This is a genomic window from Peribacillus sp. NPDC097198 (assembly GCF_044762055.1).
Classification (GTDB): Bacteria; Bacillota; Bacilli; order Bacillales; family DSM-1321; genus Peribacillus.
In genome coordinates this window covers 1-57671 of sequence record NZ_JBIWDO010000011.1, presented here as the reverse complement: position 1 = coordinate 57671, position 57671 = coordinate 1, and the positions used below count along the sequence as shown (strand labels likewise).

The window sequence follows — 57671 nt, the reverse complement described above, 5'->3', positions numbered from 1 at the left end:
GAAATGAAAACTAGGTTATTATCAGCTTTTGAAAACGGTGAAGTCCTAGGGGCAACAGGTTTATCCAATCCAATGAAGTATTACGCGGGGCTAGAAAAACTGAATTTGAGCGCGAAACCGACTGAAGGTGGCTATATTGTTAATGGTGTATTGGCGTCCGTTTCCAATCTTGGAGAGAACCATTGGTTTGGATTAATCGCAGGTGTTAGCGAAAATGAACGAATGATGGCCGTGGTTCCTTGTAAATTAGACGGCCTAAAGCTAAAAGAAAAGGTAGATTACCTGGGGATTAATGGGAGTTCTACATATGCATGTTCCTTTAATGATGTATTTATACCTAAAGAATGGGTATTGTCTGAAAATGCCGATTTGTTCGTGGAAAAAATTCGTCCGGCATTTATTGCCTATCAAATTCCTCTCGGCCTGGGCGTCACCCAATCATCTATCATGGCGATTGAAAAGGTATGTCAAAAGCAGAATGGCTGTAATCAATTCTTGAGAACCCAATCAAATGAACTGCAAGAAGAAGAGCGACACATACAGGAAAAGATTTTAACCTTATTCAATAATGATTCACTTGACTGGAAAGAGGTTGCAGATATTCGTCTTAAAACCGCTTACCTAACCCTTAAGGCTGTTCAAACAAATATGCTTCATAATGGGAGTGCCGGTTATCTGAAAGACAGCGCACCATCGAGGAAACTTAGGGAAGCATATTTCTTTGCAAACTTGACACCGACAGTTAAACATTTGGAAAAAGTCCTTACTGTATAACCTAACCCTCATGAGATTTTCTACTCATGGGGGTTTTTAGTGAAGAAAACAACTCTATTACATCTTAAATGGGTATAAAGGCCCGGTATTTTTTAAAAAGATAAAGGATCAGAACTAAAATAGTACAAGAAGATTAGTGTGGTAAATGGGAAAATGGGTTATTTTAATTTTGGGAATATTATCTAATTTATTCCAGAAAAGGGGGAGGTTTCATTGAAAAAGTATTGGAAAAGTATATTTTGTGCGTTAGCCGTCCTTGTGCTATCGCTAACGAGTTTGCAACCTGCTTTAGCAGCGACGGATTTGAAAAAAGCGAAGACGATAAGCCTTGACAAAAACTATACGGGACAGCTATCTGTTACTAATTATGAACAGGTTTTCAAAGTCAAACTCAAGAAAAATGGAAATTTGAAAGTTTTTGTTAAAACGTATAAAAGTAGAAGTTGGTATGTTGAAGTCTTGGACAGCGAGGGCAGCCGACTTGATGACTATTACACAAAAACAACCAATGGTACCGAAACCAACGAAATCGGATTAAAGAAGGGTACATACTATATTGTCATCTCCGGAAATAAAGATAAGCCTTACAAGGTGCAAGCTAAGTTCAAAGCAAGCGAGTATTATGAAAGGGAAAGTAACAATACAGTAAAAACAGCAAACACGATAAAAACAGGTAAAAACTATTATGGTGCCCTACAAGAATTTACGGATAAAGATTATTTGAAGTTCACCGTGAAGAATAAAAGGAAAGTGTCAATCACTTATAACAATACACCCAAAGAACAAAGAGATATCTTGATAGTGAATGCGAAGGGGAAGGTCTATAAAACGGTACACACCGACTATCATGTTAGAAAACCTAGTACTAGTTCATTCAGCTTGTCTTTACCAAAGGGGAGTTATCATGTTCTGATTCAATATGGGAGCGGAGCATATAAAATAAAGGTGAAGTAAACAAACAAAAAAACGGTGCAGTCCAGCTAGTGGCTGCACCGTTTTTTCTTAAAACGGGTGTTTACATATCGTGACTACTGTTATGTTTTTGTCGAGAGTGCTGTCTGTTTTTCACTTTGTGAGAACCACTTAGAGGTTCAGGCTGACCTGATTTTTTTCCTTGATTCTTTTGCATGCCTTTTCCATCATTTTTACTCATATGATATCCCCTCCTACTTATTAAGATAATCAGTTCGTTGAAAGTTATTCACAAGCATATTTATAAAAGCATCGTACATCCTAAAGATGAAAACTTATTGAGGAGCTGAATTTGATGCAGGACAAACAAGATAAGCGGAGATCTTTTCAAGAAGCCCAGCAAAGCTACAAACAAGTAAATGATGCCTATTCTTCGATTGAAAAGACGGCACCGAATTATGGAACGGAACTGAAACATGTGAAACAGGAAGTGAATGAAGCTTATCAGCAAATTCAATCTGCTTTAGTCAACGCATCTGAACACCAGCGTGAACAATTGAAGCAGTATGAACAGGATATCCAGGAAATCGTGAACGAAGTCAATTCAGATGACTATTGAAAAAGGAATCCTATAGGCCCAGATTTAGATGTGCGTTTACCTAATAAAATGGGCTTTTTGAAGATTAGCACCTTCAAAAAGCCTCTTTTATGGATTCCTTCTTATTTATTGATTCTTCTTGCGCTTTTTATTGTTTTGCCTTTGTACCTCGGTTAAGGGTGGTTCATTACCTAATTCATCATTGTAGCCCACGCCATTGCCTTGTGCTTTTGCTGCGTTCATTCCCGGTATTACATGATTTGCTTTTTGCTTTGCCATTAGATCACCTCCATTTCATAGAGTGTCATAAGGAACGATGATTATGTATTAACTTCAAATATGTTTTGTTGGAATAATTTATCAGCTTGTTTTTGCGAAAAGCTAATTATAATGAAGCCTTTAATGGGCGTGCTATGGGCATCTTAATAAGAAGTAAGGGATTTCACATAAGCTAAACTTATCAAAAACAATAACTTTCTTGTTATTTACTTATGCTGAATTCTATATTACTATTAGGTAGAAGGAAGAGTTAGGGTGGGAGAAGAGAGATAAATTTCATCAAACTAACTTTTTTACTTATATCCATTGTAAACATGGTTTTAATGACCAGGTTTTACTTTTATGTGCAGAATTGTTCTGACAGTTTAATAGGGGGTAATATTCATGACAAAGAATGACGTATATCAAGCGCGTAAGTCTTTTGAAGTTGAAGGACAACGCTACAACTACTACAGCTTAGATGCTATTGAAAAAGCAGGGGACGGCAAAGTATCACGCCTACCATATTCCATTAAAGTCCTACTTGAAGCGGTACTTCGCCAAGTAGACGGAAGAGTTATTACAAAAGAACATGTTGCAAACCTTGCTAAATGGGGAACAAGCGAGCAACAAGATATAGATGTTCCATTCAAGCCTTCACGCGTTATCCTACAAGATTTCACTGGTGTACCAGTAGTCGTAGATCTAGCTTCTCTACGTAATGCATTCGCTGCACTTGGTGGAGATCCTGATAAAATTAACCCGGAAATTCCGGTTGACCTTGTAATTGACCACTCAGTACAAGTTGATAAAGCAGGAACTTCTGATTCTCTTGATGCCAATATGGATCTTGAATTTGAACGTAATGCAGAGCGTTACCAGTTCCTAAGCTGGGCTCAAAAATCATTCAACAACTACCGTGCTGTTCCACCAGCAACTGGTATCGTTCACCAAGTAAACCTTGAGTTCCTTGCGAACGTAGTCCATGCTGTTGAAACACCAAACGGAGACTTTGAAGTATTCCCTGACTCTGTATTCGGTACAGATTCACATACTACAATGATTAACGGTATCGGTGTTCTTGGATGGGGTGTCGGTGGTATTGAAGCTGAAGCAGGTATGCTTGGACAACCTTCATACTTCCCAGTTCCAAAAGTAGTTGGAGTAAAACTTACTGGTCAACTTCCTAACGGAACAACTGCTACTGACCTTGCATTGAAAGTTACTCAAGTTCTTCGTGCACACGGCGTAGTTGGTAAATTCGTTGAGTTCTACGGCCCAGGAGTTGGATACCTTCCACTTGCTGACCGTGCAACAATCGCTAACATGGCACCAGAATACGGTGCTACAGTTGGGTTCTTCCCGGTTGATGCTGAAGCAATCGATTACATGCGCTTAACTGGCCGTGATGAAAAACAAATTAAAGTGGTTGAAACATACTGCAAAGAAAATGGATTGTTCTATACTCCTGAAAACGAAGACCCAGCATACAATGATGTTGTGGAAATCGACCTTTCAGCTATTGAGCCAAACCTTGCAGGACCTAAACGTCCACAAGATTTAATTCCACTTTCTCAAATGAAAAAATCTTTCCTTGAAGCAATCAATGCACCTATGGGTAACCAAGGTTTTGGCATGACTGATGCTGAATTGGATAAAGAAGTAACAGTTAAATTTGCTGATGGCAAAGAAACTACTATGAAAACAGGTGCGATCGCTATTGCTGCAATCACAAGCTGTACAAATACTTCTAACCCATACGTAATGCTTGGAGCAGGTCTTATTGCTAAAAAAGCGGTTGAAAAAGGCTTGACTGTTCCTGATTATGTTAAAACATCATTAGCACCAGGTTCTAAAGTTGTTACTGGTTACCTTCGTGATGCAGGTCTTCAACCATACTTGGATCAATTAGGATTCAACATCGTTGGTTACGGATGTACAACATGTATCGGTAACTCAGGTCCATTAGCAGACGAAATCGAAGCAGCAGTTGCTGAAGCAGATCTTCTTGTAACATCTGTACTTTCTGGTAACCGTAACTTCGAAGGTCGTATTCACCCATTAGTGAAAGCAAACTACCTTGCTTCTCCAACATTGGTTGTTGCCTATGCACTTGCTGGTACTGTGGACTTCGATCTTAACAATGATTCTCTTGGTAAAGACAAAGACGGTAACGATGTTTACCTTGCTGATATCTGGCCATCACAAGAAGAAGTTAATGCAGCTGTTAAATCAACAGTTACACCGGAATTATTCCGTAAAGAATACGAAACTGTATTCAACGATAACAAACGTTGGAATGATATCGAAACAAGCAATGAAGCTATCTATGCTTTCGATTCTAAATCAACATATATTCAAAATCCTCCATTCTTTGAAGGATTATCACCTGAACCAGGTTCAGTTAACCCACTTACTGGATTGCGCGTAGTTGGTAAATTCGGTGATTCAGTTACAACTGACCATATCTCTCCTGCAGGTGCAATCGGTAAAGATACTCCAGCTGGTATCTACTTACGTGAAAACGGAGTGAAACCACGTGACTTTAACTCTTATGGTTCTCGTCGTGGTAACCACGAAGCGATGATGCGTGGAACATTCGCCAACATCCGTATCCGTAACCAAGTTGCTCCAGGTACAGAAGGTGGTTACACTACTTACTGGCCTACAGGCGATGTAATGGCTATCTATGATGCATGTATGAAATACAAAGCTGATGGAACAGGTCTTGCTGTCATTGCTGGTAAAGATTACGGTATGGGAAGTTCTCGTGACTGGGCTGCAAAAGGTACGAACCTTCTAGGCATTAAAACAGTTATCGCTGAAAGCTTCGAGCGTATTCACCGTTCTAACCTTGCATTGATGGGTGTTCTTCCTCTTCAATTCAAAGAAGGAGAAAACGCTGAGACTCTTGGCTTAACTGGTAAAGAAGCGATTGCTGTTAAGATCGACGAAACAGTTAAACCTCGCGATATGGTAACTGTTACAGCTACTGATGAAGCTGGCAACGTAAAAGAATTTGATGTATTGGTTCGTTTCGATTCTGAAATCGAAATCGACTACTACCGTCACGGTGGTATCCTTCAAATGGTATTACGTAACAAACTTAAAGGTTAATTAACTTTTAGAAGACGACAAACCTGCCTGTCAGGTTTGTCGTTTTTTTTGTGTCAAAGTTATGAAATATAACAAGGGACTTCGATTTTACCTTTTCTGAGCATGATTTTATTGGTAAGATGATGTAAGAGGCTGACAGATATGGAATATGTACTATTTCTTTTGGCGAATGAATATTTTTATTGTAACGGAATTAGGGGGACGGGGTCATGTTAAAGAAAATTATTGCCTCGGTTGTCTTACTATCGCTGATAGCGGTGGCAATCGTTCAAGCAATGGATGATAAACCTGATAAAAATGAAGAAGGAAATTCGATGGGGGGGCTGAAAATTGGTGCCAAAGCACCTGATTTCACCTTAGAAACTTTGAATGGGAAACAGGTGAATTTATCTGACTATAAAGGAAAAAAAGTGATGTTGAATTTCTGGGCAACTTGGTGTCCTCCTTGTAAAAAAGAAATGCCAGATATGGAGAAATACTCAAAGCAGGCTGGGGAAGATGTCGTTATATTGGCTGTTAACATTGATCCAGAAAATGATGTGCAGGCATTTATTGATGATAATGGGATAACATTTACCATTCCATTGGACAGTCAAAGCGCTAAACAACCGGTAAACGATCAATATAAGGTTATGGCCATACCTACAACATACTTTATTGACAGTGAGGGCATTATTCGAAATAAAATGGTTAAAGCGATGCAATTTAATGAAATGGAACAAAACATCAATAGTATGAAATGACGGAATCAATAAGATTCCGTTTATTTAGTAGGATTTAAAAAATGTGTCTAATTTGTCACAAGTTTTTAGAAAAATCAAAAAACATTGCAAAAAATAGATTACACTCCGCCAATTTGGGTTAAAGTATAGAAGACGCGTGAAATGAGTTTGGTACGAACTAAAATGACTGATTATTCAGACTTTATATCAGACTGTCTGTATAGTCATAATTTTACGTTAATTTGGAAAAGATGGAATATACACTATATAGTAAGAAGGTGAAAATATGAAGAAAAGAAAACGATCTTTTGAAGAACTGATTAATGAAAATAAAAAGGAATTGTTAATGGATACAAAGCTGATGGAGAGACTTGAAGAACGACTTGAACAAAAACATATGCAAAAGGCTGAATAATAGCATAAGGGTATGAAAAAGAAGGGCTAGCGATGAATATTTCATTGTTGGCTCTTTTTTACATGCAGTGGTAAAAACATTTGAATTCTCGGAAAACCACTCAAAAACTGGAACTCATGAATTTCATTTTTAAAACCATCCTAAAAATAGGAGGCGATTTATAATGAGTAACCCAAAAAAAGATTCACAACACTTTAGACCGAGCCATCTGGGTACACAACCGAGAACAGGTGGAGGAAATAAAGGAAAGCAAATGCAAGATACTTCAGGAAAGCATGCCCAAGTCATTCAAACTAAAGGTGAGTAAGTAAGAATTCATGTCTTTAAAGGCTAGGTGGAGAAGGGAGTTATTCTTTCTCTACCTTTTCTATTTCAATAACATAACCGAATAAGAACGGAGACGCTATTCTTTAAAGGTATTCTGCAATTATGATAAGATGATGACAGTACGATTGAAAAGGAAGTGGGGAAACAAAATGTGGATAGCAGAAAATGAAATAGAGGTTCGGTATGCTGAAACGGACCAAATGGGAGTCGTGTATCATGCTAATTACTTTGTATGGATGGAACTTGGCAGGACGAAATTAATTAATGATTTAGGTTTCCGTTATGCAGATATGGAAGCGGAGAACATCCTTTCCCCCGTGATGGATATACAGGCTACTTACAAAATACCTGTACGTTACGGTGAAAAAGTGCTGATCAAGACATGGATTGAAGAATATGATGGGCTCCGTGTCGTTTATGGATATGAAATCATGAACCAGGATAATAAAGTGGCGGCAACCGGCCAATCTGTGCATGTTTGCGTAAAAAAGGAAAACTTTAAACCTGTGTCCATCAGAAGGCTATTTCCAGCGTGGCATGAAGCCTATGAAAAAAATAAAAAGTGATATTTACATAACCGAGGTGAACAGTATGGCGTTCGGGATTAAGCGGGTCGACGTTATTAACTGGAAACGTCAAATCGACCAAGGAAAAATTGCGTTTTTAACTCACTATTGGCTTGATGATCGTTTTCCTGGTTGCAAGACAGTGACCAAAGTCGGATGTAAGGACATGGATCGTTTAGCGGAGTGGGGAGAGAAATATGGTTTGAGAAAAGAATGGATTCATCACAGGAAGGATGGTTATTCCCATTTTGACCTGTTGGGGGATCGGCAAAGAGACATTCTTAAAGCTGAGGATATCAAAGAAAGATTAGTCAAGTAAAAGGCGAAACAAGGGAAACTGACAGCAGCAGGGTTCCCTGCTGCATGGTCAAGCTCCTTTTTTGTATACGAATTCAGGTTCAGCAGATTTCTCATTGAAAGTGATTAATAAATCATGTCCATCGAAAAACCATGTATCTTTTTCTTCTACATAAAAGGTGATTGATCTCATTGTATCTGAAGCTGCTATGGCTTCAGGTTCTTCCTGAATGATGCCCAATGAAAATCCGCTTTGGACAGTACTTACCCCTCCGTATCGTGCATGAAAGCGCAGATAAGCCCCTTCAGGCAATTCTAACTCATCGATATACCATTTGGCAGCCCGGTCGGAAATTTGTAGTTTCAAAAAGTGAACCTCCTCCCTTTAATTGAACATGTTCATTATAAGATAAATGCAGTAAAGATGCGAATAAAGTATGTTGTGGAGGAAAATCAAGAATGAATATACCCTATACGATTTGTTTTATTACCCGAGTAAGATCAGGCAGGGTCGAAATTCTTATGCTTTTGCGTAATAATGAACCTAATAAACATAAATGGAATGGCGTTGGTGGAAAAATCGAGGAAGGAGAGACCGTCAATGACTCGATGGCTCGAGAAATAATCGAAGAAACAGGGCTGAAAGTGAACAATCTGTGTTTCCGTGGTATCGTAACATGGAACGAGACGAGTGGAATGTACGTTTATCGGGCCGAAGACACAGGTGGAGAACTCATTGCTTGTGATGAAGGTGAACTTGCCTGGAAGCCCTACGAGTGGGTCATGGAGACTGATGAAGCTGTGTCGAATATTAAACATTATTTAAATGAAACTTTATTTGAGCAGTCTTTATACGAATTTGCTTTGACATATGAAAATGAACGACTACTTTCCTTTGAAAAAAAATCCTTACCTGATAATTATCCGCTACTACTTACTAAATAAAAGAGCATTTTTTATTTATGAATCATGCACTAAAATGAATTTTCCTGTACATATGTAGATGAATATAAAAGTAGGGGTAATGAAGAATTCCTAACATCACACATGGGAGTTAAGGGTACGGAGAAGTGAGAGATGAAAAAACGGTGTTTTTATAGGGATGTATTTTTCGGAATCGAATTATGTAATGGATATTGAGAAAGATGGCATGCTTTCCATGCAAAAAGAAAGCATGCCTAAATCGTAACTGCGGATCATGCTATTTTTTGTTTTCTTTTTCTTCGGCCTCGGCTAGTTTCTTTAACAAGATGGGTGTAGGCATATGCATAATTTGCTCTAAAGGTAGGTTAAGTGTCTCAGATAGCTTTATTGCGGTATCTGATGAGATTTGTAAAGGTTTCACGGTTTCTCTCCTAATCTTCTATTCAATATTTAATGGTGAAAAAGTGATGAAAAGCCCATCTAATGGGCTTTTTCTCTTGCTGAATTATAGCCATTTCACTTTCGGTTCCGTCTTATCGATAATTCGTTTAATATTGGCACGATGACGGTAAAAAATGAAAACGGTCAGTATACCGATCACGATGATAAGAGCCCAGTCGCCGAAATGGAATACTAGGCTGTATATGAGGGCCACTAGGCAAGCAATCATTGATGATAGTGATACATATTTGGTTATGTATAAGGATATAAAAAATATGAGAACGGCAAAAAGGAAAAATAAAGGTTCATAAGCCAGTATGACACCAGCTGATGTTGCAACTGCTTTTCCACCCCGGAAATTCGCAAAGATGGGGAACATATGACCGATTACTGCACAAATTCCAGCTAGTAATTCAGGCATATCCGCACCTAGGAAGAATGGGAGGAGCGTGGCTAATGTACCTTTAAGTATGTCCATGATCGTTACGGTCAGCCCAGCCTTGACACCAAGCGTTCTGAAGGTGTTCGTGCCACCTAAGTTTTTACTGCCATGCTCCCGAATATCAATGTTGTAAAAGGTTTTTCCGATTATCAAACCTGATGGAATCGATCCGATTAAGTAGGCAGCCAGAATAATGATGATTGTAAGCATTCGATAACCCTTTCTTAAAGAAGAATATTCATATTTTATCGTGCATGAACAGGCTGAAAGTGATAGAAGGACCAAATCAGCCTCAAATACCTGATAAGTTTATCTTATTGTAACATTTTCATGATAAAATGGCATGGCTGTCTGGAAAAATCCTTATGAATTTTTTTGATATATCTTCGAATTCTATGATTTGAATGGTTTATAAGAAGGGTTTATCGTTAATATAAGAAATGTAACATGTACTTCCATCCAAGTATCGGGATAACCATTCCTTTATGTCTGAAATGAAATTAATCGACGAAATATCTGTTCGGTAAGAATGAATTTTTGTATAATGGTTTTCTTAATAATGGTATTAAACTGCTTTTCTTTGTAAAATATTCTTAATGAGGCAAAACTATTCGTTAGTATTGTATTTTATATTAAAGGGGACTGATAAAAGTGATTGAAAATCCTAGTAGGGAAGAAATGGGCAAGATGTTAAAAAAATCGAAACGGATTGCTGTGGTAGGACTATCGAATAATCCTGATCGAACTTCATATATGGTTTCAAAAGCTATGCAGGATAATGGATATGAAATCATTCCGGTCAATCCTGCCGTATCCGAAGTGATGGGGGTTAAGGCGGTTGCATCACTAAAAGATATTGTTGGACATGTCGATATCGTCAATGTTTTTCGCCGCTCTGAATACCTACCGGAGATTGCAAAAGAATTCGCAGAAATTGATGCGGATATCTTTTGGGCACAACTAGGGGTTGAAAACGAAGAGGCATATAATTTTCTAAAAGAAAAAGGCTATACTGTTATTATGAATCGATGTATAAAAGTTGAACACGCTCTTACAAAATAAAGTAAAGAGCGGATTTTTCCGCTCTTTTTTTTATAAGTGGGGAATTAAATTTTTTGAAAAACATAGCTTGAATTGAAAACGAAACATAGTTATCGCAATTAAACTACATATAAAATTTAAGAGAAATAGTAAAACGCTATTTGCCAAATGAAAATTTACGGCTACAATTAGAACGGTGGATCAGATAGATTTTACAATAAAACGAACATGATAAATTCCGATCAAGAATATTAACGTTTAATAAAGGGACGAAAAAAATAGAACACTTGTTCTTTTTGTTCGAAACCATTATACTTTATGTAAAGATAACGAACATATAAATTATTTGGTTTAAGGTTAAGAGTCATTTCATTGCAGTATGATTTGGCCCGGAAATTGTGTTTAGTAAGGAAAGGGGAATTTCTGTGGCAAAGAAAGTAAAGACAATCGAGTACAATGATGATGCAATTCAGGTACTGGAAGGACTCGAAGCGGTCAGAAAACGTCCCGGTATGTATATCGGCAGTACGGATGCACGTGGACTTCATCATTTAGTGTATGAGATTGTGGATAACTCCGTAGATGAGGTTTTGGCCGGTTATGGAGACCACATTAGTGTGAAAATACATAAAGATAATAGTGTAAGTGTAACGGATAAGGGTCGGGGGATGCCTACAGGTATGCATAAAACGGGGAAACCTACACCTGAAGTCATTTTGACGATTCTTCATGCCGGAGGTAAGTTCGGACAAGGTGGATATAAAACAAGTGGCGGTCTGCACGGGGTTGGTGCATCAGTTGTGAATGCATTGTCTGAATGGCTTGTCGTCACGATTAAAAGAGACGGGTTCATTTATGAACAACGTTTCTTCAACGGGGGTAAACCGGAAACCACCTTGGAGAAAATCGGCAAAACCAATCAATCCGGGACAAGAATTCATTTTAAGCCGGATCCTAAAATATTTTCGGTTACCACATTTAATTATGATACGCTCTCTGAAAGACTTCGTGAGTCTGCTTTTCTTTTAAAGGGCATGAAAATAGAGTTGATAGATGAACGGAAAAATGAGCATGAAATATTCCATTATGAAACTGGGATAGAAGCTTTTGTAGAATATTTAAATGAGGAAAAAGAGACGCTCCATAATGTTGTCAGTTTAGAAGGGGAACAGAATGGAATTGAGGTCGACCTGGCTTTTCAATTTAATGATGGATATTCAGAAAACATCCTAAGCTTTGTCAATAATGTCCGCACGAAAGATGGCGGGACCCATGAAATTGGGGCTAAGACAGCGATGACACGTTCATTTAATGATTACGCCAGAAAGATGGGGTTATTAAAGGAAAAAGATAAAAATCTTGAAGGATCGGATATACGAGAAGGATTATCTTCAATTATTTCTGTCCGCATTCCGGAAGAGCTCCTGCAATTTGAAGGTCAGACTAAAAGCAAGCTGGGTACCAGTGAAGCGCGGTCTGCTGTCGATTCAATCGTTTCAGAGCATTTAGCATACTTTTTTGAAGAAGATCCGACGACTACCACACTATTAGTGAAAAAGTCCATCAAAGCTTTCCAAGCTCGTGAAGCGGCCCGAAAAGCTCGGGAAGATGCTAGAAGCGGAAAGAAACGGAAAAAATCTGATGGTAATCTTTCGGGGAAATTGACGCCAGCCCAATCGAAAAATCCCGAGCGAAATGAATTATATCTTGTTGAAGGGGACTCTGCAGGAGGATCTGCCAAGCAAGGTCGGGATCGACGTTTTCAAGCGGTGCTACCGCTAAGGGGTAAAGTCATCAATACCGAAAAGGCTAAGCTTGCCGATATTTTCAAAAATGAAGAAATAAACACGATTATTCATGCCATAGGTGCAGGAGTGGGGGCGGAATTCAATACCCCTGATACCAATTATGATAAAGTCATCATCATGACTGATGCCGATACGGATGGAGCACATATTCAAGTATTACTGCTTACATTCTTTTATCGTTATATGAAGCCATTAATAGAGGCAGGAAAGGTATTTATCGCCTTGCCGCCATTATATAAAGTGAGTAAAGGCACGGGAAAGAAAGAGATTATAGAATATGCCTGGAGCGATGATGAACTTCAGGGTGCAATTGATAAAATAGGCAGAGGCTATATGATCCAGCGCTATAAGGGTCTTGGTGAGATGAATGCCGATCAGCTATGGGATACGACCATGAATCCGGAAACAAGAACATTGATTCGCGTCAAAATCGATGACGGGGCACGTGCTGAAAGACGTGTAACAACGTTAATGGGTGACAAAGTAGAGCCGCGCCGTAAATGGATTGAAGCCAATGTTGCTTTTGGTCTCGAAGAGGAATCGAATATTTTAGATAATGAAAATATGTCGATTGAAGAGGAGGTCAATAACGATGGTATTTGAAGAGTCATTTCGTGATTTACCGCTAGAAGAGGTTATTGGAGATCGCTTCGGGCGTTATAGTAAATATATTATTCAGGATCGTGCATTACCAGATGCAAGAGATGGATTAAAACCGGTTCAGCGCCGGATTTTATATGCCATGTTTGTAGAAGGGAATACCCAGGAAAAAGGGTTTAGAAAATCTGCCAAAACGGTCGGTAATGTTATTGGTAACTATCACCCACACGGTGATTCCTCAGTTTATGAGGCCATGGTACGGATGAGTCAGGATTGGAAGTTGCGGAAGGTCATGGTTCAGATGCATGGAAACAACGGTAGTATCGATGGTGACCCACCAGCTGCAATGCGTTATACGGAAGCAAGGCTTTCAGCCATTGCCTCCGAGATGTTACGTGATATAGACAAGCGGACTGTTGATTTTGTCTCCAATTTTGACGATACATCCGAAGAACCTATCGTATTACCGGCAATGTTCCCGAACCTGCTCGTAAACGGTTCGACAGGTATATCTGCTGGTTATGCAACGGAGATTCCTCCACATCAATTAGGCGAAGTCATTGATGCAGCCATTATGAGGATCGATAACCCGAAAGCGACAGTCGCGGATTTGATGACAGTTATCAAAGGTCCCGATTTCCCAACAGGCGGTATCATTCAGGGAATCGAAGGCATTCGTAAAGCCTATGAAACCGGCAAAGGTAAAATCATCGTCCGTGGCTTGGCTGATGTGGAAACGATACGTGGAGGAAAGCAACAAATTGTCGTTACGGAAATCCCTTATGAAGTCAATAAAGCGAATCTTGTAAAGAAAATAGATGAGTTCCGGCTTGATCGTAAAGTTGAAGGAATTGCGGAGGTTCGTGATGAAACCGACCGTACGGGACTTCGAATCGTAATTGAATTGAGAAAAGAAGCAGATGCAAATGGTGTCTTGCATTATTTATATAAAAATTCCGATCTCCAGGTTTCTTATAATTTTAATATGGTGGCGATTTATAAAAAACGGCCGACATTGATGAGCCTGCCTAAAATGCTTGATGCATATATTGACCATCGTAAAGAGGTTATAATTAACCGATCTCGTTTTGAACTTCAAAAAGCACACGATAGGGCACATATTGTAGACGGCTTAATAAAGGCTCTATCCATTTTAGATGAAGTCATCGCTGTCATCCGAGGTTCTAAGGATAAAAGAGATGCTAAAGATAACCTGATTGCCAAGTTTACCTTTACCGAAGCTCAGTCCGAAGCCATTGTATCTTTACAGCTCTACCGTTTGACCAACACGGACATTACAGCTCTAAAAGCTGAAGCAGCAGAGTTAAACAGTAAGATTGAGGAATTGACTAAAATACTTGGTAGTGAGAAGGTTCTACTTCAAGTCATTAAAAAAGAATTACGATTTATTAAAAAAGGGTTTGATGACGGCCGACGTTCGAAAATCGAGAATGAGATTGAAGAAATCAAGATCAATCTTGAAGTCTTGATAGCAAGTGAGGACGTTATGGTCACTGTAACGAAAGAGGGCTATGTCAAGCGTACATCGCTACGATCTTATTCGGCATCCGGTGGGCTTGATTTTGGCATGAAGGATTCAGACCGCATGCTTCAGAAACTGGAAATGAATACGACAGACGTACTGCTGTTGTTCACTTCCAAAGGTAATTTCCTATATTGTCCAGTCCATCAGCTTCCAGATATTCGTTGGAAAGAAACGGGCCAACATATCGCGAATATCATCCCAATAGATCGGGATGAGCAAATCATTAAGGCCATTCCAATAAAAGATTTCAATCAACCAGAGTTTTTAGTGTTCATAACGAAAAATGGCATGGTCAAAAAGACCGAACTAGCTTCCTATAAAGCACAGCGTCATTCCAAAACCCTAGTAGGCATCAATTTAAAGGGTGATGATGAATTGATTGATGTTCACCACACCGATGGCAAGGCTGATCTATTCATAGTCACCCACAATGGTTATGGCTTATGGTTTGATGAAGAAGAAGTGAGTGTTGTAGGCATCCGTGCTGCTGGTGTGAAGGGAATCAATTTAAAAGAAGATGATTATGTCATTGGCGGTAAGATATTAGCCAAGGATAGTAAGGAATCCATTTTGATCGTCACACAACGCGGGGCCATCAAGAAAATGAAATTGACGGAGTTCGAAAAAACAAGCCGTGCTAAACGTGGGGTTGTCGTATTAAGGGAACTTAAATCAAATCCTCATCGTGTCATTGGATTTGATACAGTCAATAAAACCGATAGTTTGTTCATTCTTTCTGAAAAAGGCAAAATTGAAACCGTTCATGCATCATCATTGAAAAATCATGATCGCTACACAAATGGTTCCTTTATTTTTGACGAAACGGAAAGCGGAAAAGCAAAAGAATTATGGAAAATTTCATTAGAAGATGAATCTGTAAAAGATTCGTAACATCCATTCATTTTATAGTAGGGATGCTGACTTGGTCAGCATCCCTTTTCTGTATTTCTATGGTTGATCTGTGTTCAAATCTAGGCTCATTCGTCCCTTACTGTCCGTGTAGTCAAATAACACCATTTACATTTACCCCGATGCCTTCTTTACTCACTAACTACTTAATATGTTCTTAATTCAAAAGTGAATGATTAAGTCAAAATTAAATCGTTGTAGTGTCCATGAGAAAATCTCAATAATTGGATGATTAATTCAAATTTGAATTTTAATGAAACCAGATTGCTAGCCTGGTAGCGTTTTTAATTTGGCACATTACTTGCATATGATAATTGTATCTTCTTGATTTTTGTGAATTAGGAAAGGGAGCAAAAATGGATAGATCTTATAACAAGAATTCTAATCTTGAAAAAAATTGAAATGACCTTCCTACATGCTCGTCAAAAAGACATATTTTTTAATCTTCGACTCGTATTTCTATTAAACTGCGGTTCATTTAAACAAAAGCCTATACATAGTGCTTTAAGTTAAGAAACAACTCATGTGAAAAAGGTTCGATCGGCAGAAACCAATTAAAAAAAAAGGGGGGCTAACGGCATGGACTTTCGCTTTGATGCAGAGACTCTACTTTTGAAAGAAAATATCCGGCAATTTATTCAAGACGAAATCGAACCATTTGCCATGCAGATTGAAGAGGAAGACCGTATCCCTGATTCTCTCATTCAATTATCTAAAGAAATGGGCTTATTCGGTCTTAGTATCCCTGAGAGGTATGATGGACTAGGTATCGGTATGGTCGAAAAATGTGCCTTATATGAGGAAATAGGAAAAACGCATAATGGGTATACGACGTTGATAGGAGCCCATACCGGTATCGGAACAGTCGGTATTGTGGAGATGGGGAATGAAGAACAAAAGCAAAAGTATCTTTCTGACATGGCAAGTGGAAATCGAATCGGAGCATTTGCTTTAACGGAACCAGCTGCAGGATCACATGCCACAAATTTAAAAATGACCGCGGTAAAATCAGGTGATAGATATATCCTGAATGGAACAAAGCACTATATAACGAATGCGGATGTGGCAGATATTTTCACCGTCATGGCTGTTACGGATAAGGAAAAAGGAGCAAAAGGAATCACTTCATTCATCGTAGAAAAGGGATTCCCAGGATTCCAAGTAGGTAGTATGGAAAGGAAAATGGGGCTACGAGGTTCCCATTCTGCAGAACTGATTTTTGAAAATTGCGAGGTTCCTTTGGAAAATGTACTGGGGGAAGTTGGCCAAGGATACGTCAATGCCCTTAAAATCCTGGCAAACGGTCGAGCAGGACTCGCAGCACGCAATTTAGGTTCATGTCAGTACTTATTGGATTTATCCATTCATTATGCAATGGAACGGGAACAATTTGATGTACCGATTATTGAACACCAGGCTGTATCCCATATGATAGCTGAGATGGCAATGGAAATAGAGGCACTTCGTTCTTTTACCTATAGAGTGGCCTGGATGGTCGATCAGGGAGAGAAAATCATTAAGGAAGCGGCCATGCTGAAGCTTTTCGGTTCGGAAGTATATAATCGGGTGGCGGATAAAGCGGTCCAGATTCATGGAGGACTCGGATATATTAAGGATTTTCCTATCGAACGTTTCTTTCGGGATGCAAGAATTACTAGAATTTATGAAGGTACGTCGGAAATCCAGAAAAACATCATTACAGGGCAATTGAAGAAAGCGCATTCAAAATAATTTTAATGGAAGCTGGAGGGATTGTAATGGATTTACGTTTATCGGATGAACAAAGAATGGTGCAAAAAACGATTCGTAAGTTTGTCGAAAATGAACTGATTCCACTGGAAAATGAAGTGCTCCGGAATGAAATAGCCGGAAAGCCCAGTTTACCTGCAGAGACATTACAGGAATTACAGGAAAAAGCAAAAAAGGCGGGGTTTTGGGGAGTTAATACACCTGAAGAATATGGTGGGGCTGATTTAGGGCAAATGATGATGGCCATCGTGCTGATGGAAGTTTCGAAGACATTCGTTCCTTTCAGTTTCGGTGGATCAGCTGATAATATTCTGTATTATGGAAATGAAGAACAGAAGAAGAAATATCTGATTCCAACGATCAATGGGGAGAAGAAGTCTTGTTTTGCGATGACGGAACCAGGGGCTGGATCCGATACACGCAACATAAAAATGACGGCCATTAAGGATGGAGACGAGTGGGTGCTGAATGGCGAAAAAACGTTCATCACCGGTGGAAATGATGCAGATTTTGTCATGGTCATTGCGGTTACGGACAAAGAACGTCACCAGGCAACGGGGACGGAAGGCGTCACCTGTTTCATCGTGGATCGGGACATGGGATGGAAATCAGAATATATCAATACGATGGGCGAATGGGGACCTGCCGGTTTAGTGTTCGACAATGTACGGGTACCTGAGGAGAATATATTAGGGGAAATACATGGTGGCTACAAATTGGGTCTCGAGTGGATAGGTTTTGCAAGATGGATTGTTGGGGCAAGGGCAGTGGGTTCAGCTGAACGATTACTCCAAATGGCCATCGACTATGCAAAGGAGCGGGTAACTTTCGGGAAGCCTATTGCGGAACGTCAGGCCATTCAATGGCAGATTGCAGACTCTGCTGTTGAAATTGAAGCGGCAAGGTGGTTAGTCTTAAATGCAGCTTTCACACTTGATAATGGAGAAGACAATCGTCATCTAGCCTCGATGGCTAAACTTTATGGCTCGAATATGGGGAATCGAGTCGTCGATCGTGTTTTGCAAATCCATGGTGGCATGGGTTATACAAAAGAACTGCCTATTGAGCGTTGGTACCGTGAAGCAAGGCTCTGGAGAATATACGATGGTACAGATGAAATTCAGCGTATGATCATTTCAAGGAACTTAATTAAAGGACATGTTAAACTAGGACAATTTTTATAATAGATGAGGAGGAACAAACATGACAGGAAGATTTTTAGGAAAAACAGCATTAGTAACTGGTGGAAGCAGGGGGATTGGAAGGGCAATCGTTGAACTACTAGCAAGTGAAGGAGCAAAGGTAGGAATCATCGATATTAATGAAGAAGTCCTGAATGTAGCGGGAAATGAACTACGTGACCAAGGCTATACCATTTATACAAAAGTGGCAAATGTGGTCGAGGCAGAAGAGGTGGAAACTGCTGTCAAGGAAATAGCGGAAACATTCGGTTCGCTTGATATCCTTGTCAATAACGCGGGGGTCATTCGCGATAACCTAATATTCAAAATGACCGATTCGGATTGGCAGACAGTCATGGATGTACATTTGAAGGGTACGTTCAATTCAGTCCGTGCTGCTCAAAAATACATGGTTGAAAGAAAATATGGAAGAATCATCAATATTTCGTCCACTTCGGCTCTCGGCAATCGAGGACAATCGAATTATGCAGCTGCAAAGGCGGGGCTGCAAGGGTTAACGAAAACTTTAGCGATTGAGCTCGGTAAATATGGAATCACAGCTAATTCGGTAGCCCCTGGATTCATTGAAACGGAGATGACGAAAGAAACTGCACGTCGTGTGGGGGTCAGTTTTGAGCAGTTCGTTGAGGGAAGTGTGAAGAAGATTCCAGTTGCTAGAAGCGGGAAGCCAAGTGATATCGCAAATGCTGTTGCTTTTTTTGCTGATGAAGCTTCTTCCTTTGTTAATGGTCAAGTTCTTTACGTTGCAGGTGGTCCAAAAAATTAACTGATTAGGTGGGGATGATATGTTTAAAGATTGTATCGAAAAACGTTCCAAACCGGTCAAAAATTCAGTCGAACGTGGGGCCGTGAAAAAATTCGCGGAAGCAATCGGTGACTTGCATCCTATTTTCATTGATGAAGAGATAGGAAAACAATCAAGGTACGGCACGAATATTGCCCCTCCTACATTCCCACGGGTCTTTGATTATGGAGTGATTGAAGGGTTGAACCTCCCTGCTAAAGGGTTAATTCACGGCGAGCAGATTTATCATTATAAGCGGCCCCTTCTGGTAGGGGAAGAAATCACGTGTTATACAGAAGTGAAGGATTATTATGAGAAGAGTGGAAAACAGGGGGATTTGGGGTTTCTAGCATTAAAAAATTATGGAACCGATGCAAATGGTGAGATAGTATTTACTGCCGATCAATTGGTCATCATCAATGATACGGTAAGAAAGTCGGTGGGGAGCCGATGAGTTTGTTAAAAGAATTGAATCCTGGAGATTCTGTACAATCGATAAAGTTGAATCCTGTTTCACGCCTAGATCTCATTAAATACGCTGGTGCTTCCGGTGACTTCAATCCCATTCATACCATTGATGAAGAAGCTAAAAAGGCCGGTCTACCTGGAATCATTGCCCATGGAATGTGGACGATGGGAAACCTTGCAAAGTTATTCAGTGATTCTTATGACATCGGATTTATTGAAGAGTATAAAATACGATTCAAGAGTATGGTTTTTCTAGATGATGTCATCACGCTTCAAGCCTATTTAAAAGAGAAAAAGGAAGATACGTACCATTTTGTTGTAGTTGCCGTCAATCAAGTAGGCAAGGAAACAATCAGTGGGGAGGTCATATTCAAAGTATATTGAATGATAGGTAGTGATGAAGTTATTTCATCACTATTTTTTATTGGAATTTCGACATTATTAAAGGGGATTCGAAAGATATCGAGAATTGAATTAGAAAGAATTCTTTTGCGGTGGTGAATGTATTGAATCAACTGAAACAGGATTCCCAGATCAAATGGATCAAAGAATGGCCATTTCCTGCCATTATCCTTGATGATGAAGGCAAGATTAAAGAATGGAGCCAATATTTTAAGGAACAGATGCAGAATAGAAATACCCTTTCAGATTTATTTGATAGATGGATATTTTTTGATAATAATAGGCTGGCAACAGCATACCATGGCACCAATCGATATGTATTTATCTCAGTGATGCAATTGGAAAAAGGCGAGCATTTATATGTAGGGGGTCAAACTTCATATGTCGATGATGTAATGGAAGAATTCGGGGAAACCAAAAAAATGAACCGCGCATTGGATGCCATCATTGAGAATTCCTATGATGGCATTTATATCACCGATCCTGATGGAGTGACAATATATACAAACCCGGCTATTGAGAGAATTACGGGGATTCCTAAAGAGTATTATATCGGCAAATCAGTAAATCAGTTGATTAAGCGTGGAATACTGAATGCCTCGGTTACACATAAAGTGGTAAAACAGAGGAGGACTGTATCAGTCGTACAGGATAACTTCGCCGGAAAAGAGACGCTGATCACGGGAAGCCCGGTGTTTAATGGTGAAGGGGAGATTGAACAGATCGTTACGAATATACGTGATTTATCCGATTTGAATGAACTGATGCATGAATTGACGAAAGTGAATGAATTGAACAATCAGTATAAGCAGGAAATCGAAAAGCTAAGAAAGATTACAAATCAAGATGGAGTCGTTTTTGTTAGTGAAAAGATGAGGAAGATTTACGAAATTGCTGAAAGGATTTCAGACATTGACGCGACAGTCCTTATATTAGGGGAAACGGGTGTGGGAAAGGACGTATTGGCCCGCAATATCTTTAACGGGAGCATCCGTTCAAAAAAAGGGGATTTCGTTAAGATAAACTGTGGGGCGATTCCTGCCGATTTATTGGAGTCTGAACTGTTTGGCTATGAGGGGGGAGCGTTTACCGGGGCTAATCACAAGGGGAAACCGGGGATGTTCGAAATAGCTGATAACGGAATATTATTTTTGGATGAAGTCGGTGAACTCCCACTTCAGCTTCAGGTAAAATTACTTCGTGTTCTTCAGGAAAGGGAAATACAAAGAATCGGAGGAACGAAACCGAAGAAAATCGATGTTCGTATTATCGCGGCCACAAATCGAAATCTATTGGATATGGTCAAAGCGGGAGAATTTCGCGAAGATTTATATTATCGCCTGAATGTCATCCCCATTGTGATTCCACCTCTTAGGGAAAGAAGAGAAGATATCCTCGCATTGTCTGATTTATTTTTAACCAAGGCCAACAATCAATATAAATTGACCAAAAAGTTAGATTCAGCGTTAAAAGATTATTTTTTTCATTATGATTGGCCGGGAAATGTCCGAGAACTGATTAATATAGTGGAAAGACTGGTCGTGTTAACGAATGGTTCCGTCATCTCGGTAAGCGACTTGCCTGTAGAATATCAGCAAGAAAACATGAGCCAAACCAACTCTCGTGATTCTCAGTCTCTAAAGGAAGCGGTGGAGGGAGCTGAAAAAGAAATATTGACAAAAGCGGCGCAAACTTATCAGACCACATATGAAATTGCTGAAGCTCTTGATTCAAGCCAGGCTACGATTGTCAGGAAACTAAAAAAATATGGCTTGAGAGTCAGTGAAAAGAATAGGTAAGCAAAGGGGGATTTCCGTAAGGGGAATGCCCCTTTTCATTTCTTCCCTAGTAGTCATCTGGATAAAATCTATTTTTGCAAAGACAATCCATTCTAATTCAAAAGTGGTTCATTCAGTCAAAAGTGAATGATGGTCATGCCATGTGGATTCAATTATTTGAATCAAAAGTGAATCATTCTTATTTCGTAAAGTGACTTAGTATGGCTTTTTCAAGATGGCATAGTACTTGCATTGTTATTAAGGAAATGCTTTACAAATGATCTATGGGGAATGTGAGGTGACTGTGGAACGTTTCCGACGATTGCACAGCGTTATTCAGTTGACAGATATGAAGATAGTATTCATGAAATCATAAAATGGGACGCAGACAACTTAAAAAGTAGATAAAGATTACGGAAAAATGGGTCGAAACGAGGTTACAGAAGAAGCGGGTAGCCTTTCGATGGATTACGCGATGAAATAATGAAAGCGCTAACAAAAAGGCTGGCATTAACAATTCGATAGGGTCATGGAGAAGAGTTCCTTATGGTTAGGGGTGTTGTATTAAAGTAAAGGATTACCTACGAACAATTCATTGGGATAAGGGAGGCAGGAAATGGAGATTTTAGTTCAGCAATTGTTTAATGGTTTAACGATCGGAAGCGTATATAGCCTAGTTGCCCTTGGGTTGACATTGGTTTATGGGATTCTTCATATCCCTAACTTTGCCCATGGTGCTCTCTATATGATAGGAGGGTATGTCACGTTGTCGATGATGACGTTATCTGGGCTGAATTACTGGATTGCTATGTTCGTGTCCGTCATTGTCGTGGGCCTTCTTGGGGTTTTATTGGAAAGATTCGTATTCCGTTTGTTAAGGGATGCTCCACCGTTGCATGATAAAATTGCAGCCATTGGAATTTTACTTTTTCTTGAAGCCTTTGCACAATTTGTCTGGGGAGCTGATTTTCAAACCATGCAATCTCCTTATGGACAAGTAGTCAATATCATGGGCTTGACGTTCACGATGCAACGTTTGTTGATTATTGTGGCGGCAATCGTGGTCATGTCGGTTCTCTATCTGTTCTTAAAGAAGACGTATACAGGTTCCACGATCATCGCGATGTCCCAAAGTCGTGAAGGGGCTTCGCTAGTCGGGATTAACATCAATAAAGTTGCCATGCTGACCTTCATGATTTCTGGGGGGCTAGCCGCCATTGCTTCCTCCCTTGCATCTCCCATCAATCTAGTTTTTCCAGGCATGGGTCATTTAGTGATATTAAAGGCTTTCGTGATTATCATCCTAGGAGGGATGGGAAGCGTTCCAGGTGCAATCGTTGGTGGATATATTCTTGGATTCAGTGAAAGCCTTGGCGCAACCTATATATCCAATGATTATAAGGATATCATAGCCTTCTTCCTTTTAGTAGTCATCTTAACGGTCAAACCGACGGGTCTTTTCGCAAAGGGGGAGAGGTAGTTTGAATATCTTATCAAAACGAAATGTCATCTTAATTTTGATCATCCTGGCCTTTTTATTTCCAATCATCGCGCAGAATGACTATTACGTTCATATGTTAACGTTGTCTTTCATCTGGGCAATCGCGGTATATGGAATTAATCTGTTAGCGGGCTATACGGGCTATCTTTCGCTTGCCCATGCTGGATACTTTGCCATTGGGGCGTACTCATTGGGGTTATTGACGGTAAAAGCGGGAATGAACTTTTGGTTGGCACTGGTCTTGTCTTGCCTAATTTCAGGGGCGCTTGGTTTTTTGGTCGGATTAATAGCATTGAGAACAAAAGAACACTTTTTCGCAATTTATACTTTATGCGTCGGATATATCATCTACCTGGTCATCGATAAATGGGAAGGTCTTACAGAAGGAGTTAGAGGCTTGATTGGGATTCCGGCCCCTGGAAATATCGGACCCATCACTTTCGAGACGGCCGCTTCACAATATTATTTGGTGCTCATTTTCCTACTTGGCGTCATTTTGGTCATGTATCGTATTGTTCATTCGTTGACAGGGAGAACCTATATGGCCATCAGGAATAGTGAGGAACTTGCCCAAACGATAGGCATATCCACGATGAAGAATAAGTTGACCGCATTTGTTCTTTCTACATTTTTTGCAGGCTTGGCAGGTGCCTTATATGCTTCATTCGTGCGGTTTATCGGACCGGATATCGGGTCTACGGCCATAATGTTCGACTTGTTGATGTATCTACTGGTCGGCGGAATAGGAACTCTATCGGGACCTTTGGTTGGAACTTTGCTTCTCGTCATACTATCCCAGAATCTACAATTTCTCCAAGAGTATCGAATGTTGATCTTTGGACCTTTACTTACGTTGATCATCATTTTCTATCCACGCGGTATTTCGGGTGCATTCTTTGATTGGAAAATTAAACGAAGAGATAAGAAACAACTGATTATGAGTAAGGACGTTCCGGTTAATGCGGAGGAGGGATGAAGATGTTTATCGAAACGAAGAATTTAACAAAGAGTTTCGGGGGATTGGCAGCTGTAAAAAATGTGGATTTCACCATTGAAAAAGGAAAGATCAATGCGATTATCGGGCCTAATGGAGCCGGGAAGTCTACGTTTTTCAACTTGATCAGCGGCTTCCATCGTCCAAGTTCTGGAGCAGTCCTCTTCAAAGGGAAAGACATCACGAAGCTTCCTGCCAATGAAATAGCGGGACTTGGCATAGCAAGAACATTCCAAACGACTAGTCTTTTTGAACAATCCACCATCTTGGATAACGTGATTGTCGGACATAGGCTTCGCACTAAATCGAATTTGGTAGATGCTATCCTAAGGACGAAGAGGTTAAAACGGGAGGAAAAGACCTGTCGTGATAAAGCGATGGAAGTTTTGAGAATTGTCGGCTTAATGGATGCGGCAAATAAGATGGTCTCGAGTATTTCTCAAGAGGAAAAGAAGAGGACGGCGATTGCCCTTGCCCTTGCGACGGATCCGGAAATCATCTTTCTTGATGAACCGGCTGCCGGCATAAACCCTGATGAAACAGAAGGGCTTACAGAACTGATCAAGGAGTTAAATCAGTCAGGCTTCACGATTTGCTTGATCGAGCACAAGATGCATATGATCATGAACTTAGCTGACCATATCATGGTCCTGAATTACGGGAAAAAAATTGCTGAGGGCACTCCAAAAGAAATCAGGGGGAATGAGGCGGTTATTAAAGCCTATTTAGGAGGTAGTGCTAGTGCTTAAGTTAACTGATGTTACTGTATGTTATGGGAGCTTCACTGCGATTAAGCAAGTGAATATTGAAGTGGAAAAGGGAGAAATTGTCGTTCTATTGGGGGCGAATGGAGCAGGTAAAAGCACGACATTCCGTTCTATCAGCGGCATAAGCAAGCTGGCTCAGGGTGAAATTCATTTTGAGGAACTGGCTATCGGAGGTAGGGCTCCGGATAAGAATGTCCAAGCTGGAATCGTGCAATGTGCAGAAGGGCGGAAACTGTTTCCTCAGATGACTGTCCAGGAAAACTTGAAGATGGGAGCTTACGTACATCGAAAAAAAAAGATGGAAATCAAGTCCTCGTTGGAAAATGTCTATCATTTATTTCCTATTTTAAAAGAAAAACTCCATGATGAAGCCGGAAGCCTGAGTGGTGGACAACAACAGATGCTGGCCATTGGCAGGGCTTTGATGTCTAAACCGAAGCTTTTGATGCTAGATGAACCTTCTGTGGGCCTCGCTCCTTTGATTGTTGAACAGATGTTCCAAGTCATCGAAGAAATAAACCGGGAAGGAATAACCGTTCTACTAGCCGAACAGAATGCGAATGCTGCTCTTAGCATTGCAGATAAAGGATATGTTTTTGAAAATGGGGAAATTGTCGTTGAAGGGACCGCAAAAGAATTATTGTCTAACGATGAAGTACGGAAAGCCTATATCGGAGCATAAGAGTTTAAAAATGAATGGGGGATTTTTATGAAAAAGTTGAGTGTATTCTTTGTAATGCTATTACTCGTCCTAACGGCACTAGTGGGGTGTAACAAGGGAGACAGCCCTGCATCAAGTGGGGGAGGAAAGGCCGGTAAAGGGAAGAATGTTGTCAATATCGGTTTTAGCGGCCCTTTGAGTGGAGCAGCAGCCTTATATGGAAAACGAACGTTAAATGGTATGGAGATGGCTGTAAATGAAATAAACGATGCCGGTGGGTTCGAAGTGGAAGGGGAAAAATATACGCTCAATCTGGTTTCATTGGATGATAAGTACTTACCGAATGAAACGGGTTCAAATGCTAAACGTTTAATCCAGGAATACAAAACTCCGATTATTTTCACTCCTCATAGCGGGGGGATACAGGCCCTACAGGTTTTTAACGAAAAAGAGAAATTTATCATCGGTGCCTATTCGAGTGAACCAGCTATCACGGAAAGCGGAAATTCATTAACGGTAAGGATCCCGCCAAATTATGAAGGGTATATTGAACCGTTTTCTACGTATGCAATGGAAAACTTCGGCAAAAAAATCGCGGCATTGCCACCATCTTCCCAGTACGGGAAAGACTGGGCGGAAAACCTACTACCACATTGGGAAAAGCAGGGTGGTAAAGTCGTGTATAATGCCTCAATTGATTTCTCTAAAGAAACGGATTTCTTCACGACTGTTACAAATGCTTTAAAAGAAAAGCCTGATGTCCTTTTCATCGGTGGGGCGTCGGAGCCTACGGCCAAGGTTGCAAAACAAGCAAGAGAACTAGGTTTTAAAGGCGGTTTTATTATCATGGACCAGGCGAAACTGGATCAAATGAAGCCAATTGCCGGTTCATACGAAACATTGGAAGGTTCGATTGGTGTGCTTCCGCTTATCGACTCCAATGAAGAAGCAGCACCAGCATTCATTGATAAATATAAAAAAATTTATAAGGAAGATGCTAGTTCTGAAGTGGGGTTGAATTACATTGCTATGTATGCCTTTGTGGAGGCAATGAAAGCGGCAGGAACAGTCGAGGATGTGAAAGCCATCCGTGAACATATGCAGGATGGGCTGACAAATACGGCACCTGAACAGAAAATTTACAATATACCTTCGATTGACGAAAATGGTGGATTCGCAGCAAAAGTCGTTGTCGGAGCGGTAGAAGATGGCAAAGTGGTACCCATCAGTGTAGAAGAGTAAAGTGTCACTTGCTTTCACACTAGCTACCTTTACGCCCACGAAGACTAAAAACCAATGCATTCAACAAGTTTGTAAAAATCTTTAATACTTTACCTTGCGAAAACTCTTAAAATGCTGTACTCTTATATTTGCTTTAAAAAAATGAATATTTCTTACTTCTTATCAAGAGAGACTGAGGGACTGGCCCGAAGATGTCTCGGCAGCAGACTTATTTAGAGTGCTGTGCCAAATCCAGCAGGCGATTGACCTGAAAGATAAGAGGAGTGTTTATAGATTAAAAGACCTCTTCTTGTATTAAAACGGAAGAGGTCTTTTTGTACTCATAGGATAGGAATCTGTTCTTGATGGTGTGTTCCTATTTTTTAATCATGCTTATATTAAAATGAAGGGATGCCGGAAAATTTAGAGAGTCCAAAAAGAGTATCCAATACCATGCAAAAATAATAAAGAGGTGTACATCATGAGTTTAGACAATAAAGGGAATCCATGGGCTTTAACGCCGTTTATCGTTTTTTTGATATTATTTATAGGTTCAGGTGTGATTACAAAAGATTTTTACACATTTCCAGTGATTGTTGCCATTGCCATTGCATCTGCTGTGGCACTGGCAATGAATCGAAAGGAATCATTCAATCACAAAGTAGAAATCTTTTGTAAAGGTGCCGGGGATTCAAATATTATGTTGATGGTTGTCATATTCCTATTGGCTGGGGCTTTTTCGGAAGTGGCAAATGGGATGGGAGCCGTAGCATCTACGGTGAATCTTGCACTTTCGATCGTTCCGCAAAATCTATTAATGGTGGGGTTATTTATTATCGCCTGTTTTATCTCATTATCTATGGGGACAAGTATGGGAACGATAGTGGCTTTAGCACCAATTGGAGTAGGAATTAGTGAACAGACGGATATTTCAGTTGCCCTTTCTATGGCTGCGGTCATTGGTGGCTCAATGTTCGGTGATAATCTTTCTTTCATTTCGGATACGACTATAGCAGCTGTACGTACACAGGGAACGAAAATGAAAGACAAATTCAAAGTGAACTTTTTTATTGTTTTACCTGCTGCGGTAATTACATGTGTTATCCTTGGTTTTCTGACGATGGGTGAACAAGCTACAATTTCTGGAGAAGCCTACAGTTGGGTCAAAATTCTACCTTACCTTTGTGTTCTAGTGGCAGCATTGGCGGGAATCAACGTATTCTTGGTTCTCTCTATCGGCATTGTCTTTGCTGGAATAATCGGTTTAGCGGATGGCAGTTATCATGCAATGGAGGTTATTCAAAAAGTAGGAGATGGAATGGCTGGTATGTATGAAATCTCCTTCTTAGCGATCTTGATTGCAGGCATGGTTTCGGTTATCAAACATAACGGCGGAATAGATTACCTACTGAACCTCGTGACGAAAAAAAGCAAATCAAAAAAAAGTGCTGAGTTCAGCATCGCGGGATTGGTTGCTTTAACGAATCTTTCAACGGCAAATAATACCATATCCATCATCATTGCTGGTCCACTTGCAAAAAATATTGCCGAAAAGTATGAAATTGATCCCAGGAAATCTGCCAGCTTGCTAGATGTTTTCGCTTGTAGTATTCAAGGATTATTGCCATACGGGGCACAACTACTTTTAGCTGCCGGTGTTGCACACATCTCTCCTATCAGTATCCTACCCTATTCTTTCTATCCAGTCTTAATCGGGATTTCAGGAATCATAGCCATTTTAATAGGTTTTCCCCGGTTCTCGAAGAAGAAATAAAAATAGTATGGGTGGAAGAGTATCAATAAATCATGAATGTAAAATCATGAATGTAAATTCATGAATGTTGGCCCTGGAGCATTGTCGCCAGGGCTTTTTTAGGGTAAGTGACTTCGAATGGAAAGTGTGGATGAAATCTTTAATTCTTTTATGTTCCAAAAAACTAATATCCTTCTTCAATAATATTAAAATAGTATAATTAAATATAATATAAGGAGTCATCTTTATTCTTAAGTGTTTACTATTTTGCAAAAGCGGGAACTCTAAAGGTATTGTATTGAAATAATTAGAGGTGGGTTCGTTTAAAAATGGAGATAGTAGAAAAGTTTATTACTGAAACAAATGATTTATTATGGTCATCTATACTGATTATATTATTAATTGGAATGGGCATTTATTTTTCTTTTCGGACTAAATTCGTACAATTTAGAATGGTGAAAGAAATGATTAGGTTACTAGGGGAAGGTGCTACGGCAGATAAGAAAGGCGTATCATCGTTTCAGGCCTTTTGTATCAGCACGGCTTCCCGGGTAGGAACGGGGAATCTGGCAGGTGTGGCTATAGCCATCACAACTGGTGGTCCGGGAGCAGTTTTCTGGATGTGGTTAATCGCATTGATTGGATCTGCTTCTGCTTTCATTGAAAGCACACTTGCTCAAATTTACAAGGTCAAAGACGGAGAAGCATTCCGTGGTGGTCCAGCTTATTATATGGAAAAAGCATTAAATGCACGCTGGATGGGTATCACATTTGCAGTTTTGATTTCATTGACGTTTGGACTTGCTTTCAATTCAGTTCAGGCCAATACGATTACAAGTGCGTTCCAAGCATCTTTTGGAGTTGAGAAATGGGTCACTGCACTTATTTTAGCAATCATTACGGCTGTAATCATTTTTGGTGGGATTAAGGTAGTAGCTAAAGTGTCCGAAGTCATTGTGCCTTTCATGGCAGGTGCTTATGTAATAATAGCATTAGTTGTCATCATTATGAATATAACCGAGTTACCTAGTGTTCTGGCTTTAATCTTTGATAGTGCATTTGATGGATTGAGGGAAATTGCTAGTGGTGCACTGGGTGCAGCCATGATGAACGGAATCAAGCGGGGATTGTTCTCTAATGAAGCTGGAATGGGGAGTGCTCCAAATGCTGGCGCTACGGCAGATGTCACCCATCCGGTAAAACAAGGTCTTATCCAGTCACTTGGCGTTTTTGTAGATACGCTTATCATATGTAGTTCTACGGCCTTTATCATCTTGTTTTCCGGCCTGTATTCGTCGAAGGAAACAGATGGAATTGTTCTCACGCAAAATGCCCTTAGTGAGAATTTGGGATCTTGGGCTGGTATATTCTTAGCTATTATTGTGCTTTTATTTGCATTTAGTTCAATTGTTGGAAACTACTATTATGGAGAATCCAATATCAGTTTTATTAATGAAAAAAAAGTTTGGATAAATATTTATCGTGCAGCAGTCGTTGGAATGGTCATATTCGGGTCGATGGCCTCGCTCGAGTTTGTATGGAATCTAGCAGATTTGCTGATGGGATCAATGGCCATCATAAACCTGATAGCCATAGCCTTGCTAGGGAAAATAGCTTTCGCTGCCCTTGCTGATTATCAAAAGCAAAAGAAAGATGGTAAGAATCCCGTTTTCCATGTAAGTAACATTAAGGGATTGAAGAATGTTGAATGCTGGGGTGAACCAACCGATCACGTGGAAGAATCCAGTAAAAAGGTATTGAAAAAGAATCTAGATTGATGAATAAAAAGGCCTCGATATTTTTTCGAGGTCTTTTTTTATACCTTTTGATAGCCCAATATAACCCCGGATCTTAATCCGGGTTATGTTCTTTCTAAATATTCTATTACACTGTGAATAAATACCTTTATAAAATGAAACAATTCATAAATCAATATTCCTATTTACTAGTTGGTAATATATAATATTGTTGGAAAATGTCGGTATTTAAGGGTATCTTTAATGATGTAGCTGAGATACTATAATATTATAAGGTTCTACCAATATTTTGAAGCTAAAACGCAACCTTGTAGTTATTTGGTGCTCAACTAAGTGAGTGGAGGAATAAAAATGAGTATGATCCTCGATAAGGAAAAAGTAGAAAACCCTACACAAATGGAAGATGCAATATTGATAGGCAAATTTCAAGATGGTGACGATGAGGCCCTGAATCAATTAATTACGAAGTATAAAGGTCTTGTCAAAACTAAAGCAATGAAGTATTTTCTAACGGGTGGAGATAAGGAAGATGTTTTTCAAGAAGGCATGATTGGACTGTATAAGGCTATCCGGGATTATCGAGATTGCAAAAATTCGGCTTCCTTTAAGTCATTTGCTGAACTTTGCATTACTAGACAAATTATCACTGCCGTCAAAGCGGCCACTAGACAAAAGCATTCCCCATTGAATACCTATGTTTCACTGTTTAGACCTATTTACCAAGGGGAATCGGAGCAAGCTCTTATTGATGTCGTTCCTGAGCAAAAGCAGATGGATCCGGTTGCCATTTTAATAGGATTAGAAGAATTCAGTGAAATTGAACTGAAATTAACGGAACTCCTTAGTGATCTGGAAAGTACAGTCGTGGACTTGTATATGGGCGGGCAGACCTACTTGGAAATTTCACTAGAATTGAATGTTCAAGTAAAGACAATAGATAATGCACTCCAACGTGTAAAAAAGAAGTTGGATAAGTATCTGGAATCACGGTTGATGGTTGAATAGTATAGATTTTCTTTATCATCATGATTACCGTCATTTAATTCATGGAGAATAATACTTGAAAGTGGAGTGTGTATGCGCAAGGTTAAGTCAGTAAAAATAGATGGCGAAAGTGTTTTTATGTTTAATAGTGCTATATATATATTCGAGACAGCTTCAAGGTATACATTGGAATTGGATATAATAGTGAGTGAAATAGTATTAAAAAAATTCGGCAATAATGAAAATTTAATTATTGAAATAGAATTGGAAGATGGTAAAGAAATCAGTGCGATTATGCATCTGCGCGGTTTAGTGGGGGAAGGATTGCCCCAGCTTAACCTATTTTGTGAGATATATGATCTAGAAGGCTATGAAGATTTTCAGATAGTACATGAGAATGAAACATCCTTCCCGAATGTTGAAGAGGGCATTACTCTGAAAGAAATAAGAAAAGTGGAAATGCCAAATGAAAGAATAAACCTTAAACTACTATTACCGATAGATCAGACGGAATGGTTAGCGAAGCAAGGAAAAAATCTAAATGAGATATTGAAAGAAGCTATATATGACTACTGGAATAAAGAAAAGAAACGATAAGAACGAAAACAGGTTAAATGACCATTGAGATAATTGAAAATTAAGATAGTATAAAATCCTATCGTTAAATACTTGTATGGTTTTCTTTTTTTATGGGTGAAATGTATGCAGTTTTAAGCCAAAAACTCATCTTGTATGGTAGGTCCTTGAAACGGCATATCATTTTAATTAACTACTTATCTACTTAAAATGATAAAATTCGACAAAGAAGAGTACATGAATGATCGATATCTTCCATACTTCCTTAATGATAGTGAGGAAAGAGGAAGCCTATTTTGTTCTATTTATACAATGAAATTTTCAATATTGTTCAAATGCTTACACCGTTCACTTTGAACGGTGTTTTTTTGTTTTTTTAATGGGGAACAGCGTCAGCCTATGGTATATCATCCAGCAACAAACCTGCTATTTTTCGAGGTCGTTCACCTATTTTATATCCTACAATTGACCTCGATAGAATAAATAATATTTAACTAAGGAAAAAACTGTTAGTAACAAAAGATAAAGAGGTTTCATGGAACTTTTTTAAATATTTTCCTTTTGTATGGAGAAGCTAAAGAGAATAAATTAGGTTAGAAAGGAAATAAGTATGGATCACTTACAAATGGCAAGGGCGATGTTCGGGACTAATATGGGCGTACATATTATATTTGCCACTCTAGGTGTGGGATTACCTATGATGATGCTGGCAGCGGAATTGATGTATCAAAAGACGAAAGATCTACAATATGTGGTCATGGCTAAACGCTGGACCAAAACACTAGGTATTCTGTTGGGAGTGGGAATCCCGACAGGTACAATTGCCGGTGTGCAGCTTTCTCTTTTATGGCCTGGATTTATGGAGGTCATAGGTAGAGTTATGGCCCTTCCGTTCCAAATTGAGATTTATGCTTTTATGGTTGAGGCACTATTCATGTCCATCTATGTATATGCAGCTGAAAAAATCAGGCCATGGGCAAGAATCTTGAGTTTATCCTTTGTCGCATTTGGTGCTTTGGCTTCAGCGGTTCTTATTGCAAATGTTCATGCTTTCGAGGGGACACCTGCTGGTTTCCGGTTCGAAAATGGTGAAATCGTCGATGTGGATCCGTGGGCAGCTTTTTTCAATCCGAGTTTCTTCGTAACAGCAGGACATACGGCGCTCACTGCTTATATGACAGGAGCGTTTGCGATTGCTGCTGTTGCTGGTTATAAAATGCTTAAAAATAAGTATGGATCCACCGAGTATAACTTTCATCAAAAGGCGTTAAGGTTAAGCATTGTATTGGGGTTGGTCTTTTCATTCTTGACCGCACTTAATGGTCACTCGACGACCCAGCATTTATATCGGGAACAACCAGAAAAATTAGCAGCTGCGGAGGGCCTGTTCGAAACGAAGGATCATGCAGGTCTCACATTATTCGGTTGGACAGACCGAGAAGCGCGGGAAGTGAAATATGGCATAGAATTTCCTTGGGTACTGAGTATTTTGTCAGGAAATAGTTTTGATACGGTAGTTACCGGTCTGAATGATTTTCCAGAGGAATATTGGCCTCCGCTATATGTTCACACATTATTCAATGCAATGGTGATCATTGGGGGGGGATTAATAGTACTGTCCTTGTTCGCATTAGTGTGGAATAAGGTCTTGAAGAAAGCGCGATATCCAAGGTGGCTTTTATGGTTGTTTGTGGCTTCGGGACCATTGGCCGTACTATCCATCGAATGTGGTTGGATATTCGCATGTACGGGAAGGCAACCATGGACAATTTATCGAATGCTTACCACAGCAGATTCGGTAACCACCTATGAAAATCTGGGGTACCTATTCACATTATTCATTATCGTTTACATCATATTATGTGTGTCTGTTGTATTTACACTTACCTATTATTTCAAGCGTCATTCCATAACGGATGATCTTTATAAAGCTGAACAGAAGGATGTCCAGTTATTCGATTCCAATTCATGAAAAGGAGGAATAGTGAATGAATGAAGCACTTCTAGCGATAACGCTTGTGTGGGGCTTTATTTTCTTGTATGCCATCATGGCGTCCATGGACTTTGGTGCAGGATTCTGGGCAATGATCTATATCAAGAAAGAGCATACGAATGCCACAAAGATAGCAAATAGTTATTTATCTCCGACTTGGGAAGTGACGAATACATTTGTTGTAGGCCTTGTCATTGCCATTTATAGCCTATTTCCAGGTGCTGTATTTTCTATTGGAGTTGCATTAATTGTCCCCGCCAGTTTAATTTTACTTCTTCTTTGCATTAGAAGTGCTTTTCTCGTCTTCTCTCACAGCCTGGACAAGTATGCAAAGATGTTGACTTATATATCTGGAATAACGGGTCTCATTATACCTGGCCTATTAATCAGTGTTTTACCGATTACCCATCTTGGATTTCTCGAGAATGTAGGGGGGAACGAGGAATTAAATTTAGTTAAACTTTTCACTAGCGCAAATGAATATGCCTTTTTAGGCTTTGGTATTTTAAGTACATTGTTTCTCTCATCTTTGCTTCTGTCTGATTATTCGAAACAGGCTGATGAGCTAAAGTCGTATAAGATCTACCGCCGTGACGCAATGATTACAGGTCCATTGGTGTTAATCATGGCATTTCTCGTAATGTTCACACTGAAAAAAGAAGCATCGTGGATTTACGAAGGAATGATGGAGAACTCCACACTGCTATTGGTCTCCCTTGTCTTTTTTATCATTAGTGGTGTAGCTCTTTACCTACCCTATTTTTCCAAACAAGAGGTAAAGGGAATGCCAAGGCTCGCCGTAATAGCGATTATCATCCAATATATGATAGGAAGCTATGTCTATGGGGTCGCACATTTACCATATATCATCTATCCGAATGTCAGGATAATGGAAGCATTTACAGACCCGACTTCATTCAGGGCCGTGTTCGCTACCTATATTGTGGGATTTGCGATATTAGTTCCTGGTTTTTATTACTTCTGGTCCATTTTCATGAAAGATCAACGAAGAAAGTTCAAAAAGCGGAATATTTCGAATTAGTCAATTTGATATAAGAAAGGGAATTGCCATGAAAAAGTTAAAATTACTAAAATACTCGGTTTTAGTACTTTCAATCTTTTTAAGCTATCAAGCGGTCGAAGCACATGATAAAAATTTCCCAGAGAATGGGACCTATATCTCTTCGAAAAGGGATGTTACGGGGGATAAAAAAATTGACATAATCCAGGTCCAAGGCACACCTTTCGACAAAGGTAGCAAGTTCCTTAAAGAAATCGAGTTGCGAGTAGAAAGTAATCGCAACTCAATCAGTGTCCCACTCGAAGCCGGGTATAAGCCGGAACTTTCACTGGTCGATTTGAATAAAGATGGGACACAAGATGTGCTTGTTACTGTCCTGACGGAAGGGATAGAGCGTACACTAAAGTGTTATGCTTATACATTCAAAGATGGAAAGGCCAAGGATTTGGATGTTCCGCCGTCCGTTCCAATCACCGCCCAATTTCTCGATGGGTACAAAGCGGAATTCAAAATTGAAGGGAAAAAGCCTGTGATTGTAGATGTCAGTTCAAGGAAGAGAGAGTATGAAGAGTTGGGGATTTATCAGGATGGCATGTTAAATGAGTCGACGGAGTTATTGGTTCATTCATACACTTCTTTGAAACCAAAGACTATCTTTGGAAAAGGGAAGGGATTATCGGGTGTCCAATATATAATGGGAATGGATGGGAGAGATCCATTGTTAGAAATCAAATCGGTTTGGTCATATAATAATGGGTGGAAATTGATGAAAACAGTGGTGAAACCCGTCAAGAAAAAGTAGATATTCACCAGGGATGGGCGACTGTCATAGTATAAGGTAAACCTGTATTTTTCAAAAGGAGTATGAAGGGATGCCAGAATTTCATCCGGAAAAATTAACGGTTAAGTTTATGCCACCCACGACCCCATGTCTCCCTGTAGACGGAAGGAAATATACACTGACTCATTCTGATGAAACAGGTGATCTATACCTTACCATCGGTACGCAATATGAGTGTTCTGCCTTGGATGCAAAAAAAAGAGATGAAGTGTTGGCTAATTGGGATGCATCTCTTGGTCAATATCTCTTAACGGTCAATGTGTTTGTAGATGGTTTGGAAAATGAGTATGATCAGGCAAAAGCCCGATATACAATTTTTCAGCAAAACCTGGATTTAGCTATTACGGCGATAATTAATGGAGATAAAGAATTTTATTGCTTTTTCCCATGGTTGATTGATTGCCCGATTCATGTTCAATTTCAATCCGGTTTCCCCGAATTCAATCAGCGTATCTTTTACGACACACCTCGATGCTATTGGATCAATTGAATTGTTCCCCACTTATCACTTTTCATGAGTTAAGTGGGGGATTCAATGTATAGATTCGAATCATCCACGATTATATATTAAAAAATTGACAAACTGATAATATTTGGTAAAATCTAATTAAATCCACTTCTGAACAAACAAGTTTTTGTTTAATGGATTTTATGTAAGCGGATACATAAGGAGTGATGGCCTTACGGAGTTAAAAGATAAAATCATTGAAACATCACTGAACCTTTTTGAACAAAATGGATACCACGGAGTTTCTGTGAACGAAATCGTGAAAGAATGCGGAACGAGCAAGGGGGGGTTTTATCACCATTTTTCCTCTAAAGATGAGCTCTTATTTGTCATTCATGATTGCTTTATATCCTATGTTTTAACGAAAGCACAGGAAGCCACCTCAGATAACATACACCCTTCAGCAAAAATGCAAAAGATCATCCTATCGTTTGTTAAAGTGTTTGACCTCTATAAACCACATATTTCGGTTTTCTATCAAGAAAGCATATACCTTAAACCACCTTATGTAGAAGCAATCAAAAAAAAACGTCACCAGTATAAAGAAATTGTATTCTCCGTTATTCAAGAAGGAATTGAAAAGGGAGAATTCCGTAGCGAGTTACCGGTGGAAATTACCGGGATGTCCATCCTAGGCATGGTGAACTGGACCTATAAATGGTATAAACGGGACGGCGGAAAGACAATCGAAGAAATCGGACGAATCTATGTCGATTTAATTTTAAAGAGCCTATTAACGGAAGAATTCAAAAATGATGCAAGCATCCAACCTTATTTACTAAAGAATCAAATGGATATCGATTAAAGTTAAAGCGTTTACATTCGATACAGACCGACTAGTTGGTCTCACTATGAAAGGGGAATGAATAAATGGATTTCTCACTTACGAAAGAGCAGCAAATGATCAAGGAAATGGTAAGGGAATTCGCAGAAAAAGAGATTAAACCAATTGCTATAGAACTGGATGCGAAGTCCATGTTTGCAGAAGACGTTTTCAAAAAGATGGGGAAACTCGGGTTACTTGGTATTCCATTCCCGGAGGAATACGGGGGTTCAGGCGGTGACACGATTTCCTATGCGATTGCTGTTGAAGAAATTGGTAAAGCTTGTGGAGGGACAGGATTAAGCTATGCTGCGGCCGTTTCGCTAGGGGCGAGCCCAATTTATTACTTTGGTACCGAGGAGCAAAAGCAAAAATACCTAATCCCGATCACCACTGGTGAGACACTTGCAGCATTTGGTTTGACTGAACCGAATGCAGGTTCCGATGCGGGTGGTACGAGAACGACGGCTGTAGTGGAAGGTGATGAATATGTAATCAATGGCGAGAAGACCTGGATAACGAACGCAAGCTATTCAAGGACCATCACAGTTACAGCCGTTTCAGGGAAAGATAGCAGGGGGAAAAATATCATCTCGGCTTTCATCGTCCCAACAGATACACCGGGATTAACGATAAATAGTAATTACGAAAAAATGGGAGTGCGAGCTTCTAATACATGTGAAATCATTCTTGATAATGTACGGGTGCCAAAAAAGAATCTGTTGGGTGATCCGGAAAAGGGATTCAAACAATTCTTATTTACCTTGGATGGAGGAAGGATTTCCATCGCTGCATTAGCAGTCGGAATAGCACAGGCGGCGTTCGACAGGGCTTTGGCGTTTTCAAAAGAACGTGTTCAGTTCGGTAAAACGATTTCCAACTTCCAAGCGATTCAGTTCAAACTGGCTGATATGGCAATGGAAATAGAATTGGCGAGAAATATGGTCTATAAAGCTGCGTGGCTAAAGGATAATAAAAAGCCATTTGCGAAAGAAGCGGCATTTGCCAAGCTTTTTGCTAGTGAAACCTCATTCCGTACGAGCAATCAAGCGATTCAAATCCACGGAGGATCAGGGTACATGCGTGAATATGAAGTGGAGCGCTACTTAAGAGATGCCAAGCTGCTAGAGATTGGGGAAGGTACTTCCGAGATTCAAAGAATGGTAATAGCTAGACAATTGGGTTGCTGATCTTTGGGGAAGCTGAAACTAGGTTCTTAGAGGAGTCCTGCAGATTTTATCACTTTTAATAAAAAGCGTTCATCTTACCTTTATTTGATAGGAGGAGTTTGATGTCAGATCTGCAAGATATTACGATTGGCAAACTGCTTGAAAAGACCGCTACTGAATACGGGAGTAATGAAGCGGTGGTATATCATGAACTAGGTTTACGATATACCTATAGTGAATTCGAAAAGGTTTGTCGTCAGGCAGCGCGCGGTTTTATATCACTTGGTATTGAGAAAGGTGAACATATTGCCATTTGGGCTACCAATAAGCCTGAATGGGTCGTTTCCCAATTTTCAACCGCCAAGATGGGTGGGGTGCTCGTCACGGTCAATACGAATTATCGGACGAGTGAACTGGAGTACCTCCTCCGACAATCGGATGCGACAACAATCATTTTGATGGATAAATATAGGGATCACTCCTATATCGAGACACTTTATGAGATTCTTCCTGAACTAAAGACTGCGGAGCCTGGTAAATTGAAATCTGAGAAACTACCAAAGTTAAAAAATATCATCATGCTGAGTGACATTCGTTATCCCGGTACTTTTTCCTGGGACGATGTCCTAAGTGGAAGTGATCAGATTTCGGAGGAAATGCTCGATAATCGGATGAAGGACCTGAAGCCGGAAGATGTAATCAACATGCAATATACATCGGGCACGACGGGATTCCCCAAGGGGGTCATGTTGACCCATTCAAATCTGGTCAATAATGGGTTGAATACTGCGTCTTGCATGAAACTCACAAACGAAGATCGGCTCTGTATCCCGGTCCCGATGTTCCACTGTTTTGGATGTTCCCTTGGGACGATGGCTTCCGTTACTGTTGGGGCTACGATGGTGCCTGTTATTGAATTCAATCCACGCACCGTACTTCAAACCGTGGAAGCAGAAAAATGTACTGCGCTTCACGGGGTACCGACGATGTTCATCGCGGAGTTGAACCTTGATGACTTCGATCAGTATGATTTGCGGTCATTGCGGACGGGAATCATGGCCGGTTCCACTTGTCCGATTGAAGTCATGAAACTTGTAGTGAATAAGATGGGGATTTCAGAAATCACGATCACGTATGGTCAAACGGAATCGTCACCAGGAATTACGATGACCCGTACAGATGATCCCATTGAACTTCGTGTTTCTTCCGTCGGTCGGGCGTTGCCGAATGTGGAAGTGAAAATCATAAATCCAGCTACCGGAGAGGAACTAGAGCGGGGCCAACAGGGTGAACTTTGTTCAAGAGGTTATCATGTCATGAAGGGGTATTACAAAAACCCAGAAGCAACGAAGGAGGCCATTGATCCGGAAGGTTGGCTTCATACCGGAGATTTAGCTGTAATGGATGAAAACGGGTACTGCAAGATAACCGGTCGCCTGAAAGATATGATAATTCGTGGGGGCGAAAATATTTATCCCCGGGAAATAGAAGAGTTTCTTTATCAGCACCCTTTAATAGTCGATGTGCAGGTCTTGGGCATTCCCGATAAGAAATATGGAGAAGAGGTAACGGCCTGGATCATCTTGAAAGAAGGAGAAAGCCTGACAGCAGAGGAACTGAGAGCATTCTGTAAAGGGAAAATTTCTCATCATAAGATCCCGCGTTACATTCATTTTACGGATGTCTATCCAATGACTGCATCCGGAAAAATCCAAAAGTATAAGTTACGGGAGCAGACTCTCGATTTATTAGCGGAACGGACTAAATAAGGAGGTAATGGGATGATTAAAAAGGTTCTTATTGCAAACAGAGGTGAAATTGCTTCGCGTGTCATTCGTACTTGTAAGGAATTGGGTATAGGGACTGTTGCCGTCTATTCAGAAGCTGATTCCGAATCTCCATATGTTTCATATGCAGATGAAGCTTATCTTTTAGGAGGATCCCGCGTTCAGGAAAGCTATTTGAATGTCCCAAAAATCTTAGAAATTGCTAAAGAGGCTAAGGTTGATGCCATACATCCTGGTTATGGATTTCTTAGCGAAAATGCAGATTTTGCACGCTCATGCGAAGCAGCAGGTCTGATTTTCATCGGTCCCAATCCAGATGTCATTCAACAGATGGGCAATAAAGTAGAAGCCAGAAAAAAGATGGAACAAGCGGGGGTCCCGTTAGTCCCAGGTTTTTCGCGCCCATTAATCGATAGTGCTGAGGCAGCAGCTGTTGCCGAAAAGATTGGTTATCCTATTATGCTGAAAGCGTCAGCTGGAGGCGGGGGTATCGGTATGCAGATGATTACTAACGAGGAAGATCTCTCGAAAGCATTCGAAAGCAATCAAAAAAGGGCTCAGTTATTTTTTGGTAATGGGGATATGTTCATTGAAAAATTAATTGAAAAACCGCGTCATATCGAGATTCAAGTGCTGGCTGACAAACTTGGGAATGCCGTTTATTTATGGGAGCGGGAGTGTTCGGTTCAAAGACGTCATCAAAAGGTCGTGGAAGAGGCCCCATCTTCTTTTCTGGATGAGGAAACAAGAAAGAAAATGGGTGAAGCGGCTATAAAAGCTGTAAAGAGCATCGGTTATCACAATGCTGGTACATTGGAATTTTTAGTTGATGCCAACAAGAAATTCTATTTCCTTGAAATGAATACACGACTTCAGGTGGAGCACCCGGTCACGGAGGAAATTACGGGTCTCGATCTTGTGGAACAGCAAATCAAAATCGCCAACGGAGAAAAACTCTCTTTTACACAAGAGGATGTTAAAAGACAGGGGCATGCCATAGAAGTGAGGATTTATGCAGAAGACCCTAAGACCTTCTATCCAGCACCAGGAACAATGACCGGTTTGTCCTTACCTGAAGGCGAAGGGATCCGTCATGAGCTTGCGGTTCAGGATAACTCGGTCGTTTCCCACTTTTATGACCCGATGATCGCCAAGTTGGTGGTTAGCGGAGCTTCTCGTGAGATTGCAATCGATAGATTAAAAGAAGCATTGAATTTATATAAAGTAGAAGGAATTAAAACGAATCTTCCGTTGCTCAAGGAAATCATTGAACATAAGGCTTTCCATAAAGGGGATACGACGACGGATTTCATCAATAAGTATATTAAAAAAATCACGGTATAAGTTGGGTGAGACCTACTGGGTCTTATACCTTTCATTAAGAAAACAGGAGGAATCAAAATGGGAGAATTAAAAGCGAGCATGGCAGGAAGCGTTTGGAAAATCGTAGCAGGTGAGGGACAAAGTGTTGCTGACGGACAGGATATCATCATTTTGGAATCTATGAAAATGGAAATTCCCATATCAGTAGAAAAGGGGGGCACACTCAAAGAACTTAAAGTAAATGAGGGAGATTTTGTGAATGAAGGCGATGTTTTGGCCGTCATTGAATAAAGGGACGGAGGGATAGGATGAAATGGCCTGAAAGCGTAACTATTAAGGAAGTAGGCCCTAGGGATGGACTTCAGAATGAGAAGGTCATTATCCCGACCCAAAGAAAAATAGAGTGGATCGATCAACTTTCCGAAACCGGTCTTACTTATATAGAAGCGACATCTTTTGTTCATCCAAAATGGATTCCTCAATTGGGGGATGCCTTGGAGGTGGGTAAAGGAATTAAGCGAAATCCAACTATCACATATGCGGCCCTCGTTCCGAACCGAAAGGGGTTAGAGTCTGCCCTTGAAGCGAATATGGATGAAATATCGGTTTTCATGTCAGCCAGTGAAACCCATAATCTGAAGAATATTAATAAAACAATCTCTGACACATTCCCTGTTCTAAAGGAAGTCATTGATGTAGCAAAAGATTCAGGAAAGACGGTAAGAGGGTATGTTTCCACTGTGTTTGGGTGCCCTTATGAAGGACCAATTGATATCAATCAGATATTCAGGGTATGCGATCAATTATTCGAGTATGGGATCAATGAGCTATCACTAGGAGATACGATTGGCGTCGCGTCTCCCAGACAAGTGGATGTTTTCCTAGAGCAAGCGGTGAAACGGTATGACAAGGACAGTCTGGCCCTCCATTTCCATGATACTAGGGGGATGGCCCTTGCCAATGTCCTCAAATCTTTGGACTATGGAATTGACACGTTCGACTCGGCGCTAGGAGGACTTGGGGGATGTCCATATGCACCGGGTGCGAGTGGAAATGTGGCTACAGATGATCTAGCTCACATGCTTCATAATATGGGAATCGACACGGGAATCGACTCCAAAAAACTGATCCAGTCAGCCTCCATGATGCAATCCTGTTTGGAAAAGCCTTTACCTAGCCATCAGATGGCCATCTACAACGCACAATAAACGCACGAGAGGTGAAGTAATGTTATCGAATGTAAAGGTTAGCCATGAGGAAAATGGAATAGCCATTGTGACATTGAATAGGCCGGATGCAGCCAATGCGTTATCCAGGGAACTTCTTCATAATTTATATGAAACTCTGAATGAATTGAAAATGCTGTCCAATCTTAGGACAGTGATTTTAACAGGGGCTGGAAATAAGGCTTTTTGCGCAGGCGCAGATTTAAAGGAACGGGCTGGGATGAATGATTCGGAAGTCAAGGAAACGCTTAAACTGATCGGTGACACGATAACGGCAGTTGAAAGTCTTCCGGTTCCTGTCATCGCTGCGATTAATGGATCCGCTTTTGGTGGAGGTCTTGAGTTAGCTCTAGCGTGTGATATGCGTATTGCATCAAGGACAGCAAAAATGGGACTAACAGAAACCTCACTTGGCATTATTCCGGGGGGCGGGGGAACCCAGCGTCTCCCTAGGATTGTTGGCATAGCGACAGCTAAAGAACTGATTTATACGGCAAGGAGACTGGACGCCGAAACAGCAAAACAGATGAGAATCATCAGCCAGGTGGTCGATTCCGAGATCTTGCTTGAAGCAGCAAGAACACTGGCGAAGGAAATCGCTGTCAACGCTCCTTTGGCCCTGCGAGCTGCAAAAATGTCGATCAACCAGGGAGTAGAAACAGATTTAAAGACGGGGCTGCAAATCGAACAGGACTGTTATCAAACAACGCTACGAACCGATGACCGATTGGAGGGTCTGACGGCCTTCAAGGAAAAACGCAAACCGATATTTACTGGTCAGTAACTTCAGTTGAAGGAGGAAGATAAATGGTAACAACCGATAAACTAAGTGAACAGGTTGAAAAAATAAGTAAGGGCGGTTTGGAGAAATATCATCAAAAAAATGCGGAAAAAGGAAAGCTGTTCGTCCGTGAAAGATTAGAGCTGTTATTTGACGATGGAATAGATATTGAGGATGCCTTTTTTGCCAATTGTACGAGTGAGGGCCTTCCGGCAGATGGAGTGGTCACAGGAATTGGAAAAATCAATGGTCAGACGGTCTGTGTCATGGCCAATGATTCAACTGTGAAAGCCGGTTCATGGGGAGCAAGAACGGTTGAAAAAATCATCCGTATTCAAGAGACGGCCGATAAGTTACAGGTACCCCTTCTGTATTTAGTCGATTCAGCAGGTGCCCGTATCACGGATCAAGTCGAAATGTTCCCAGGACGCCGTGGGGCTGGGCGGATCTTTTATAATCAAGTCAAACTGTCCGGTAAAGTACCACAGATTTGCCTCCTATTCGGACCTTCAGCCGCTGGTGGGGCATATATTCCAGCTTTTTGCGATATTGTTGTCATGGTTGAAGGAAATGCGTCGATGTACTTAGGTTCACCGAGAATGGCTGAAATGGTCATCGGAGAAAAAGTGACCGAGGAGGAAATGGGAGGAGCAAAAATGCATTGTTCCGTTTCAGGTTGTGGCGATGTTCTGGTACAGTCAGAACAAGAATCGATTGCCTTTGCCCGTCGGTACTTAAGTTATTTTCCAGGGAATTATCAACAAAAGCCAAAAGCGTGCCAATCAGAATTGCCTGCTGATTTTGAAAAAACGATTGAAGACTTGATTCCGAAAAATCAGAATGCACCATTCAATATGTATGACTTAATCGACAGGATCATAGACCGTGATTCATTTTGTGAAATTAAGAAGTTATTCGCACCTGAATTGATTACAGGTCTCGCCCGATTGAATGGTCAATCAATCGGAATCATCGCTAACCAGCCACGAGTCAAAGGGGGGGTATTATTCCATGATTCGGCTGATAAGGCAGCCAAGTTCATTAACTTATGTGATGCGTTCCATATCCCGCTACTGTTTCTTACGGATATTCCAGGTTTCATGATTGGTACCAAGGTGGAACAAGCGGGCATCATTCGACACGGCGCAAAAATGATTTCTGCCATGAGTGAAGCTACAGTACCAAAGATTTCTGTAGTGGTCCGAAAAGCTTATGGAGCCGGATTGTATGCAATGGCCGGTCCCGCTTTCGAACCGGATTGTGTATTAGCTTTACCGACCGCATTAATTGCCGTTATGGGTGCGGAAGCTGCTGTTAATGCAGTCTACGCGAATAAAATTAACGCATTGGAAGCAGAAGAACGGCCTGCTTTTATTCAACAAAAACGAGAAGAATATAATAAAGATATCGATATCTATCGTTTGGCTTCCGAGATGATTGTCGACGCAATCATCCAGCCTAATGATTTGCGTGATGAATTAAGTAATCGTTTTGAAGCATATAGTAGTAAACAGCTAACATTTACTGATCGGAAACACGGGGTGTATCCGGTTTAATTAATCACTATTAATAAAAGCACCTTTATTAATAGTGGTAATGCTCATTAAAATGTGATGTGAGAATACCTCCACTACTAGCTTGATAAGTGGGGGTATTCCTATGTCTTGGAAATACCTCGCTTTACTATATATTCGTTTTTAACGAATATAACATCGTACAGTACCCTTCAGCCCGGTTCCTTCGCTTCTATTATTTTCCAATCTGAAAATCTATTCAATAATCTTCATATAATTTTCACAGAGACGATAAATAGGTATAAGACGTACTCATCCTACTGTTCTTAAATCATATAATGAGGTGAAACATCTTGATTAATATATTTCAAGGTAAATCTATAAAAACATCGCTAATTAAGTTGTTATTTGTTTTAATAGCATGTTTGTTACTATTCAATCTGGTAACATTATATTATGATTCTTCCAAATCGATTGAACAAACCTTTAAGGAAACAGGTATACAAGACGCAACTAGGGTAGCTTCAAATATCGATCCAGTCCTCTACCAGAAGTTTCTTGATGAGCCCCAAGTCAACGACACATACACTCAAATTAAAAATCAATTAAATGATTTTCGAATTAAGTCTGGTGTTCTATATGTATATACATATGCTATTAAAAATAATCAGGTTCAATTACTGATTGATGGGCTACTTTCCGAAGAATCTTCCACCATAGGGGAAGCGGTAACATCTATATCCGTTACAGATTTATTGCCAGTACTATCCGGGGAAACGTTGAGTACAGATATCATTAAAGATGAAAAGTACGGAAACTATATGTCATCTTTCGCCCCCATTAAAGACAAAGAAGGAAAGGTCATAGGCATTCTCGGTGTCGATACGGAGGCCGAAACTATTAAATCGATTAAAAATGGCGTACTATCCAGCCTTTTACCGATTGTCATTGCAATTTCGATTATTTTTACTGTACTCATACTGGGAATCGTCTACTATTATCTTGGTAAGAAGCTTAATCCTCTAAAGCGACTTTCGGATATTGCAAATGCTATTACGAAGGGGCAGCTTGAAGAGGCCTCGACATTAACGCGGGAAAATAGAATACAATCTACTGATGAAATAGGACTACTCTATACGTCTTTTGAAAAAATGACGGAGACTTTATCTGGAATGATAAGAAAAATGCATGGTCTATCATCATCATTACACGAGCAGAGTAGTAAATTGAATAATTCCTCTAATGAAGTAAATGAAGGGACAACTCAAGTGTCCGTCACGATGGATGAAATGGCGGTTGGCGCAGAGTCCCAAGCTAACTTAGCCTCTACACTTTCGGTGGATATGAGAGAGTTTTCCGAAATCATTGCCGCAACCAATAAGCAAGGTCAAGAAATTACCCAGTCAACAGAGGTAGTAATTAATGATTCACAGACTGGCATGAAATTAATGAGCTCATCAATTGAGAAAATGCAGGAAATCTATAATATTGTCTCGGAGTCAGTGAATCAGGTGAAAACTTTGGAATCGCAAAATAAAGAAGTAACCACGCTTGTCACGCTCATTAGCAATATAGCTGATCAAACGAATCTACTCGCTTTAAATGCAGCGATTGAAGCGGCTCGAGCAGGAGAGCAGGGGAAAGGTTTTGCGGTGGTAGCGGATGAAGTAAGGAAACTTGCAGAACAAGTTTCTGATTCTGTAAACGGCATCTCTACAATAGTCAGTAACGTTAATAATAACTCAAAAAACATGGTGGAAATCCTTACATCAGGCTTAGAGAAAGTGGATGAGGGAAGAGGAAACCTTCATAAGACAGGTGAAACCTTCGATGATATTTCTACGGAATTGTCCACTATGAATGTATTGGTTCATTCCATGGCAAAACAGTTAATCCTGTTGACAAATAAAGAAGAAAAAATGAAAGGGTCCATTGAAGAAGTTGCGGCCATATCTGAGGAAAATGCTGCTGGTATCGAGGAAGTATCAGCATCTGCTCAAGAAATTAACGCAATGACTGGAGAGATGAAACAGTTAGTTTCCAATTTGGCCGTTGCTTCTGAAGATTTAGAAGAAATGAGTAATCAATACTCAGTTTAAGAATTCAATAAGAGACTGTACCTTAAATGAGACAGTCTCTTTCTTGTATGTCAACAATTTTACTACTGTAAAGCTACGAGTCAACTTTTTAGAATCAATAAAAATAATTATCCTTAAAATTGGAAATAATTAAATGTTAAATGTTGCAAAAAACTGAAAACGAGAGTATTATAATTAGTAATTAAGGATTTACTAATTACTCATCCATTTATTTAAAAGAAAGAAAGTGAGAGCTGCCATGGTTCAGCAAGGTAAAAAGAAATATATCACTCCAGATGGATACACTGCAGACATTGCTATCTTTACGATAACGGCTAAAAAAACTGAGAAAAAAGCACCACCTGAAATGTTCTTGAAACTACTATTAATTAAACGAGCGGCTACAGATAAGGAAGGAAATCCAAATGTTGAAGGCAATAAATGGGCCTTGCCCGGTGGCTTTGTAAATGCTAATGAAACGGCCTATGAAGCCGCAGAAAGGGAGTTAAATGAAGAAACTGGAGTCTCAGGACTTCAAGTGAAACATTTTGGTATGTATGACCAACCGGGCCGTGATCCGAGAGGGTGGATCATCTCAAATGCTTTTTATGCAATTGTTCAGGAGAAATTTCTCCATCAAAGGAAGGCCAACGATGATGCCGCAGAGGTCGACTTATTTACGATTAAGGAAGTCTTACAACTGGATTTGGCTTTTGATCATTATAAAATCATTAATGAAGCGATTGAACTACTGAAAAAAGAAATGATGCAAACGACCATTGCAAAAAACTTCTTGCCGGATGAATTTACGCTTTCGGAGCTACAACGAGTTCTATTGACAGTACGGGATGATGCAAAAATCAGCGCGGATTCATTGTTTTTTTCTAAAGCTCCAAAGCTCCCATTCTTGGAAAAGGTTTTGGATGAAAAGGGATTACAGAAGAAAACGAAACGTAATTCATTTCGTCCCTCACAACTTTACCGATTTAATGCTGAGATAGTCACGGACTCGATTTATTATTGAGGAGGAATGAAAAATGGGTAAAAAAGCATTGATTAATATCGATTATACGAATGACTTTGTAGCCGATCATGGTGCATTGACTTGTGGTAAGCCTGGTCAGGAGATAGAAGATGCACTTGTCAGTATTACAAAAGAGTTTATTAGACAAGGCGATTATACAGTTTTTGCGATAGATCTTCATGAAAAAGGAGACGGTTATCATCCTGAAGCGGATTTGTTTCCCCCTCATAATATTCGGGGTACAATGGGTAGAGATTTATATGGAAAGCTTAAAGATGAATATGAAATCAATAAAAATCTAATAAATGTACATTATATGGATAAGACACGTTATTCGGCCTTTGCAGGCACGGACCTGCATATCAAACTCAGGGAGCGGGATATTTCAGATGTATACCTAGTCGGAGTATGCAGTGATATATGCATTCTTCACACAGCCATGGACGCTTACAATTTAGGTTATAATATTTTCATTTATGAAAATGCAATCGCTTCATTTAATCAGGCAGGACACGATTGGGCACTTACCCATTTCGAAGGGGTCTTAGGCGCAACGATCATAAAGTAACGTCACAGAAAAAAAGGGAGGTACCGCTTCTCTTTTGGGAGGAACTATCATGGAAAACAAATATAATGACGATAGCTACGCGCTACACACTGATCTATACCAAATCAATATGGCTCAAACATATTGGGAGGATAATGCCCATAACAGAAAGGCAGTATTTGAAATTTTTTTTAGAAAGCTTCCTTTCAATAGTGGGTATGCAATTTTTGCGGGACTAGAAAAGATTGTCCATTATCTTCAGAACTTTAGCTTTTCAGAAAGCGATATTGAATACCTGAAAAAAGAATTGCATTACGAAGAGGACTTTTTGAATTATTTGCAGAATATTTCATTTACTGGGACGATACGTTGCATGAAGGAAGGCGAGCTTGTATTTGCCAACGAACCGATATTACGTGTAGAGGCACCTCTTGGTGAAGCACAACTCATTGAAACGGCGTTGCTGAACATTGTGAACTATCACACACTCGTTGCTACGAAAGCTTCACGAATTAAGCAGGTTATTGGCGATGAGTCTGCACTTGAATTCGGATCACGCCGGGCACAAGAAATGGACGCAGCCATTTGGGGAGCACGTGCTGCCTATATCGCCGGGTTTGATTCAACAAGCAACGTCCGTGCAGGAAAGCTGTTCGGAATACCGGTATCAGGCACACATGCACATTCTATGATCCAAGCTTATAAAGACGAATACACTGCATTTCATAAATACGCAAGCTCTCATAAAGACTGTGTGTTCTTGGTCGATACCTATGATACATTGCGTTCAGGCATACCAAATGCCATCCGCGTTGCTAAAGAATTGGGTGACAAAATTAATTTCATCGGAGTCCGTCTTGATAGCGGGGATCTAGCTTACCTTTCAAAAGAAGCACGACGCATGCTTGATTCAGCTGGTTTCCCAGATGCAAAAGTTGTAGCATCGAATGATTTGGATGAATATACGATTATCAACCTGAAGCAACAAGGAGCGCGGATTGATATTTGGGGTATCGGTACAAAATTGATCACCGCTTTTGACCAACCTGCATTGGGTGCCGTTTATAAAATGGTTTCAATAGAAGATGAAAACGGGAATATGAGAGATACCATCAAAATTTCTTCCAACCCTGAAAAGGTAACGACACCTGGTCTTAAACGGATCTATCGGATCATCAATAAGGTCAACCACCATGCAGAGGGTGATTACTTGGCGATGGAATTTGAAAAGCCACAGGAACAGGAAAAACTAAAAATGTTTCATCCCGTGCACACTTTCTTAAGTAAATTTGTCACAGATTTCGATGCAATTGACCTGCACGAAGACATTTTTGTAAATGGTACATTAACGTACGAATTGCCATCGATTGATGAAATTAAAGCTTTTACGTTAAGAAACATTCAAGTATTGTGGCCGGAATACTTAAGGGCCTTAAATCCGGAAGAATACCCCGTCGACCTGAGCCAGGAATGTTGGGATAATAAAATGAGAAATATAGATGAAGTGAAAGCCAATGTGGATAGAAAGCTTACAAAATAACGAATCTATTTGGGAAGAGGGGTTATACAGTGCGTCCATTACAAAAAGAAATCATAGAAAAATTACTTGTTCAACCAACGATCAATCCAGAAATTGAATTCCGGAAGAGCGTCGATCTTCTAAAGAACTATTTGAAGAAGAATACATTTCTAAAAAGTTTCGTCCTTGGAATTTCAGGTGGTCAGGACTCAACCATAGCTGGCTACATGGCCCAAGTAGCGATCAATGAATTGAATCAAGAGTTGAAGACCACCGAGTATACATTTATCGCTGTCAGCCTCCCCTACGGTACCCAGGCTGACGAAGAAGATAGGCAGCTAGCTCTGAAATTTATCAAGCCAAGCATGACCGTAACCGTCAACATTAAGGGCGCGGTTGACGCATCTGTACGTGCAGTAGAGGAAGCGACAGGAAAAAAATTGACACACTTCCTAAGAGGCAATGCAAAGGCACGCGAGAGAATGAAGGTCCAATATGATTTAGCAGGACTGTATAAAGGTGTAGTCCTCGGTACAGATCATGCAGCAGAAGCCATCACGGGATTCTTTACCAAACATGGAGATGGTGCGGCTGATATCATTCCTCTTTACCGTTTGAATAAAAGACAGGGCAAAGAAATCCTTAAATTCGTGGGAGCACCTGAACGACTATATATGAAAATTCCAACAGCCGATTTAGAAGATGATAAACCATTGATTCCTGATGAAGTTGCCTTAGGGGTAAGTTATGATGAAATTGACGACTACTTAGAAGGTAAAGAGATCAGGACGGAAGCGGCCGAAATCATTGAAGGCTGGTATACAAAAACGGAACATAAAAGAAATGAAGCCATTAATGTGTATGATAAATGGTGGAAGTGATATTAAATGTAGCCATACTGAATAATGACTCAATACAGAACCAAAAAAACCGTACAACTCTTTTAACTAAGAGTGTGCGGTTTTTTTGGTTCAATAGGGATTACTGAAGAGTAATATGATGAAGATAAAAACTTTACATATAAGGAACAGGATTCATTGATCATTTTATAGTATAAAATATCTATTTATTAACTTAAAGCATTTTTAAACTCCGTAATGGTACTATAGAACAACGTTAGAACAAGGAGCGATGGTAAAATGAGTATGGATGTAAATGTTTCCCCTTTGTATGCGATTTTTGGAATATTGGACATAGTTCTCCGGATAATAGCTATACCTGCAATTATATACGGTATATATTTATTAAGTAAAATATCAAAAAGGTAGTTTTAAGAGTCGATTGTTTAAAAGCTGATTGATTCCTTTTAATATAATAAAAGTAAAACAAAGAAAAGCAAGGAGTGTTCAAGCACCTATGTCGAAAATGGTTCGCGTATAACTAAAAACTGAGTGTGATACAACTTATAAATACTTCTATACCGATGAAGTGCTGGATATGTAAGTTTTAAAGAATAAAGGGTTTTATATTAACCTAACTCAGAGTAAGGAATATTTTAGCCATAGAGCCACATCCAGAAGACGACGAGGAGCCGTTGTCACAGAATGGGGATACGTATGGGAATAATTATCCGGTTATAAATGTGAATCCGAAAGGTAATGTAAATTGGACGGTTAATAGTGAAGGCATAGATGCTCGTTTATGGGCGATAAATAGAGGATTATTAAAAAAAGCGATAAAGTTATGGGTATCTAACATCAAGAGAGGCCAAACAAACTTTATATGTGATATTCAAGGATTTGAAAATAGAACCTTACTCCATAAGGATAGGTTTTATTTAGGTAAGGTTTGTGTGAATATAAGTTTCTAATGGTCGGAAAATTTAAACTTTTACTGCTATCATAAATACATATTGGTTTTGGTCGATAAAAAACAGGGGTTCTTTTATACTGAGTAACAAATTTATATTAATTTTATATTATTCAAAAAAGACTCATATTTAACTTATAATTGAAAGGTGTGCAACGATGAAAATGGGTCTTTATTCTATACAACCGAAGTTGGAAGCTTTTGCATCAATTGCTCCACTCCTTAACGAGTTAATGCCTGAAGACATCACAATTGGAGTATGCGATACGGAAAAGTTTTTGTTAAGTGTACCGGGCAAGACTTTTTCCCTTGGTATTGAGCCGGGCTATCCACTTCAAAAAAATGATGCTATTACGGAAGCCATTAGAACTGGAAGAACTGTAAGAGTTTTTGTACCAGAAGGAGTTTTCGGTGTCCCGATTATTGCAAGTGCAATCCCTCTTTTTGATGAAAAGAGACAGGTGATTGGCGGGGTTGGACTTGGTGCAAGTATGGAGCAATATCATGCATTGTTTGGAATTGCTTCTAAATTATCAAAAGCAGTTGAACAAGTAACCGGGACAATTGAAGAGCTTGCTGCCAGCACTATTGTTTTATCCGAGAGCATGCAGCATATTTCCAATCAATCGAGTTCTGTTTTGCAAAGTGTTAGTGAAATCGAGAAAGTGTCTAAGATGGTAAGGGAAGTCTCTGATCTTAGCAATATTCTAGGTTTGAATGCCTCAATCGAAGCAGCCAGGGCTGGAGAGTTTGGGCGAGGGTTTTCTGTAGTTGCAAATGAAATCAGAAAATTGGCGGGTAATTCCAGAAGTCATACAGAGGTAATAAAGAAATCCGTCAACAATATTGAAGATCTGATTAAAACCCTAAGTACCTCCATTACGTCCATAAACGAAGAAACAGAAAATCAATCGGCGGTAACAGAAGAAATTTCAGCAACCATGATGGACATCAGTTCTCATGCAAGTTATTTGGCAGAAATGGCACAGGATATGTTAAAGGGAAAATGATAAAATAAAAATCACTGCATTGAACTGTATCCAATTGATAGACATCCATTTAACAATTGGCGCTGCAGTTTTTTGTCTATTTTCTGCAGAAAAAACCACAGGTTGTTGAACGATATAGGCTCTATTGAAGCGCTTCATAATGAAATTGAGTGTTTACATATGGAAACGATACATGAAAAAATTGACTGCTTTAATTCAAAATAAGGAAAAATCACCAAATAGGACAAGCACCAATAGTCTAAGAGTTAAGGTATAAATCCGTTGACTGACTCGAAAAGCTGGGAGTCCCTATAGTACGTATTATGATTTAGTGAAGTGTATGATTTGTTTCATTCCAAATGATGATGTAAAGGTGGAAATTAAGGCTATTCATGAGGAACATAAAATACAATTATTTAGAGGGGCAATAGGGAAAGCCACACCCAATATCCTAATTCTATAGCAGTCGCCCCCTAACGAAAAGTTCCTAACCGCTTTCTAGATGGTAAGATAAAGGAGGGAGAAAAATGCGTACATTTGATTACGAAGTGAGTGAATCCATAGAAAAGGATGAAGTATTGGATAGGATCTATAATCCTCCAATAGATCTTATATACTTTTTTAGAGATGATTCAAATAATGGTTTAACCTATACTTTTCTATTGAATACTGTGAACTTCCCTTTCTTTATTGTAATGAATGATGGCATGGGTTTTTATGAAGATTTTGAACACTTAAAACTATCCAAGCTGGTTCATGTAAATGATATAGAAAATATAAGCTTGAAAGTTTTCCAAGTACAAAGTAATAGGGATTTAAAGTTATTGATGCCTTATATACTTTTTTGTATTACCAATGGATGTTACGGGTTAGTGTGTGATTGTCAACAGATGCATCTTCATAAGATTATTTCGTACAATATGGAGGATAATTATAAACTTAAAAACAATACTGATTTAGATCCAAACGCAACGATTTACTTACTCTCAGATGTCGGGATAAGGATTTATAGCAATGATATGGTTTTAGGTAATATAAGCAAAATAAATCTATTAATAAATGAAGCATTTAATTGAACGCTTATCTAACTTTACAACGAATCAACCGAAGATATCCAAATACGTTTCAAGTTATAAATAATAGTCCAAAAGATTTATGTTATTTCTTCCAAAACCGTTTTCAAATGGTATAATAGGTAACTGTAATGAGAATGATGTATTAGTAAACTGGTAGAAAAGCCATGTGTACGGGAGTAATAATATAATAGAAAAGGTGAGATAAGTGAAAGTTAATTTAAAGCATCCAGAAACGAATATGGTTAAAACAGTGAAAGTGGGTTTTAGCTGGACAGTATTTTTCTTTAGTTTTTTACCTCCTCTTTTTAGAGGAGATTGGAAATGGGGGATTATCATATTTTTAGCTGCATCTTTTACCTTCGGTTTTACTGGTCTTATATTCATGTTTATTTATAATAAAATTTATTTGAATGAGTTATTAGAAAAAGGATACGTAGCTGTGGATGATCTTTCTGAAACGATTTTAAAAGATAGAGGGTTTATTGCAAGTTAAGTAATGATATTCCTAGGATAAATTAAGTCACCATAGCGGTGGCTTTTTCTTATGCTAACAGTAATTTTCACTAGTTAGCCGGGGTTTTTCAAATTATTATTTATGATAGGTTCTACACCAGCGTGTCCCTATGAACCAAGAATAATTAGTTAATAAAATCGTATAATATCTTCCAAAATAGTCCTCGATAGAATACATAATAAAAATACAAGAGGTAATAAGATGTTTTATAGCATAGGGGATCCACACATCTAAGTTAAAATTTAGTAGATAATTAAATGTTCCATGGAGGAAACTGAATTAAAACTTACATTTCATACATATTTATCGATTCGAACGTACCCAACATTCATCCAGAATGATTACATTGGCAAGTCCAATTAACATATTTGTACAAACTATTTACTTGCATTTTACATACATAATAGTAGATAGATAATTAATAAGGTTTGGGGAGTAATAAATGAAATTCATTTTCAAACTTTTGAATAATATCGCTAAGTATCTACTAATATCATTCTTCTGGTGGCTAGTGATTATATATACATTAATAAAATAGGGGGGCGACAAGATGTTACATAGATAAGACGATGAAACGGATGTAATTTGATAGGAAGTTATTGTAGAAGAAAGGAAAAAATGAAAAAACGCGCTTTCTAGCGTGCACGTTTTCTCATTGTGGTGGAGATATATTCAGGCTTGTATCTTGTTATCTTTTTTTAGTCTGTTTCAAAATTCTTTTAATGAATAAGTATAAAAATGATAGAACAACGAAAATTAAGAAAAAGACGATGAAACCCCAGAGACCTATGGCAGCATCTTGAAATTCCATATTTCCTCTACTAGTTAACGCCTGTTGTATTTCAATTGCAAAAACCAATACCACCATGACGGTGAATGTATAAATGAAAGAGAGTATGGTAATGCCAAATCTTAGTCTTGAAATGATGTTAGATAAAACTAGCACAAAGATGAATATGATAATCCCTATAATGCCCATTATCCAAAAGTGTAGATCTTTATCCGTAGCATTTAAGTTTAGTGTATCACTTACAAATATCAGGATGAAATCATGAATGTTATTGATGATCTCGGTTAAAACCAGAATAATTTCCTTCAAATAGTGCACCTCCAATTTCTAAATTATAGCAGGTTGTAATTTCATAGAGAAGGATTAAGGATATAAAAAGGGTACATCAAACAGATTTTAATAGGATTACCAAATTCAATTTATTTTATCATTGCTTAAATAGAGGGAAGGTGTAATATCTTAAATATGGGCAGGACGAACCGTTTTGATATGTATATTTTACAAATAACAACCAAGCTTTGGGGGAAGAAATATGAATCGTGAAAACCAACATATTTTAAATGTAATCGATTTTATAAAAACGGGACATAACACTTGTTTCGTGAAAGTGGTAGGATATGATGCGGATGCACAAGTGGAGTTTGAAGGAGAAATCAAGTTTGTTCGGGAGAGACCATTTGGAGATTTGATCCATCCAGAAAGGTCAAAGCTAACACCTTCCAGTAGAGAATTTGTTAGGGATAATTTGATTAATCGGTATAATAAAGGTGAATTTAACTGAGCAGAAAATATTGTGACCTTCTCATATTCAAGGATTTCTCCTGCAAGGGTGATATAAAGCCATTCTTTATTTAGGTGATTGTCTTGTACGCCTAAGAAACAGACATCAATATGTACTCTTGTCACCATTTCTCACTAATTATATAAGCAACTTGTCCACACACTCCGATAAGTACATGCATATAATTTAGTAAGGAGGAGATAGTTATGAGTACAAATTGCTGCTTTGTGAAAAAATGCTATGAGGAGAATGACCCTTATTCAGTCTGGGTTCCAAAAAGACCTTGTTCTTGTAAAAAGAATAAAAAAAGTTGTTATTACTACTAATATCATTTCATCATTAGGTGAATGAATATTTTTTAGGGCAGTTCTTGGACTGCCTTTTTACTTGGATTAAAAAAGACTATTTTGTAAGATTTTTTGCGAAGGAGCTAAAATTTTGTAGTGAAGAAAAAAGCACCTTACCTACGGGTATTGTGCTTTTATTTGTATTATTTATCCTTTAATAATTGCCTGCTTTGAAGGATAATTTCCCTATTTTTATTGATGGCTTCCACATTATTTAATTTAATATGATCGTTAAGGTTTTCATGATCTTCCATATATTCAAGTAGTAATTCCACAGACTTATCCAGCAATTTCTCCATCTGGATATCCCTTTCTTTGGCTAAACGAGTGAGTCGCATGTTTAAATGAGAAGCCAGCGTAGTATCAATTGGATCTCTACTTTCACTCATTTATATTCCCCCTTAAACTGTATTACTTCTATTATATGTTGGTAAGCATTGGATGGCAATGCAAATTATTATTGGTCTCTTCTACAATCAAAGGGGGGAGTTAGCCTTGAATGGACAGTTATCAATCTCTGATAGTATAGTTTCCAAAGAAGGCCAATAGTCAGGTTGAAATCAAACCGTGGAGGATCCAAAAGATTCGTTTAAAATAGAAATTCTATAGATAAAAACCACTCTGCTTTTTTAGCGGAGTGGCTAGAATGATATTTTATAAAATGAAATCCTTTAAAATATAAGCCATAAATCCTTAATTTTTACTTTTTGTGATAACAATTGCGGTCGCAAAAATGCGAGAAATTATAGTTATATTCATACTGTTGGCGTTAGGAAACCAAAATTTCAAACTCTATATAAAACCCCCTCAATACTCTCCAACACTCTTCTTACTAATCCGCTCCACAATCTCCATTAAATCATCTGGCCTATGGAATTCAATCGGTGAAACGCCTTTATCGAACTGAATCGTGTCGG

At 39.3% G+C, this 57671-nt stretch carries 58 protein-coding genes and 1 riboswitch (1 of these 59 running past the window's edge); of the genes, 50 read left to right on the top strand and 8 right to left on the bottom strand.

Annotated elements, in window-relative coordinates; genetic code table 11:
* Nucleotides 1-774, top strand: partial view of an acyl-CoA dehydrogenase family protein gene (locus ACIQXQ_RS17310; RefSeq protein ID WP_402959132.1) — the 3' portion only. 285 nt of this gene lie to the left of the window's left edge; the window shows 774 of its 1059 coding nt (coding positions 286-1059); its start codon lies off the left edge, out of view; its stop codon occupies nucleotides 772-774.
* 213 nt (nucleotides 775-987) lie between these two features.
* Entirely contained in the window at nucleotides 988-1728 is a 741-nt protein-coding gene (locus tag ACIQXQ_RS17305) for a hypothetical protein (protein WP_402959130.1), read from the top strand.
* 61 nt (nucleotides 1729-1789) lie between these two features.
* Here the strand turns inward: ACIQXQ_RS17305 and ACIQXQ_RS17300 are convergent, their stop codons facing one another.
* Nucleotides 1790-1927, bottom strand: a complete 138-nt coding sequence (locus ACIQXQ_RS17300) for a small acid-soluble spore protein P (RefSeq protein WP_402959128.1) — start codon at nucleotides 1925-1927, stop codon at nucleotides 1790-1792.
* Between the two features lie 114 nt (nucleotides 1928-2041).
* On the opposite strand from ACIQXQ_RS17300, the gene ACIQXQ_RS17295 reads away from it, so the two are divergent.
* Nucleotides 2042-2305: a hypothetical protein gene (locus ACIQXQ_RS17295; protein WP_402872642.1), complete on the top strand. Its 264-nt coding sequence runs from the start codon at nucleotides 2042-2044 to the stop codon at nucleotides 2303-2305.
* A gap of 105 nt (nucleotides 2306-2410) precedes the next feature.
* Here ACIQXQ_RS17295 and sspO read toward each other — a convergent pair whose 3' ends face one another.
* Nucleotides 2411-2563: a small acid-soluble spore protein O gene (sspO, locus tag ACIQXQ_RS17290; RefSeq protein WP_402872644.1), complete on the bottom strand. Its 153-nt coding sequence runs from the start codon at nucleotides 2561-2563 to the stop codon at nucleotides 2411-2413.
* Nucleotides 2564-2947: 384 nt separating this feature from the next.
* On the opposite strand from sspO, the gene acnA reads away from it, so the two are divergent.
* The 6 genes from acnA to ACIQXQ_RS17260 all read left to right on the top strand — a co-directional run bounded on the left by acnA (nucleotide 2948) and on the right by ACIQXQ_RS17260 (nucleotide 8008).
* Nucleotides 2948-5659 (top strand): aconitate hydratase AcnA, encoded by a 2712-nt coding sequence (gene acnA / locus ACIQXQ_RS17285; protein ID WP_402959126.1) that lies wholly within the window; start codon nucleotides 2948-2950, stop codon nucleotides 5657-5659.
* Between the two features lie 209 nt (nucleotides 5660-5868).
* Nucleotides 5869-6402, top strand: coding sequence for a TlpA disulfide reductase family protein (locus tag ACIQXQ_RS17280; protein ID WP_402872649.1), 534 nt, complete (start codon nucleotides 5869-5871; stop codon nucleotides 6400-6402).
* 265 nt (nucleotides 6403-6667) lie between these two features.
* Nucleotides 6668-6796 carry an FbpB family small basic protein gene (locus tag ACIQXQ_RS17275; RefSeq protein WP_402872652.1) on the top strand — a complete coding sequence of 43 codons (129 nt, stop codon included), beginning with the start codon at nucleotides 6668-6670 and terminating at the stop codon, nucleotides 6794-6796.
* A 163-nt stretch (nucleotides 6797-6959) separates the two neighbouring features.
* Nucleotides 6960-7103, top strand: coding sequence for an acid-soluble spore protein N (locus tag ACIQXQ_RS17270; RefSeq protein ID WP_402872655.1), 144 nt, complete (start codon nucleotides 6960-6962; stop codon nucleotides 7101-7103).
* Nucleotides 7104-7272: 169 nt separating this feature from the next.
* Entirely contained in the window at nucleotides 7273-7689 is a 417-nt protein-coding gene (locus ACIQXQ_RS17265) for an acyl-CoA thioesterase (RefSeq protein WP_402872658.1), read from the top strand.
* 25 nt (nucleotides 7690-7714) lie between these two features.
* Nucleotides 7715-8008: a hypothetical protein gene (locus ACIQXQ_RS17260; protein WP_402873200.1), complete on the top strand. Its 294-nt coding sequence runs from the start codon at nucleotides 7715-7717 to the stop codon at nucleotides 8006-8008.
* A gap of 48 nt (nucleotides 8009-8056) precedes the next feature.
* Here the strand turns inward: ACIQXQ_RS17260 and ACIQXQ_RS17255 are convergent, their stop codons facing one another.
* Entirely contained in the window at nucleotides 8057-8353 is a 297-nt protein-coding gene (locus ACIQXQ_RS17255) for a HesB/YadR/YfhF family protein (RefSeq protein WP_402872660.1), read from the bottom strand.
* 92 nt (nucleotides 8354-8445) lie between these two features.
* Between ACIQXQ_RS17255 and ACIQXQ_RS17250 the strand changes: the two genes are divergently transcribed.
* Nucleotides 8446-8931 (top strand): NUDIX hydrolase, encoded by a 486-nt coding sequence (locus ACIQXQ_RS17250; RefSeq protein ID WP_402959123.1) that lies wholly within the window; start codon nucleotides 8446-8448, stop codon nucleotides 8929-8931.
* A 256-nt stretch (nucleotides 8932-9187) separates the two neighbouring features.
* Here the strand turns inward: ACIQXQ_RS17250 and ACIQXQ_RS17245 are convergent, their stop codons facing one another.
* Together ACIQXQ_RS17245 and plsY are read right to left on the bottom strand one after the other, a co-directional pair.
* A complete protein-coding gene (locus ACIQXQ_RS17245) occupies nucleotides 9188-9331 on the bottom strand; it encodes a YycC family protein (RefSeq protein ID WP_402872669.1) in 144 nt (47 codons plus the stop codon).
* A gap of 84 nt (nucleotides 9332-9415) precedes the next feature.
* Entirely contained in the window at nucleotides 9416-10003 is a 588-nt protein-coding gene (gene plsY / locus ACIQXQ_RS17240) for a glycerol-3-phosphate 1-O-acyltransferase PlsY (protein ID WP_402872672.1), read from the bottom strand.
* A gap of 468 nt (nucleotides 10004-10471) precedes the next feature.
* Between plsY and ACIQXQ_RS17235 the strand changes: the two genes are divergently transcribed.
* From ACIQXQ_RS17235 to ACIQXQ_RS17045, 39 genes are all read left to right on the top strand, one after another.
* Nucleotides 10472-10855, top strand: coding sequence for a CoA-binding protein (locus ACIQXQ_RS17235; protein ID WP_402873203.1), 384 nt, complete (start codon nucleotides 10472-10474; stop codon nucleotides 10853-10855).
* Between the two features lie 404 nt (nucleotides 10856-11259).
* Nucleotides 11260-13245, top strand: coding sequence for a DNA topoisomerase IV subunit B (gene parE / locus ACIQXQ_RS17230; RefSeq protein ID WP_402872675.1), 1986 nt, complete (start codon nucleotides 11260-11262; stop codon nucleotides 13243-13245).
* Nucleotides 13235-15679 (top strand): DNA topoisomerase IV subunit A, encoded by a 2445-nt coding sequence (parC, locus tag ACIQXQ_RS17225; protein ID WP_402872678.1) that lies wholly within the window; start codon nucleotides 13235-13237, stop codon nucleotides 15677-15679. The genes parE and parC overlap by 11 nt, the downstream gene beginning before the upstream one ends.
* Nucleotides 15680-16276: 597 nt before the next feature.
* Nucleotides 16277-17428, top strand: a complete 1152-nt coding sequence (locus ACIQXQ_RS17220) for an acyl-CoA dehydrogenase family protein (RefSeq protein WP_402872681.1) — start codon at nucleotides 16277-16279, stop codon at nucleotides 17426-17428.
* A gap of 26 nt (nucleotides 17429-17454) precedes the next feature.
* Entirely contained in the window at nucleotides 17455-18630 is a 1176-nt protein-coding gene (locus ACIQXQ_RS17215) for an acyl-CoA dehydrogenase family protein (protein WP_402872684.1), read from the top strand.
* Nucleotides 18631-18649: 19 nt separating this feature from the next.
* Nucleotides 18650-19414, top strand: coding sequence for an SDR family oxidoreductase (locus ACIQXQ_RS17210; protein WP_402872686.1), 765 nt, complete (start codon nucleotides 18650-18652; stop codon nucleotides 19412-19414).
* Between the two features lie 19 nt (nucleotides 19415-19433).
* Nucleotides 19434-19886 carry a MaoC family dehydratase N-terminal domain-containing protein gene (locus ACIQXQ_RS17205; RefSeq protein WP_402872688.1) on the top strand — a complete coding sequence of 151 codons (453 nt, stop codon included), beginning with the start codon at nucleotides 19434-19436 and terminating at the stop codon, nucleotides 19884-19886.
* On the top strand, nucleotides 19883-20284 hold the full coding sequence (locus tag ACIQXQ_RS17200) for a MaoC/PaaZ C-terminal domain-containing protein (protein WP_402959120.1): 402 nt from the start codon (nucleotides 19883-19885) through the stop codon (nucleotides 20282-20284). The genes ACIQXQ_RS17205 and ACIQXQ_RS17200 overlap by 4 nt, the downstream gene beginning before the upstream one ends.
* Before the next feature lie 122 nt (nucleotides 20285-20406).
* The gene (locus ACIQXQ_RS17195; protein WP_402872693.1) at nucleotides 20407-22101 is read left to right on the top strand and encodes a sigma-54 interaction domain-containing protein; all 1695 of its coding nucleotides are present in this window, start codon (nucleotides 20407-20409) and stop codon (nucleotides 22099-22101) included.
* 595 nt (nucleotides 22102-22696) lie between these two features.
* Nucleotides 22697-23560, top strand: a complete 864-nt coding sequence (locus ACIQXQ_RS17190; RefSeq protein WP_402959118.1) for a branched-chain amino acid ABC transporter permease — start codon at nucleotides 22697-22699, stop codon at nucleotides 23558-23560.
* Nucleotide 23561: 1 nt separating this feature from the next.
* Entirely contained in the window at nucleotides 23562-24557 is a 996-nt protein-coding gene (locus ACIQXQ_RS17185; protein WP_402872698.1) for a branched-chain amino acid ABC transporter permease, read from the top strand.
* A 2-nt stretch (nucleotides 24558-24559) separates the two neighbouring features.
* A complete protein-coding gene (locus tag ACIQXQ_RS17180; RefSeq protein WP_402959116.1) occupies nucleotides 24560-25324 on the top strand; it encodes an ABC transporter ATP-binding protein in 765 nt (254 codons plus the stop codon).
* Complete coding sequence (locus tag ACIQXQ_RS17175) at nucleotides 25317-26024, top strand: ABC transporter ATP-binding protein (protein WP_402959114.1); 708 nt, start codon at nucleotides 25317-25319, stop codon at nucleotides 26022-26024. Before ACIQXQ_RS17180 ends, ACIQXQ_RS17175 begins: the two co-directional genes overlap by 8 nt.
* 21 nt (nucleotides 26025-26045) lie before the next feature.
* Nucleotides 26046-27245: an ABC transporter substrate-binding protein gene (locus ACIQXQ_RS17170; RefSeq protein WP_402959205.1), complete on the top strand. Its 1200-nt coding sequence runs from the start codon at nucleotides 26046-26048 to the stop codon at nucleotides 27243-27245.
* A gap of 156 nt (nucleotides 27246-27401) precedes the next feature.
* Nucleotides 27402-27506: riboswitch (SAM riboswitch) on the top strand.
* Between the two features lie 199 nt (nucleotides 27507-27705).
* Nucleotides 27706-28998 carry a Na+/H+ antiporter NhaC family protein gene (locus ACIQXQ_RS17165; RefSeq protein ID WP_402959112.1) on the top strand — a complete coding sequence of 431 codons (1293 nt, stop codon included), beginning with the start codon at nucleotides 27706-27708 and terminating at the stop codon, nucleotides 28996-28998.
* Nucleotides 28999-29306: 308 nt separating this feature from the next.
* Nucleotides 29307-30755, top strand: a complete 1449-nt coding sequence (locus ACIQXQ_RS17160; RefSeq protein ID WP_402959110.1) for an alanine/glycine:cation symporter family protein — start codon at nucleotides 29307-29309, stop codon at nucleotides 30753-30755.
* 330 nt (nucleotides 30756-31085) lie between these two features.
* Nucleotides 31086-31739 carry an RNA polymerase sporulation sigma factor SigH gene (gene sigH / locus ACIQXQ_RS17155; RefSeq protein ID WP_402872719.1) on the top strand — a complete coding sequence of 218 codons (654 nt, stop codon included), beginning with the start codon at nucleotides 31086-31088 and terminating at the stop codon, nucleotides 31737-31739.
* A gap of 72 nt (nucleotides 31740-31811) precedes the next feature.
* Complete coding sequence (locus ACIQXQ_RS17150; protein ID WP_402959108.1) at nucleotides 31812-32315, top strand: hypothetical protein; 504 nt, start codon at nucleotides 31812-31814, stop codon at nucleotides 32313-32315.
* Nucleotides 32316-32904: 589 nt separating this feature from the next.
* Nucleotides 32905-34266: a cytochrome ubiquinol oxidase subunit I gene (locus ACIQXQ_RS17145; RefSeq protein WP_402959106.1), complete on the top strand. Its 1362-nt coding sequence runs from the start codon at nucleotides 32905-32907 to the stop codon at nucleotides 34264-34266.
* Nucleotides 34267-34282: 16 nt separating this feature from the next.
* Nucleotides 34283-35329: a cytochrome d ubiquinol oxidase subunit II gene (locus ACIQXQ_RS17140; RefSeq protein WP_402959104.1), complete on the top strand. Its 1047-nt coding sequence runs from the start codon at nucleotides 34283-34285 to the stop codon at nucleotides 35327-35329.
* Between the two features lie 28 nt (nucleotides 35330-35357).
* Entirely contained in the window at nucleotides 35358-36110 is a 753-nt protein-coding gene (locus tag ACIQXQ_RS17135) for a hypothetical protein (protein ID WP_402959102.1), read from the top strand.
* 70 nt (nucleotides 36111-36180) lie between these two features.
* Nucleotides 36181-36639, top strand: coding sequence for a staygreen family protein (locus ACIQXQ_RS17130; RefSeq protein WP_402872733.1), 459 nt, complete (start codon nucleotides 36181-36183; stop codon nucleotides 36637-36639).
* Nucleotides 36640-36784: 145 nt separating this feature from the next.
* Entirely contained in the window at nucleotides 36785-37462 is a 678-nt protein-coding gene (locus ACIQXQ_RS17125) for a TetR/AcrR family transcriptional regulator (RefSeq protein WP_402872735.1), read from the top strand.
* Nucleotides 37463-37527: 65 nt separating this feature from the next.
* On the top strand, nucleotides 37528-38670 hold the full coding sequence (locus tag ACIQXQ_RS17120) for an acyl-CoA dehydrogenase (protein WP_402872737.1): 1143 nt from the start codon (nucleotides 37528-37530) through the stop codon (nucleotides 38668-38670).
* Nucleotides 38671-38771: 101 nt separating this feature from the next.
* A complete protein-coding gene (locus ACIQXQ_RS17115) occupies nucleotides 38772-40418 on the top strand; it encodes an AMP-binding protein (protein ID WP_402959100.1) in 1647 nt (548 codons plus the stop codon).
* A gap of 12 nt (nucleotides 40419-40430) precedes the next feature.
* Complete coding sequence (locus ACIQXQ_RS17110; RefSeq protein ID WP_402959098.1) at nucleotides 40431-41780, top strand: acetyl-CoA carboxylase biotin carboxylase subunit; 1350 nt, start codon at nucleotides 40431-40433, stop codon at nucleotides 41778-41780.
* A gap of 57 nt (nucleotides 41781-41837) precedes the next feature.
* On the top strand, nucleotides 41838-42050 hold the full coding sequence (locus ACIQXQ_RS17105) for an acetyl-CoA carboxylase biotin carboxyl carrier protein subunit (protein WP_402872747.1): 213 nt from the start codon (nucleotides 41838-41840) through the stop codon (nucleotides 42048-42050).
* Nucleotides 42051-42067: 17 nt separating this feature from the next.
* Nucleotides 42068-42967 (top strand): hydroxymethylglutaryl-CoA lyase, encoded by a 900-nt coding sequence (locus ACIQXQ_RS17100; RefSeq protein ID WP_402959096.1) that lies wholly within the window; start codon nucleotides 42068-42070, stop codon nucleotides 42965-42967.
* Nucleotides 42968-42986: 19 nt separating this feature from the next.
* Complete coding sequence (locus tag ACIQXQ_RS17095) at nucleotides 42987-43769, top strand: enoyl-CoA hydratase (RefSeq protein WP_402959094.1); 783 nt, start codon at nucleotides 42987-42989, stop codon at nucleotides 43767-43769.
* A gap of 23 nt (nucleotides 43770-43792) precedes the next feature.
* Nucleotides 43793-45322 carry an acyl-CoA carboxylase subunit beta gene (locus ACIQXQ_RS17090; RefSeq protein ID WP_402959092.1) on the top strand — a complete coding sequence of 510 codons (1530 nt, stop codon included), beginning with the start codon at nucleotides 43793-43795 and terminating at the stop codon, nucleotides 45320-45322.
* Nucleotides 45323-45633: 311 nt separating this feature from the next.
* The gene (locus tag ACIQXQ_RS17085) at nucleotides 45634-47379 is read left to right on the top strand and encodes a methyl-accepting chemotaxis protein (RefSeq protein WP_402959090.1); all 1746 of its coding nucleotides are present in this window, start codon (nucleotides 45634-45636) and stop codon (nucleotides 47377-47379) included.
* A 238-nt stretch (nucleotides 47380-47617) separates the two neighbouring features.
* Nucleotides 47618-48382, top strand: coding sequence for an NUDIX domain-containing protein (locus ACIQXQ_RS17080; RefSeq protein ID WP_402959088.1), 765 nt, complete (start codon nucleotides 47618-47620; stop codon nucleotides 48380-48382).
* Between the two features lie 13 nt (nucleotides 48383-48395).
* Nucleotides 48396-48950, top strand: a complete 555-nt coding sequence (locus tag ACIQXQ_RS17075) for a cysteine hydrolase family protein (RefSeq protein ID WP_402959086.1) — start codon at nucleotides 48396-48398, stop codon at nucleotides 48948-48950.
* Nucleotides 48951-48999: 49 nt separating this feature from the next.
* Nucleotides 49000-50469: a nicotinate phosphoribosyltransferase gene (locus ACIQXQ_RS17070; protein WP_402872768.1), complete on the top strand. Its 1470-nt coding sequence runs from the start codon at nucleotides 49000-49002 to the stop codon at nucleotides 50467-50469.
* A 29-nt stretch (nucleotides 50470-50498) separates the two neighbouring features.
* A complete protein-coding gene (gene nadE, locus ACIQXQ_RS17065) occupies nucleotides 50499-51329 on the top strand; it encodes an ammonia-dependent NAD(+) synthetase (RefSeq protein WP_402959084.1) in 831 nt (276 codons plus the stop codon).
* A 653-nt stretch (nucleotides 51330-51982) separates the two neighbouring features.
* A complete protein-coding gene (locus ACIQXQ_RS17060; protein WP_402959082.1) occupies nucleotides 51983-52258 on the top strand; it encodes a hypothetical protein in 276 nt (91 codons plus the stop codon).
* Between the two features lie 157 nt (nucleotides 52259-52415).
* The gene (locus ACIQXQ_RS17055) at nucleotides 52416-53267 is read left to right on the top strand and encodes a methyl-accepting chemotaxis protein (protein ID WP_402959080.1); all 852 of its coding nucleotides are present in this window, start codon (nucleotides 52416-52418) and stop codon (nucleotides 53265-53267) included.
* A gap of 506 nt (nucleotides 53268-53773) precedes the next feature.
* Nucleotides 53774-54322 carry a hypothetical protein gene (locus ACIQXQ_RS17050; RefSeq protein ID WP_402959078.1) on the top strand — a complete coding sequence of 183 codons (549 nt, stop codon included), beginning with the start codon at nucleotides 53774-53776 and terminating at the stop codon, nucleotides 54320-54322.
* 205 nt (nucleotides 54323-54527) lie between these two features.
* A complete protein-coding gene (locus ACIQXQ_RS17045; protein ID WP_402872776.1) occupies nucleotides 54528-54815 on the top strand; it encodes a hypothetical protein in 288 nt (95 codons plus the stop codon).
* Between the two features lie 709 nt (nucleotides 54816-55524).
* Here ACIQXQ_RS17045 and ACIQXQ_RS17040 read toward each other — a convergent pair.
* Complete coding sequence (locus ACIQXQ_RS17040) at nucleotides 55525-55935, bottom strand: hypothetical protein (RefSeq protein WP_402959076.1); 411 nt, start codon at nucleotides 55933-55935, stop codon at nucleotides 55525-55527.
* A gap of 223 nt (nucleotides 55936-56158) precedes the next feature.
* Here ACIQXQ_RS17040 and ACIQXQ_RS17035 point away from each other — a divergent pair, with 223 nt between their 5' ends.
* Entirely contained in the window at nucleotides 56159-56407 is a 249-nt protein-coding gene (locus ACIQXQ_RS17035) for a hypothetical protein (RefSeq protein ID WP_402959074.1), read from the top strand.
* 490 nt (nucleotides 56408-56897) lie between these two features.
* Here ACIQXQ_RS17035 and ACIQXQ_RS17030 read toward each other — a convergent pair whose 3' ends face one another.
* Nucleotides 56898-57143 carry a hypothetical protein gene (locus tag ACIQXQ_RS17030; RefSeq protein WP_402872779.1) on the bottom strand — a complete coding sequence of 82 codons (246 nt, stop codon included), beginning with the start codon at nucleotides 57141-57143 and terminating at the stop codon, nucleotides 56898-56900.
* 418 nt (nucleotides 57144-57561) lie between these two features.
* The gene (locus tag ACIQXQ_RS17025) at nucleotides 57562-57663 is read right to left on the bottom strand and encodes a DUF3898 domain-containing protein (protein ID WP_402959203.1); all 102 of its coding nucleotides are present in this window, start codon (nucleotides 57661-57663) and stop codon (nucleotides 57562-57564) included.
* Nucleotides 57664-57671: the final 8 nt, after the last annotated feature.

Excerpts from the sequence above, each read along its gene's own strand:
- ACIQXQ_RS17300 (WP_402959128.1), bottom strand. The coding sequence starts at position 1,927 with ATGAGTAAAAATGATGGAAAAGGCATGCAAAAGAATCAAGGAAAAAAA.
- ACIQXQ_RS17295 (WP_402872642.1), top strand. The coding sequence starts at position 2,042 with ATGCAGGACAAACAAGATAAGCGGAGATCTTTTCAAGAAGCCCAGCAA.
- sspO (WP_402872644.1), bottom strand. The coding sequence starts at position 2,563 with ATGGCAAAGCAAAAAGCAAATCATGTAATACCGGGAATGAACGCAGCA.
- acnA (WP_402959126.1), top strand. The coding sequence starts at position 2,948 with ATGACAAAGAATGACGTATATCAAGCGCGTAAGTCTTTTGAAGTTGAA.
- ACIQXQ_RS17280 (WP_402872649.1), top strand. The coding sequence starts at position 5,869 with ATGTTAAAGAAAATTATTGCCTCGGTTGTCTTACTATCGCTGATAGCG.
- ACIQXQ_RS17275 (WP_402872652.1), top strand. The coding sequence starts at position 6,668 with ATGAAGAAAAGAAAACGATCTTTTGAAGAACTGATTAATGAAAATAAA.
- ACIQXQ_RS17270 (WP_402872655.1), top strand. The coding sequence starts at position 6,960 with ATGAGTAACCCAAAAAAAGATTCACAACACTTTAGACCGAGCCATCTG.
- ACIQXQ_RS17265 (WP_402872658.1), top strand. The coding sequence starts at position 7,273 with ATGTGGATAGCAGAAAATGAAATAGAGGTTCGGTATGCTGAAACGGAC.
- ACIQXQ_RS17260 (WP_402873200.1), top strand. The coding sequence starts at position 7,715 with ATGGCGTTCGGGATTAAGCGGGTCGACGTTATTAACTGGAAACGTCAA.
- ACIQXQ_RS17250 (WP_402959123.1), top strand. The coding sequence starts at position 8,446 with ATGAATATACCCTATACGATTTGTTTTATTACCCGAGTAAGATCAGGC.
- plsY (WP_402872672.1), bottom strand. The coding sequence starts at position 10,003 with ATGCTTACAATCATCATTATTCTGGCTGCCTACTTAATCGGATCGATT.
- ACIQXQ_RS17235 (WP_402873203.1), top strand. The coding sequence starts at position 10,472 with ATGGGCAAGATGTTAAAAAAATCGAAACGGATTGCTGTGGTAGGACTA.
- parC (WP_402872678.1), top strand. The coding sequence starts at position 13,235 with ATGGTATTTGAAGAGTCATTTCGTGATTTACCGCTAGAAGAGGTTATT.
- ACIQXQ_RS17220 (WP_402872681.1), top strand. The coding sequence starts at position 16,277 with ATGGACTTTCGCTTTGATGCAGAGACTCTACTTTTGAAAGAAAATATC.
- ACIQXQ_RS17215 (WP_402872684.1), top strand. The coding sequence starts at position 17,455 with ATGGATTTACGTTTATCGGATGAACAAAGAATGGTGCAAAAAACGATT.
- ACIQXQ_RS17210 (WP_402872686.1), top strand. The coding sequence starts at position 18,650 with ATGACAGGAAGATTTTTAGGAAAAACAGCATTAGTAACTGGTGGAAGC.
- ACIQXQ_RS17205 (WP_402872688.1), top strand. The coding sequence starts at position 19,434 with ATGTTTAAAGATTGTATCGAAAAACGTTCCAAACCGGTCAAAAATTCA.
- ACIQXQ_RS17200 (WP_402959120.1), top strand. The coding sequence starts at position 19,883 with ATGAGTTTGTTAAAAGAATTGAATCCTGGAGATTCTGTACAATCGATA.
- ACIQXQ_RS17190 (WP_402959118.1), top strand. The coding sequence starts at position 22,697 with ATGGAGATTTTAGTTCAGCAATTGTTTAATGGTTTAACGATCGGAAGC.
- ACIQXQ_RS17180 (WP_402959116.1), top strand. The coding sequence starts at position 24,560 with ATGTTTATCGAAACGAAGAATTTAACAAAGAGTTTCGGGGGATTGGCA.
- ACIQXQ_RS17165 (WP_402959112.1), top strand. The coding sequence starts at position 27,706 with ATGAGTTTAGACAATAAAGGGAATCCATGGGCTTTAACGCCGTTTATC.
- ACIQXQ_RS17160 (WP_402959110.1), top strand. The coding sequence starts at position 29,307 with ATGGAGATAGTAGAAAAGTTTATTACTGAAACAAATGATTTATTATGG.
- sigH (WP_402872719.1), top strand. The coding sequence starts at position 31,086 with ATGAGTATGATCCTCGATAAGGAAAAAGTAGAAAACCCTACACAAATG.
- ACIQXQ_RS17150 (WP_402959108.1), top strand. The coding sequence starts at position 31,812 with ATGCGCAAGGTTAAGTCAGTAAAAATAGATGGCGAAAGTGTTTTTATG.
- ACIQXQ_RS17145 (WP_402959106.1), top strand. The coding sequence starts at position 32,905 with ATGGATCACTTACAAATGGCAAGGGCGATGTTCGGGACTAATATGGGC.
- ACIQXQ_RS17140 (WP_402959104.1), top strand. The coding sequence starts at position 34,283 with ATGAATGAAGCACTTCTAGCGATAACGCTTGTGTGGGGCTTTATTTTC.
- ACIQXQ_RS17135 (WP_402959102.1), top strand. The coding sequence starts at position 35,358 with ATGAAAAAGTTAAAATTACTAAAATACTCGGTTTTAGTACTTTCAATC.
- ACIQXQ_RS17130 (WP_402872733.1), top strand. The coding sequence starts at position 36,181 with ATGCCAGAATTTCATCCGGAAAAATTAACGGTTAAGTTTATGCCACCC.
- ACIQXQ_RS17120 (WP_402872737.1), top strand. The coding sequence starts at position 37,528 with ATGGATTTCTCACTTACGAAAGAGCAGCAAATGATCAAGGAAATGGTA.
- ACIQXQ_RS17115 (WP_402959100.1), top strand. The coding sequence starts at position 38,772 with ATGTCAGATCTGCAAGATATTACGATTGGCAAACTGCTTGAAAAGACC.
- ACIQXQ_RS17110 (WP_402959098.1), top strand. The coding sequence starts at position 40,431 with ATGATTAAAAAGGTTCTTATTGCAAACAGAGGTGAAATTGCTTCGCGT.
- ACIQXQ_RS17105 (WP_402872747.1), top strand. The coding sequence starts at position 41,838 with ATGGGAGAATTAAAAGCGAGCATGGCAGGAAGCGTTTGGAAAATCGTA.
- ACIQXQ_RS17100 (WP_402959096.1), top strand. The coding sequence starts at position 42,068 with ATGAAATGGCCTGAAAGCGTAACTATTAAGGAAGTAGGCCCTAGGGAT.
- ACIQXQ_RS17095 (WP_402959094.1), top strand. The coding sequence starts at position 42,987 with ATGTTATCGAATGTAAAGGTTAGCCATGAGGAAAATGGAATAGCCATT.
- ACIQXQ_RS17090 (WP_402959092.1), top strand. The coding sequence starts at position 43,793 with ATGGTAACAACCGATAAACTAAGTGAACAGGTTGAAAAAATAAGTAAG.
- ACIQXQ_RS17080 (WP_402959088.1), top strand. The coding sequence starts at position 47,618 with ATGGTTCAGCAAGGTAAAAAGAAATATATCACTCCAGATGGATACACT.
- ACIQXQ_RS17075 (WP_402959086.1), top strand. The coding sequence starts at position 48,396 with ATGGGTAAAAAAGCATTGATTAATATCGATTATACGAATGACTTTGTA.
- ACIQXQ_RS17070 (WP_402872768.1), top strand. The coding sequence starts at position 49,000 with ATGGAAAACAAATATAATGACGATAGCTACGCGCTACACACTGATCTA.
- ACIQXQ_RS17055 (WP_402959080.1), top strand. The coding sequence starts at position 52,416 with ATGAAAATGGGTCTTTATTCTATACAACCGAAGTTGGAAGCTTTTGCA.
- ACIQXQ_RS17050 (WP_402959078.1), top strand. The coding sequence starts at position 53,774 with ATGCGTACATTTGATTACGAAGTGAGTGAATCCATAGAAAAGGATGAA.
- ACIQXQ_RS17035 (WP_402959074.1), top strand. The coding sequence starts at position 56,159 with ATGAATCGTGAAAACCAACATATTTTAAATGTAATCGATTTTATAAAA.
- ACIQXQ_RS17030 (WP_402872779.1), bottom strand. The coding sequence starts at position 57,143 with ATGAGTGAAAGTAGAGATCCAATTGATACTACGCTGGCTTCTCATTTA.